This is a genomic window from Sediminibacillus albus, from assembly GCF_900101125.1.
Lineage (GTDB): Bacteria > Bacillota > Bacilli > Bacillales > Amphibacillaceae > Sediminibacillus > Sediminibacillus albus.
Genome location: NZ_FNFL01000007.1, coordinates 34427 through 92097 on the forward strand (window position 1 = coordinate 34427; position 57671 = coordinate 92097).

Consider the following 57671-nt stretch of genomic DNA (forward strand, 5'->3'; position numbering starts at 1 on the left):
ATGACGGTTTTAGTACTCTGTGTTTATAGGTAGTAATGAGACTTGCGGAGGGTCCTGGAGCTTACTGGGTTGGTTTTAGTACTCTGTGTTTATAGGTAGGAATGGGACTATACGGGATTTTATGCAGGCTTGACGGAAGTTTTAGTACTCTGTGTTTATAGGTAGGAATGGGACTAACGACCCAAATCTGGCATTCTGATTCTGTCTATTAATAACCGTGCCGTCAATGTATCGGCTGGTGTGTGAAGGTCATGACCGCCATCTCTTCTCCCAAGGACGGAAGAGTAAATCTCGTGCAATTGACCTAAAAGGCAAGAAAATAAATGGAGAAGTATTGTCAACGATGCCCAGATAGATCGATATTTTAACAAAAATTTCCATCGAAGAAGAAAGGAAAACCCTTTTGCGAATGCCTGAAAATGTGGCTCAAAATGTAGAGTTTGACCAGGCGTCTGGAGGTAAGCTGAATTACTGAAAACAATTATAAAAAGTCGATTTCTGAACAAGGGAAATCGACTTTTTTGCTGTTGGAAAACTGTGCACATGGGTAGACGGCGCCAACTAAAAAAGTCTATCTAATAAAAGTGATTGGTTTTTATCTGATATAAGATTAGAGCCTACCTGCTTTAAAACCCTATCGGCTCTTCTGCCGGTTCTTTCACTTTTCTATACTGTGACGGTGTACAGTTCTTATAGCGCTTAAAGGTACGGATGAAATAGCTTTGATTGTCAAAACCGACATCCAACGCTATGGTCAAGATTTTACGATTGCTTTCTCGCAGTAGCTTGGCTGCATAATTAATGCGTACTGTATTGATATATTCAATGGGCGTCATACGAACGAGGGATTTAAAGAAACGATTGAAATGCCCTTCACTCATTTGCACAAGGGCGGCTAAATCTTTGATTCTGATTTTTTCCTGATAGTGGGCTTCGATATATAGCAGTACTTTTTTTATTTGATCTGTTTTTTCGTTATGAACCACTTTATCGGGAATTTTGTAATTTCCCAGCCATTCTGCCATCACTTCAAATAACGATCCTTTGATTGCTAGCTCATAGGCAGGTGGCTTGTTTTGCTCGTAGCGAATAATACGGGAAAGCATATGTAAAATAGAAGTTTCCCAATCAGTTTCGGGTTTAATTATAAGCGGGTGGGACGTCTCAAGTTGTTTTAAACGGTCTAAATAATTGGTCTCGATATTATCATACGCAAAGCTGCGAAGGAAATTTAAATGAAAGACAATAGCAGTAATCTGAAAACAGTTCTGTTGGTAAGGATATGCTGCATGGAGCTGGCCGCTCGGGATTAAAACAGCCTCCCCTGGTTGAAGAATGACGCTTGATGAACCAATTTGAAAAATAGCCGGTCCCTTCTCCAGCAAAGTGAATTCCATTTCATAATGCCAGTGCAATCCAAAGATAACCCCATTAGCATCAAGCTTGTCCTCTGTGTATGTTCTTAAAGGAAACATTGGATCGCCATGGTCTCTGTCTTCCATCAATCGGTTTTTATCCACGATAGCTCTCCCCCTTATATATATCCCAATATATCAGAATTGTGTTACAAATTGCGAGAATTAATAAAGAAAACGCTTTCTAAAATCATTATTATTTTAATTAGGCTTTCTCTTTTCCCATTTGATGAAGTTCAATCTGGTTTTATTTTTTATTCATTATGTAAATGTCCGTGCAGAGTAGAGAGAATGGGAGAATCTTTGGAGTACCGCAATACTAAACGAAACAAAGGGGTGTTGTTGTTGAAGAAAGGGTTATTATTGTCTTTTTGTTTGTTCGTTGTCTTAGGATTAGCAGCGTGCAGCGGCGGTTCAAGCATTACAGAAGAATCTGGCACGGGAACCACAGATGGTAAGCAGGAAATCCTTTTGTGGCACTATTACACCGGATCGGAAGAATACTTGAATGAACTGTTGGATGAATTTAATCAATCACAGGAAGATGTGCATGTAAAAAGTGAATATGTGCCTTTTAGTGATATTAAGAAGCAATTATCAATCGGGTCAGCTGGAGGGAACCTCCCTGATATTATTATTTCTGATACCGTCGACAACGCGGCTTTAGCATCAATGGGCGTGCTAGCCGATATTACCGAAAAGGTGGAGAGTTGGCAAGAAACCGAGAATTTTTTACAATCTCCGCTTCAATCGACCGTCTATGAGGAGAAACATTACGGCATGCCGTTGACGAGTAATGCTTTAGGTTTGTTTTATAATAAAGGTATTTTCGAGGAAGCAGGAATAGCGCCCCCTGAAACATGGAAGGAGCTGAAGGAAGCAGCAGCCGAGCTGACGACGGATGAGCGCAAAGGGCTGGGCATATCTGCGGTGAAATCAGAAGAAGCTACCTTTCAGTTTTATCCATTTCTTTATTCAGCCGGAGGAGATTATCAGCATTTAGCTTCTAAAGAAGCGAACAAAGCGTTATCGCTTATCAAAGACATGCTGGAAGCTGGGTCGATGAGCGAGGACATTCTCAGCTCCACCCAGGATGACCTTGCTACGAAGTTCTCAGCAGAGCAATTAGCAATGATGGTCAATGGGCCGTGGATGATTGAAAGATTGAAAGAAGCGAATCCGGATATGGACTTTGGCATTGTGCCGATTCCGAAAGATCAAAAGGTTTCCTCCGTGCTTGGCGGGGACAATATTGAAATTACCAAAGAAGCGAATGTAGACGCGTCGTGGGAATTTCTAACGTGGCTGTTAGCCCCAGAACAAATCGAGGGCTTTACGAGGAGCACAGGCTATTTCCCGCCAAGACAAGATGTGCTGAATGAATCGGATTATTGGAAAAACGATGAGTATTTAAAAGCCTTTATCCCGATTATGGAAGCGGCAGAAGCGCGCGGCCCGTCACCGGACTGGCCTAAGATTTCGGAAGCAATCCAAATTGCCATCCAGGAGTCCCTGACAGATTCGAAATCAGTGGAAGCTGCGCTGGAAGATGCTGCAGCAAAGGTTAATGAGTTAGAATAAATCATCACAGAAATCGAAATAGGTTTAGACGTGGAGGCGTGATTGAATGAATGATGTATTCAGAAAGGAAGGCAACCGACTAATAAGAGAATACGATAGCGAAAAACTCTGGATTGAACCATGGGGAGAAAACAGCTTGCGTGTCCGCTCGACATTCAATGCGGAAATGGAGCAGCAAGATTGGGCCCTGCTTGAACCGGAAGAGGGAACAGCCGAGATTACGATCGGCGAAGAAAAAGCAGTCGTGCAAAATGGCAAAATCAGAGCCGAGCTGACAAGTGCAGGAAAACTTACTTTCTATAACCAAAAGAATGAGATACTGCTGGAAGAGTACGTCCGCAACCGCAAGAATATTAAAGCGTTCTGCAGTGCGTTGAAAATTGATGCACGTGAGTTTCAGCCCCACTTGGGCGGGGATTACCAATTGACATTAAGATTTGAATCCAACCCGGAAGAAAAGCTTTACGGGATGGGACAATATCAGCAGCCGATATTGGATTTGAAAAACTGTACGCTGGAACTTGCCCAAAGGAACTCACAGGCAACCGTTCCTTTTGCGCTTTCCAGTCTGGGCTATGGATTTCTTTGGAATAATCCCGCGGTTGGCCGGGTGACGTTCGGTAAAAATGTTACAGAATGGCAGGCCAATGCGACCAAACAACTCGATTATTGGATCACCGCCGGAGATCATCCTGCCGAGATAGAGGAAGCCTATGCAAAAGCAACAGGAACCGTGCCAATGATGCCTGATTATGGAATGGGCTTCTGGCAATGCAAACTGCGCTATCAGACACAGGAGGAGTTGTTGGAGGTAGCTCGCGAATATAAGCGCCGCGGTCTGCCGATTTCCGTGATTGTTATCGATTACTTCCATTGGCCGAAACAAGGGGATTGGCGATTTGATAAGGACTACTGGCCGGATCCGGAAGCGATGGTCAAGGAACTGAAAGACATGGGAATCGAACTGATGGTTTCGATTTGGCCAACGGTTGATAAGCAGAGCGAAAACTATCAGGAAATGCTGCAAAAAGGTTATTTAACCAGGACGGATCGCGGCATCCGTATTAACCATGACTTTCTGGGTAACACGCTCTATTTTGACACCACCCATCCTGGGGCAAGAGATTATGTCTGGAACAAAGCGAAACAAAACTATTATGACTACGGTATCAAAATTTTCTGGCTTGATGAAGCCGAACCAGAATACAACGTGTATGATTTTGACAATTTCCGCTATCACATCGGGCCGAATGTCCAGGTCGGAAATATTTACCCAACGATGTTTTCGAAAGCTTTTTACGACGGCATGACAGCGGAAGGCCAGGAAAACGTGGTCAATCTCGTCCGTTGTGCCTGGGCCGGCAGTCAGCGTTATGGGGCGCTGGTGTGGTCAGGAGACATTGATTCCAGTTTCGCTTCCTTAAGAAACCAGTTTGCCATTGGGTTGAATATGGGATTGGCAGGCATCCCGTGGTGGACTACGGATATCGGCGGATTTCATGGCGGCCACCCGGACGACCCTGCGTTTAAAGAATGTATCATCCGCTGGTTCCAATACGGTGTTTTTTGCCCCGTTTTCCGTTTGCATGGCGACCGCGAACCGCACCAGGAACCGCTTGGAGAAAGCGGGGGCGGGTTATGCCCGAGCGGTGCTGACAATGAAGTTTGGAGTTACGGGGAAGAAGCTTACGAGATTTTTAAAAAATACATGTGGATTCGCGAGCGATTGCGACCGTATATAACTGAATTGATGAAAGCGGCACACGAAAAAGGGACGCCGCCGATGCGTCCATTGTTTTATGACTTCCCGGAAGACCAGGAGGCCTGGAATGTGGAAGATGCCTATATGTTCGGGCCTCACCTGCTAGTGGCTCCTGTATTGCAGGAAGGCATGGAAAGCCGATCGGTTTATCTACCTCAAGGGGAAACATGGAAGGATGCAAATAGCGGCCAAGTATTTGAAGGCGGACAGCGCATTACTTGCCAGACCCCGCTGGATTCTATTCCGCTTTTTGTAAGAGGAGACGTGAACCTGCCATTATAAGGTTACCTCTTAAATGGCTTGGGCAAAATAAATAGTTTTATAGTAACTGATGGTCACTCAATAAAGTGTTTATATTTTCATGAACGAAGCGGAATTATTAAAAAAATGGTTTCAATTTAGGAGGAAAAATAGTGAAAAAGATTAGTAGTTTTCTATTCGTCGTCTTTTCAATATTACTTGTATTGTCAGCTTGCAGTGGCGGGACTTCTATTACAGATGATCAGCAAGCTAGCAATGGAGATTCAGCAGAAGCTTCGAAGGACGTTACAATCTGGTTCCACTACACAGGGAACCAGCAGGATCAATTTTTAAACTTAATCGATGAGTATAATGATTCCCAGGATACGTATCAAGTGGAAGGAGAATATGTCCCGTTTGCAGACGTAAAAAAACAATTATCCGTTGGGGTGGCTGGTGGTACGCTGCCAGATATGGCTCTCATGGATGTTGTCGATAATGCAGCCTTTGCCGAGCAAGGGGTTTTAGCAGACATTACATCAAAAGTAGAAGAGTGGGGACAAATCGATAACTTCTACGAAGGTCCCGTGGAATCGGCCACATATGACGGCAAGTACTACGGATTGCCTGTTGGCAGTAATGCACTTGGACTTTTTTATAATGAAGATTTACTGAAGGAAGCTGGCATCGAAGAGCCGCCAACTACTTGGGACGAATTGAAAGCTGACGCAAAGGTTTTGACAAACGGTGATACGAAAGGATTTGCTATCTCTGCCGTTAAATCGGAAGAAGGGGCTTTTCAATTCTATCCTTTCCTCCGTTCTGCTGGAGCCGATTATGATTCCCTTGATTCGGACGGTGCAGTCGAAGCGATGACGCTTGTTACAGACATGATTGAGGAAGGATCGATGGGCAGCGATGTGGTCAATGCAACCCAGGATGATCTGGCAAGACAATTTGCCGCAGGAAAATTGGCGATGATGGTCAATGGCCCCTGGAATATTGAACGCCTGAAAGAGGAAAGCCCGGACATGAATTTCTCTATCAGCCAGATTCCGAAGGATGAACAATTTGCTTCCGTCTTAGGCGGGGAGAACTTGACCATCATCAAAGACGGAAACGTCGATGGCGCTTTTGATTTCTTAACCTGGTTCCTGGAGCCTGACCGTCACGAGACATTTACGTACGAAACGGGCGTTTTCCCGGCAAGAAAAGATGTGTTGGAAAACTCGGATCATTGGACGGAAGACCCGTATTTGAGTGGCTTCGTGCCGATTATGGATGGAGCCGTTCCAAGAGGACCATCTCCGCAATGGCCGGAAATTTCCGAATCGATTCAAATAGCAGTTCAAGAATCCTTAACGGGGTCGAAATCTCCTGAAGAAGCATTGAACAAGGCGGCAGAGTCCGTTAGCGAAACGATTTCTGAGCAATAAAAAAAGCCCCTGTAAGAAGGGGCTTTCCATTTTAATCGGAATTTAAAATAGGGAAAAAAGGAGACATACGTATGAAAAAGTTCCCTAATCGGTGGGGAGAATATCTATTTATCTACCCAGCAGTGATTTTTATGCTGCTGCTAATTGGATATCCACTCATTTACAACATTATCCTAAGCTTCCAGGATGTTGACCTTAGTAGTTTAGCATCTGGCGATAAGCATTTCGTGGGCTTTGACAATTATAAAGCTTTAGCCCAGGAAGATGGGTTTGGAATTTCCGTTTGGAACACGATTGTCTACACATTAGGAAGCGTAATCTTTCAAGTCGTCATCGGTTTTTTACTTGCGATGTTCTTTAGCATGAAATTCCGCTTGGCATCCTTCCTGCGAGGGGTTGTCATGATTAGCTGGTTAATTCCGCTAACCATTACTGCCCTGCTTTATAAATTTATGATGGGTTCTGGAGAAGGTATTTTTAACCAAATGTTAATGTCTATCGGTTTTATCGATGACCCGATTCAATGGCTATCTAATCCTGATATAGCGCTATGGAGTGTGATTATCGCAAATATTTGGGTTGGTATTCCATTTAACATGCTATTGTTATCAACTGGTTTGAGTAATTTGCCGGAGGATGTCTATGAAAGTGCCAGCCTCGACGGAGCCAATTGGTTCCAAAAGCTAACACGGATTACCATCCCTTTATTACGTCCAGTACTTCTAGTCGTACTGATGCTGGGATTCATTTATACATTCAAAGTGTTTGATTTAGTCTTTGTCATGACAGGCGGCGGACCGATTAACTCGACCGAAGTATTATCCACCATTGCCTACAGACTTTCCTTTAATGAATTTGAATTCAGTATAGGGGCTGCAGCGGCAAATATTCTATTTTTCATTTTACTTATTGTCAGTGTCATTTACCTGATCATGATTAACAAAGATGAGGAGGCGTAAAGATGAGTAGAAGAAAAGAATGGGCGTTAAACATATTAGGGATTGTTTTTGTTTTGATCTTTTTATTCCCGGTGTATTGGATGATCATTACTGCTTTTAAAAGCCAATCCGAAATATTTCAATCCACGCCAACATTTTGGCCGAAAGATTTCCAACTTACGAGTTTTATAGATATTTTTAAAGACAATGTTGGCCAGTATTTTTTGAACAGTTTTATGATCGCCGGTTTAGCAACGATTCTGGTATTAGTGTTAGCAGTTCCTTCTGCTTATGGCTTGGCTAGGTTTAATGTGAGAGGGAAAAACCCGATGATTCTATTGTTCCTTGTCACCCAAATGCTGCCGGCAACAGTAATTTTGACGCCGTTGTTCATCGTATTTAATAATTTTCATTTACTAAATACCTATTGGGGGCCAGTCCTTACGTGTGCAACGTTAGGGGTACCATTTTCCGTGCTGATTTTACGGACCTTTTTTCTTGGTATTCCTAAGGAACTGGAAGAAGCAGCAAGTATTGATGGATGTGGCCGCTTCAAAACATTTATCAGAGTGATCGTTCCCATTTCTTACCCGAGTATCGTTGTGTGTGGCGCTATTTCCTTCTTCTTTTCATGGGGAGATTTGATTTTTAGTATGACATTTAATAGAAACCAGGATTTATGGCCATTAACGGCAGGCATATACAACGCGATTGGCCGATACGGGATTGAGTGGAATGACCTGATGGCGTTTGCGACTGTATCTGTGTTACCAGTTATTGTGATATTTATTATCCTGCAAAAACAACTTGTTAAAGGGTTGGTCAGCGGGTCGATTAAATAGTGGAAAATAGTTGTTAGGAGTGTAGAATACAATGAAGTTTACAAATGGATTTTGGCTTACAAAAGAAGGATATGACATTAACTTTCCAAGAACCATCCGTGATATAAAGATAGCGGATGAAATGGTAACCCTTTTTGCCCCTTGTAAGGAAATCAATCATAGAGGAGATACGCTGAATATTCCCTCTCTTACCATTCAATTAACTTCACCGATCGAAAACGTTATTCGGGTGAAAGCTTGGCATCATAAAGGCGGCATTGATAGAAGTCCTGCCTTTGACGTAACGAGTGCTTCAAAGCCACTGCAAACGGAAACGAAGCAAGAGGAAGTAATTGTTTCCAGTGGTCAATTACAAGTGAAGATACAACGCAGCCCTTTTAAGATTGAGTTTTTAAACGAGGAACAAAAGTTAACCCATATCGATTCGAAAGGCATTGCCTGGATTCAAGGCCCTGATAAAGAGAGTTATATGCGTGCCCAATTAAATCTGAATGTCGGAGAGGATTTATACGGACTTGGGGAGCGGTTCACTCCGTTTGTAAAAAACGGCCAAGTTGTAGACACATGGAATAAAGACGGCGGCACAAGCTCTGAGCAATCCTATAAAAATATTCCCTTTTACTTAAGTAATCGCGGTTATGGGGTTTTTGTCAATCATCCGGAAAAGGTAAGTTTCGAATTAGGATCCGAAGTCGTTTCCAAGAGCCAGTTTAGTGTCGAAGGGGAAGTGCTGGATTATTACATGATTAACGGACCGACACCGAAACAGACGTTAAGCCATTATACGGCGTTAACCGGCAAGCCAGCGCTGCCCCCGGCATGGTCTTTCGGTTTATGGCTGACAACTTCCTTTACAACCGATTATAACGAAGAAACGGTGAACCACTTTGTAGACGGTATGGCCGAACGGGACATTCCGCTAAGAGTTTTTCATTTCGATTGTTTTTGGATGAAAGAATTTGAATGGTGCAATTTTGAGTGGGACAGGGATGCTTTTCCGGAACCGGAAGCAATGCTGAAACGATTGAAAGCGAAAGGTTTAAACATATCGGTATGGATTAACCCTTATATCGCTGAAAAATCGGCATTATTTGATGAAGCGGCTGCCAAAGGTTATTTGATTAAAAAAGCCAATGGCGATGTCTGGCAATGGGATTTATGGCAGGCAGGAATGGGGATTGTTGATTTCACCAATCCGGAAGCTTGTCAGTGGTATGCCGGCAAATTAAAGGCGCTGTTGGATATGGGTGTGGATACCTTCAAAACAGATTTCGGTGAGAGAATACCGACCGATGTTGCTTACTTTGATGGTTCCGATCCGCAGCGGATGCATAATTACTATGCTTACCAATTCAACAAAGTCGTCTTTGATTTGCTGAAACAAGAAAAAGGAGAAGGCGAGGCAGTCGTCTTTGCCCGCTCAGCCACTGCTGGCGGCCAACAGTTCCCTGTCCACTGGGGCGGTGACTGTGATGCCACGTATGAATCGATGGCAGAAAGCCTTCGTGGTGGATTATCGTTGGCGCTATCCGGGTTTGGCTATTGGAGTCATGACATTGGCGGCTTCGAAAATACAGCAACTCCAGACTTATTTAAACGATGGACGGCATTCGGGCTTTTATCCAGCCATAGTCGTTTACACGGAAGTAAGTCCTATCGGGTGCCATGGTTGTTCGATGAGGAAGCGGTGGAAGTGACCAAAACTTTCTCAGAGTTAAAAAATCAACTGATGCCGTATCTTTTTGCTAAAGCTGTAGAAAACCATCAGACAGGTGTCCCGGTCATGCGGCCGATGCTGTTAGAGTTTCCGCATGATCGTAACAGCCATGTATTGGATCAGCAATATATGCTGGGAGACTCCTTGTTGGTTGCTCCAATTTTCAACGAGGATGGGATAGGATCCTGTTACTTGCCTGATGGCAAATGGACACATTTACTGACAGATGAAGTAGTCGAAGGAGGTTCATGGAACCAGGAAAACTATGACTATCTAAGCCTTCCGCTTTTCGTTAAGGAAAATACCATCCTGCCGATGGGCAATAGAAGTGACCGGTCCGATTATAACTATGCGGAGGATGTAACCTTTGCGATTTACCAACTAAAAGACGGGAAAAAGGCAGAAGCTCAAGTGACAGATGCAAATGGTAACTACAAAGGGAATATCGAGGCAGTCCGTAACGGGAAGAAAATTACCATCCAAACAGATATGAAGCAGCTATCCTATTCGATTGTCCTGAAAGGAATAGCCACGATAGATTCTGTTTCAGCAGGAGAACGAAAAAAGCGATCGGAATACGTCCACATCCACCTGGAAGATTCACAGGAAGTAGTAATAAATCTGTAAGCAATGAATCTAAGTTTCTGTTAGTAGGAGACAGACCAAAATAGATAACAGCAAAAATATCAGACCACCGTTTCATGCACATAGAAGCCTTTTTCTAAAAAACGTTTCTGCAAAGAGAGAATGGAAACGGTGGTTTGTTATATATTCATGACTTTCTATTTAGTACAGACAGGAAAAGTATCTGCCAATTACGGAGGTGGTTCATGAAAGGTAATGATGTTAACCAAAAATGAAAGCGTTTTTTAGGTGGCCCATCGGCATTTCGAAAACTTATTACTGGGAGTGGAGGATGTGTATATGAAAATAGTGAAAAGAAGTTTGAAAATAAGCTTTAGTATGTTACTAATTCTTGTCCTGAGTATGCAAGGAGTTCCGGCAACAAGTACGGATATAGTCCATGCGGCAGACCAAAACTATGATTATCCTTTTCAGAATCCAAACCTATCATTGGGAGAAAGAGTAGATGATCTTCTATCAAGGCTTACACTTGATGAAAAAGTATCGCTATTACATCAGTATCAGCCGGCGATCCCTCGATTGGGAATAGAATCTTTCCGGACTGGTACAGAAGCGTTACACGGTGTCTCTTGGTTGGGAAATGCTACGGTATTTCCGCAGGCAACCGGTCTTGCTAATACGTGGAATAAATCGCTGATTGAGGATGTTGGGTCCGCGGTTGGTGATGAAGTCAGGGCATTTCATAAAAAATATCCCGAAGATGTAGGATTATCGGTGTGGGCTCCTGTAGTAGACTTGCAGCGTGATCCACGAGCCGGTAGAAATGAAGAGGGCTTCGGAGAAGATCCGTATCTAACCGGCCAAATATCAACAGCTTATTCTATTGGACTAAAGGGAAAAGACTCTTTTTACGTTAAAACGATTCCCACTTTAAAGCATTTTCTGGGGTATAACAATGAAGAAAATCGCGGGGCTAGTTCTTCAAGTCTTGATCCGAGAAATCTATATGAATATCAGTTAAAGTCGTTTCAATACGCGATTGAATCTGGCGCAGCATTATCTATGATGCCTGCTTATAATGCGATTAATGGTAAGCCGGCAAACCTAAGCCCGCTAATAAACGATGTAGTCAAAGATGAATGGGCGGATGATTTCTTCGTTGTGAGTGATGCTGGCGATATCTCCGGCATGGTTAACGATCATCATTATGTCGACACCTATGCTGAAGCTGCTGCCTTGTCAATTAAAGCTGGAGTGGACAGTTTTACCGACCAGGATGATAATGCAGAGATTGTAACAGGATGGATCCATGATGCTTTAGCACAGGACCTTCTGACAGAGGCAGATATTGACGAAGCCGTCCGAAATATTTTATCGGTACGATTCCGAACAGGTGAGTTTGATGGACCAGAGTTAGATCTATACGCAGATATCGATGAAAGCGTCATTAACAGCGAAGAACATCAGCAGCTGGCATTGGAAACGGCCCAGGAACAACTGGTATTACTTAAAAATCAAGAACAGGCGCTTCCGCTAAACAAGGATGTGGAAGGGAAAGTTGCCGTGATTGGGCCACTGGCTGACCAGGTATTTAATGATTTTTACAGCGGTACGCTTCCATATACGGTTTCTACGCTGGAAGGTGTCAAATCTAAAGTTACCGAGGAACAGGTTGCCTTTTCACGAGGTGTTAATCAAATTGCATTAAAATCAAAAGCAACAAATAAATATGTGACTGCCTCCCCAGAGGGAGATGTTAACTTGACGGCAAATTCAGATAGTATTGGTGTAAATGAAACATTTTCCTTATATGATTTTGGATGGGATCAGTATCTGTTGCGGGCGCATGCGAACGATATGTATGTGGCAAATAAAAATGGTTCCAGTGATGTCGTAAACAATGAAACATCCCCGGGCCGTCAGGAAGATAAACCAGGGACACAAGACTGGTTCACTTATCAAAACTACAATTATGAAAAGCAGGCGGATGGAACATTTGCGCTTTATAACTATCAAACAGGCCATTGGGACACAGGGCTTGAAGGCGGAAGATATGTCACAGTCGGAGAAGAGACACCTCATAAATTAACAGCAACCAAACAATCGATCACTGGTGACACGGAAAAATTTGACCAGATCGTCGTAGTGGATGGAGAAGAGGAGGCCCAAAAGACGGCGCAGGAAGCAGAAGCAGCCATCGTTGTTGTTGGTGACCAAACATTATTGAACTCCCGTGAAACAATTGACCGGGAAGATATTATCTTACCCCCATCGCAAAAAGAATTAATTAATAAGGTAGCAGCGGTGAACGAAAATACAATCGTTGTTTTAGTTTCCAGTTACCCGATGGCGATGCCGGAAATTGAAAGTAACCCTAATGTAAAAGCGATTCTTTATTCAGCCCATGGCGGCCAGGAAGAAGGGAATGCGATCGCTGATGCTTTATTTGGCGATTATGCCCCCGCCGGCAGATTGAATCAAACCTGGTATGAAAGTGTCGATCAGCTGGCAGATATAATGGAGTATGACATTATCAAAGGAGAGAGAACCTATCAATATTTTGATGGGGAACCGCTATATCCATTTGGTCACGGACTTACTTACACCGACTTTGAATATAGTAATTTACGTTTAAGCTCCCATCATATAGAAGATGATGGCGAAGTAACCGTTCGTGCCGATATTACAAATACCGCAACCATGGCCAGTGATGAAGTTGCCCAACTATATGTACATGACAAAAAAGCAAGCGTAAAACGGCCAATAGAAGAGTTGAAAGGTTTCGAGCGGATTCATCTCAAGCCTAATCAAACCAAAACCGTTACGTTTACTTTACCCGCCAGCGAGCTTGCTTTTTGGGATGTATCGCGGGATAAGTATGTAGTGGAATCCGGCACATTCGATATCATGGTTGGCAGATCTTCCGATGACATTGAACTGAAAGGAACGCTTAAGGTCGATGGAGAAAAAGTACCAACTAGAGATCTTACCAAAGAAACAAAAGCAGAAAACTACGATAATTACAGCGGTGTTAAACTCGTTGAAGAATCAACATCCGAATCCTATGCCATAGGGGAGATTGATACAGGGGATTGGCTTGCCTTTGAAAATGTTAAATTCCCTAAGGGCATTTCCGAATTGAAGGTACGTGTTGCGAGTCAGGAAAACGGCGGCACGATTGAATTACGACTTGATGATCCGCAAAGCGGTAAGCTGGCAGGTACTGTTAATGTTCCAGCTACCGGTGGATTGCAGAATTGGGAAACAGTAACAACGGATGTAAGGAAATTAGCTGGAAAACATGATGTTTATCTAACTTTTAAAGGTAATTTCACGTTCGACGCGTTCCAACTGAAATAAGCTGAATGAAAAGCCTGATCTATGAATGATCAGGCTTTTTTTTTCATTTGCTTTCATACTACTCAGTTTACAAACTATTATATTGCTAATTGATTTTCTCGGTTTCCTTGGAAAACTCCGAGAACAACAGCCCGCCCAGGCTTATGATAAGCTTATCCATTGCTTGATTCCGTATCGTGAAAAGGGCCTTATCATTGTATCCGATTTCCAACTTTGTTTTCTCGGTCATTATTTTGTGGATGTTAAGGCTAAAAGAGATGATATTACTGATAAGTATGCCCAAATAGAAAAGTGGGTGATAAATAGACTAGCAGAATATAATGGTGGCTACAATGTGGTATTAGGAGTACTATTAAACGGGTAGATTTTTATTCAAGTTCTGAAAAAATAAGTCAATCTAGTAGTGTAGACGCTCCGTAGAATACTTTGGTATATAATATAGATAAAATAAAATCTGGAAAGTTTGGTGGGTTAAATGAACTGGAAATTAAGGATTCCGCTTATTATTTTTTTGTTGGGTTTAATATCTGCTATATATCAAAGTAATCCCAGCTTCTTTTTAATAGAAAATTATCTGTTTAAAAGTGTACAACTCTTCGTTACTCTATTTATAGTGGTTTATTTATTTGAAAAGATAGGGATAAACAAAATAAAAGTTCACTTTTTAATAGGTTTGCTAATAATATGTTTTGGTATTGCGGTTGATTATTTTTGGTTATTTCTATAAAAATGTTATTTAAAGCAGACATATACCTTGCCTGCTTTTTTAATACTTCTCAGCGAATGAATACTCCTTTTCTTCTCGCTTTACATGTAAGGAACTCACTAATTATATTGCTAATTGATTTTCTCGGTTTCCTTGGAAAACTCCGTGAACACCAGCCCACCCAAGCTTATGATAAGCTTATCCATTGCTTGATTCCGTATCGTGAAAAGGGCCTTATCATTGTATCCGATTTCCATTGCTGATTTTTCGATCGACCAACTGTTGAAATAACGGTATTGGATGAATTCCTTTTCAATAGAGGACAACTCCGCTATTGCCCGCTCTATCGATGCCATTAATATTTCCAGTTCCGTTAATTCATTCTCCAATATTTCATGATTGCCAACGGCAGTTACCCTTCTTGTTCCCTCAGGCATTTTTTGGGGAGGTAAGAGACGCTCTATTTGTTTTTTTATGTTAATAGCTGCTACCTTATAGTTGTTGTAATTCTTCAGGTGTTTTTCGATGATTTTGATCATTTTCTTTCTTTCTTGCTTATCTAAATCAATAAAAAACATTTAAAAACCCCCTTTTTATATAAAGTATTTTTCACTCTATATAAATAAAAGAAGGAAACTGTTTAATTTTGTAAACTGTTTTTTGGTTTTCTTTTATTCAATGACATTGGTATCTTAAAATGGATGGAAGCGGTGCTGTCCCTCCAGACAAAAAACTAGTTTAAACTACTGGTAGGCATAAAAAAGCAGGAGCAACAGCCCCTGCCGATTTCTCTTACTCCATGAGAAAAATTCCCTCTGCGATTGCCCGCTCCGCGCCACCCGACGGGGTATTAACGAGTTCCCCGCCGATGACCATTGTTGTCGAGCCGCCTCCGTCAAGGTTCATGCCTTCTACAGCTCCCAAATTCTGCAACAGTTGTGCACTCTCATAAAAATTCAAACCAATACTCGTACCGGGATTGCGGCCGTCGATTGTCACGAACAGAAGATTGCCGTTTTCTTTGATACCCGCAAGTGTTCTTGGGTGGCGGTATAACGCAAAGTTGTAATAGAATTCATTGCTCCAGTTAAAACCTTCTTCCTTGGCGTTAATAGCAATCAGGCCATCTTGGAGCAAGCGGGGAGCACCGTTGACGATGTTCATCGTTTCTTCAGGAGAAACGGCATTTCCATCGATAAAGAGTTGTTCCTCAACGTCTACTGTTTCCCCGATTTGCGTATTTTTCCTAAGCCAATCGGCAGCATCTCCCGTCGCCAGAAGTACTGTGCCACTCTCAGGTATCGGACTGCCGCTTCCCTCCTTAACGGATACGATATGGTTCTGCTCATCCAGGATTACTTCATAATCACCGGTTGCAGGGGTGGTGTCCCCAAATGCAGTGGTAAATTGAATGATTTCTTCCTTATCTGTGCAGGTAACATCGTGCATCGGCAAATCGGATGGTGCATCATCCGTGCCGCCGCAGCTTCGAATTAGGCCGGGTATGCGGTTGAGACCATCGATGATCCGTGACTCTCCATTAGCTGTTTCAAGCTTAAGAGCCGTCTTCACCTTTCCAATTGCTGCATTGTTCTCCTGTAAAGCCAAACTGGTCCGCTCCCCGACAGATTCACTGATCAACTCACCATTAAGTACGGATGTACCGGCAGGGGATCCTGGGGTTCCATCTCTGCTTCCTACAACAAAGTAGCCGCCATTCACAGCAGCAAACGCATTTTTTCTTTTTACCATGGAAGACAGGGCTTCATTCCCTTGTATTTGTCCGTAGCCTAATCCGGTTTGGATAGTTCCATTAAATTCACCGGGGTCGATTTCCAGCACATCAATGCTCCATGGCCCAGTGCTTTTCCGCGTCCCATCATATTCGGAATAGGCAACCCGTGAGACAGTAAACCCTTTAGCCCTCAACTTATCTGCCTGAATATCAGCCTCTTCCCTGGTAGCAAACTGTCCGACCTGTACGGCATGGCCAATCGTTTTATCGGCTATATCTGTCACAATGTGTTTCGGATCTTTAATCGTATGGATGGTGGCATGGAATCCTTTTTTCCTTAATTTTTTTTGCAGTTCCAGGGCTTCTTTTTTGTTGTTAAAAAAATCAAGCTCCGCTGTATAAAATGCTTGCTGCGCTTCAACCCCCTTGTCAATCTCCGTATGTGTAACTCCAGGAGATAATTCAGTGACTTTTCGTGTTTCCGGCACATTTTCCGTTTCAGTTAACAGAGTGGCAGTGCCTGAATTGCTCATTGCCAGGCTGCCTTCATGAGCAGCTGCCAACAAAAGCATAATCATAAACAACAGAGAGATAGCCAACTTACCGATATTCGTTCGTCCCATTGCTCATTCCTCCTTGATTTAGATTGGCAAAGCGTTTCCTGCATTACACACCCTTATTCAATGGACACAATTGTATTCCTTCCGCTTTAACATCTCTAAAAAAAACTATATAAAAGCAGCTCAAGTTGGTTTCTTGCCCATGATTAATCATGGATATTGACACCATTTAGGAGATGTGATATTTATTTGTTAGGCATTAGCACTCTTAAGCTTTGAGTGCTAAGACGTGTATTTCTATTTCACTAATAACGCCAAATAACTTATCCAAAAGGGGATGTTGCAAATGGGAAAAAGAAAATTTAAAGCGGAGTCCAAACGCTTGCTGGATTTGATGATCAACTCAATCTATTCACAGCGTGAAGTGTTTTTACGGGAATTAATATCAAACGCAAGTGATGCAATCGATAAGATTTATTACAAAGCATTGACTGATGAAAATCTTACCTTTAATCAAAGTGATTACTACATAAAGATCGTGGCAGACAAGGAAGCCCGGACGTTAACAATGATTGATACTGGTATTGGCATGACACAGGAAGAGCTTGAGAAAAACCTCGGGACAATCGCTAAAAGCGGATCTCTTCATTTCAAAAATGAAAATGAAGTAAAAGATGGCCACGATATCATTGGTCAATTTGGAGTAGGCTTTTATGCAGCATTTATGGTAGCGGATGTCGTGACCGTAACAAGTAAAGCGCTTGGCAGTGATGAAGCATATAAGTGGGAATCAAAAGGTACTGACGGTTATAGCATTGAGCCTGCTGAAAAAGAGACAGTGGGCACGGTCATTACGTTAAAGTTAAAAGAGAACACAGAGGATGAGAAATATGATGAGTTCTTGGAAGAATATCGCCTAAAAGAAATTATCAAGAAGTACTCTGACTTTATTCGTTATCCAATTAAAATGGACGTAACGAAAAGCGAAAAAAATGATGACGATGATGAGTATGTTGATTATGTAGAAGAAGAAACGATCAACAGTATGGTTCCGATTTGGAAAAAGAACAAAAACGAGCTAACGGATGAAGATTACGAGAATTTCTACCGTGAAAAGCGGTATGGATTTGATAAGCCGCTAAAGCATATCCACTTAAGTGTAGACGGTACGATTCGTTACAATGCGATTTTGTTTATCCCGGAAAACCGTCCGTTTGATTACTATACACAGGAGTATCAAAAAGGGCTTGAGCTGTATTCCAATGGCGTACTGATCATGGAAAAATGCGCCGATTTGCTTCCGGATCATTTCAGCTTTGTCAAAGGGTTAGTCGATTCTGAAGACCTTTCTTTAAATATATCGCGTGAAATGCTCCAGCATGACAGACAGCTGAAGCTAATCGCAAAAAACATTAACAAAAAGATAAAGTCCCAGCTGCTAAGTCTGCAAAAAGATGATCGGAAAAATTATGAGAAATTTTACAATTCCTTTGGCAGACAATTGAAGTTTGGCGTATATAACGAGTTTGGTGCCAACAAAGATGTGCTGAAGGATTTGCTTCTATTCCATTCTTCTAAAGAGAAGAAGCTGGTAACATTGGCTGAATATGTTTCAAGAATGCCTGAGGATCAAAAGTATATTTATTATGCGACAGGAGAATCGATCGACCGCATCGACAAGCTGCCGCAAACAGAGCTTGTAGCCGATAAAGGATACGAAATCCTTTACTTCACCGAAGAAATTGATGAATTTGCGATTCGGATGCTGGCAACGTATGAAGATAAAGAATTTAAATCAGTCTCCAGTAATGACTTAGGGTTGGAGTCAGAAGACGAAAAAGCTACCGAAATCGATGAAAAAGAACATCAAGAACTGTTCGATTATATGAAAGAGCAGCTGAACGGGAAAATCAAACAAGTGCGGGTGTCCAAACGCTTGAAGACACACCCTGTCTGCTTGACTGCGGATGGTGAAATTTCCATCGAAATGGAAAAAGTCATCAACGCCATGCCAGACAACCAGCAGATTTCTGCGGACAAAGTATTGGAAATTAATCCAAGTCATGAAGTGTTCGGCATTTTGGAGGATGCCTTCGAGAATGATAAAGATAAACTAAATCTTTACACCAATATTTTGTATAACCAGGCCCTGTTAATTGAAGGATTACCTGTCGAGGATCCAGTGGAACTTACCAATAATATGTGCAAGGTAATGGTGACTGCTTAAATAATTTTAGACTTCAATAGGGCCTGGTACGAAGCTGGGGAGTAGCTTATTGCCATTTCCATTAAAGGCCAGAACGGAAATCATCTTTTAACAAAAAGTTAAAAGGTGATTTTCTTTGTATATAGAATGATAAGAGAGAAAGGTGCCGGAATATAGGGACAAGGAGGATTTTTTATGAAGAAACTCTGGATGATCATCATCGTTAGTATCGTGCTACTGCTCGGCATCATGGCAGGATTGTCCTGGTATTTTTCGAAAGACGAAAACGCAGAGGAGGATGCGGCAAAACAGCCTCCTTTAAAACATGCATACAGTGTCACCGGGGAAGGGAAAACAGCATATGTGACTTACGATGCAGAAGGAAACAATGTAATCAATGTATATAATCGCAAATCAAAAGAAAATTCGACAGTTATATCCGTTAACGAACCGGTAGTGTCGCTCGATTTCAGTACAGACGGGGAAACCTTATATTACGCGACCAATGACATTATCTCAAACAGAACGCTGCTGAGCCATATTTACAGTTATCATTTAGAAACGCAAAAACAAACCGAATTACTTCAAAGCAGCTCGATTATCATGGAAATGAAAGTTGGTTCAAAGGATAACAGTTTGCTGTATTATCGGGCCAATTCTTACGAAGATATGGGAGGAATCACCGGAAGAGTCCGCAGTGACTTTCAGGCGTACCGGCTTCACTTAAACGATTTGTATGAAGAACAGCTTACTAGCCTGGATGGCAAGGAGATTAAGGGAATTGCTTATACAAACGGAGAAGATGGTGCGTATGTTTCGGTGGATAATAATATTATCGAAATACCTTTTGAAAACCCTGAAAATAGCGAAACCATTTTGACAGAAACAGAGCAGGTTTACGATCTGGCCTCCAACCGGAAGGACGGCGGGGTCATTTATTCCATGCCCGGAAAGGATGGACCGGGGACCTATAAGTATGAATTGTACTACCGGGATTCCAATGGAGAAAAAACGCAACTCACAGAGAACGACAGCCATACAGGAAATCCGATTTTGTTAAATAGCGGTGATTTGTATTATATGGTCGATACGAACTTTGGAAAAGGTAATCCGAGCTATGTTATGTACAAACAAAGTCCCTGGAAAGCAGGGAAACCGGAGGTAGTGCGTTTGGAGAATTGAACTCCAAACGCTTTTTTAGCCTGTAATTAATTCTTATCAGTAGGATCAGCACAGCTGTCATCTGTACAAACAGCCCCGTTGTCTCCATCAAGGGAAAGATCTTGAAACTTGGGTTTCGGATTTTCTTCTTCCCAAATCTTTTCTAGTGCTCCTTTAAAGGTTTCTAAAGGTTGGGCACCGGAAATGGAGTATTTATTATTCACCACAAAGAAAGGAACCCCAGTTGCTCCAATTTGTTGAGCAGTTTTCTCTTCATTTCGCACTTCATCCGCGAATGCAGTTTCATCGTTCAATACTTCCAGTACTTTGTTTCGGTCTATTTCCGTGGCTTCTGCGATATCGACAAGGGTCTCCGTATCTCCAACGTTTTTCGAATCGGTAAAATAACCGTGCAGCAGGTTTTCGGTAAGTTCTTTTTCCTTGTCCAGCGTCCGTGCAAATTTAGCTAGACGGTGCGCATCGAAGGTATTTGTTGGTTTCATGTCATCGTAATTGTAGGTCAGCCCAATATCGGCTGCCTGTTGAATGAGGCCTTTGTTCATTTCCCTGACTTGTGCTTCGCTGGATTGGAATTTGGCAGCCAATGCTTCGTAAATGCTTTGATCGGTATATTTAGGAGCAGTTGGATCGAGTTCAAAACTCTTGTATTCAACCTCTATCTGCTCTTTATGCGGAAATTGTTCAAGCGCCATCTCTAAACGCCGCTTGCCAATATAAAAACGGACAGACAAAGTCGGACCATACTTCTATTTTCAAAAGAAACACCTCTGTTCGATTAGTTTATCGCAATTGTAGCACAGCAATTGTAAAAATCGGATAATCCTGCTCACAAGCACTCTCTACATAAATTTAATTAAAAATACAGAGTAGATGAAGGGAACTCTGGAAAAGCTAACAGGTAGAAAACACAGAGGGGGTTAACGAATGCCTATTCAAAACGAACATGAGATCCAGCAGTTGGTTGAAGTTTCTCAGGAATTAGAGCGGGCAGCTAACGAGGCAAAAAACAATGCCGACCTGCAGGGAATTAAACAACTTCAAGAACAATTACGTGAAGTGCAGTGGAAAATCCAAGATGCAAGAGGGAAGGCAATCAACGGAAGCGGCACTTCAAGCGAGCCATTAACAGACGCTCAACTGCGGGTGGAAGACACGCAGCATCAGATGGAGAGGGCGTTGACTAATTTGAATGCGTTAGATGATGAAGTGCAGCCGTAATTTATAGAGCCAATTACTTTTTAGGGAGTATTTGGCTTTGTAGTATTTAGAGCACTTTATTTACTTTTTTATAAAGTTCTTACTTAAGAGACTTGCTTTTTTCCCTCAATCTATTGTTTCCTTCATACTTAGGAAGTACTATGGAATTAGCAGAAAATTGTAAATGAGGGATGAAAAGTGAGTGCAACTGACAAGGTGAAGTATATTTCGACAACAGCACTTTCCAAAGAATTGAATATGAATGTAAAAGAAGTGTTTCAAATTTGTCTATCAAATGGATTGATAAACAGAAAAGATGACACTTGGGTATTAACCGAGAAAGGGAAACAAATAGGCGGCACCATAAAAAAGCACCCTAAAGTTGGGGAATACATTGCTTGGAAAGAAGACATAAAACATCATACTATGTTCAATACGGCGAATGACCAGCTTTTAAATGCAACAGCTTTAAGTAATCACTTTGGAATATCAAAATTCAAGATGAATCCAATTTTATCAGAGCTAGGACTTGTGGAGAAGGCTGTGAAAGGATGGACTGTAACAAAGCTTGGTAAGAGCATTGGTGGCAAACAGTTGGAGTATGATAAAACAGGGGTTCCATATGTGAATTGGCCAGCAAACATATTAAAAAATAAGCGGTTAGTAGAAACGATGAATGAGTTACTAGGAAATGAACCTGAGCAAGAGATAGAGTCGGAGCAAAGTAACGCATTAGGCTTTAGAGACAAGTATGAAGCTAAACATAGATCTGCTGATGGTCATTACGTAAGGTCTAGGGCCGAAATGCTAATAGATAATTGGCTATATATGTCTGAAATTGCACATGCCTACGAGAGAAAGTTACCTATTGAAGAAGATGTTTATACTGATTTTTATTTACCTGTAGGCAAAGTTTACATAGAATACTGGGGGTTGGAAGAAGACCCTAAATATGCGGCAAGAAAACAAGAAAAATTAAGAATCTATGAAAAATATGGATTTAATCTTATTCAGCTTCATGATGCTGACATTCAAAATTTGGATGATATTTTACCAAAGAAATTATTGAAGTTTGGCATTCAGGCGTATTAAAGATTCTCATTTAAAAATTTTTTCGGAAGCGTGAATTTGATACGAATGTACGCGAGTCTTAATGTAATGTTATCTAATGTATAATTATGGTAAAATAGGTAGAAATAAATAATAAAAATTAGGGGCATGCATCATGAGTGAAGATACCAAGCTAGTCGTTAATTCAGAAAAAGGGAACTTACTAAAAGAACTAGCAAGTTCAATAGAAACATGTGAGAGTTTTTACTTTAGCGTTGCTTTTGTTAATTTTAGTGGTTTGCAGTTGCTATTAGATCCTTTAAGAGCAGCAGAGAAGAAGGGCATTAAAGGAAAAATACTTACATCTACTTATCTTAATTTTACAGATGCTAAAGCACTGGAAAGAATGAAAACGTTCAATAATATAGATTTAAAGGTTTTTGTGACAGATAAAGAAGTTGGATTTCACACAAAGGCATACATATTTGAGTACCAAGATAGTTATAAAGTTATTATTGGCTCGTCCAATATTACCCAAAGCGCTTTGAAGAGCAACATTGAATGGAATGTAGAAATCATCTCTAAGCGGAAAGCTAGTTTTATACATGGAGTATTAAAAGAGTTTGATAGTTTGTGGGACAAAAGTATTGTAGCAGATGAGATGTTTATTAAAGAATATGAAGAATTTATTAGAAGTTTTGAAAAGGTTCCTAGACTAGGTCATATGATGTACGAAAGACCAGAGTATATCACTCCAAATCGGATGCAAAGACGTGCAATGGAAAACTTAGAACGCCTCCGCTCGTTTGGAGAAAATAAATCTCTAGTTATTGCAGCGACAGGTACCGGAAAAACGTATATGTCAGCGTTTGATGTGAAGAACTTTAAGCCGCAGCGTTTGCTGTTTGTCGTTCACCGCGAAGAAATTTTATTAAAAGCAAAAGAAACATTCGAGAAATTGCTTCCAAATGAAGGACTATCATTTGGGTTATTAACAGGAAATTACAAGCAACAAGATTGTGATTATGTGTTTGCTACTATACAAACGATATCACGATGCTACCGAGAATTTGATCCTTGGGAATTCGATTATATCGTAATTGATGAAGCACATCATGCTACTGCTAATACTTATCAAGGGGTGCTTAATTATTTTCACCCTAAGTTCACCCTAGGAATGACGGCAACCCCTGAACGAAGTGACCATCATAATATTTTTGAGTTGTTTAATAATAATGTGGCATTGGAAGTACGATTACATGAAGCGTTGGAAGACGAATTGGTAATTCCTTTTCATTACTTTGGTATAACGGATATTGAAGAAATCGATCTTAGTGATTTATCACTGGATAATATCGATGAGATTACAAAGCGATTAAAGGTCAATGAGCGCACTGATTTTATCATTGAGAAGGTGGGTTTTTACGGCCATGATGGTGCGAAGAGAAAATGTTTAGGTTTTTGTGCGAGTAAAAACCATGCCGACTATATGGCAGTAGAATTTAATAAAAAAGGCTATAAGAGTGTAAGCCTAAATGGAGATGACCCAGTTTCTAAAAGAGAAGAGTATATTAAGAGGTTAGAGGATCAAGAAGACGAGTTAGAGTTCATATTCACCGTGGATATTTTCAATGAAGGAGTCGATATCCCGTCAGCTAATATGGTGCTAATGCTTCGGCCAACTAATTCCCCAATTATTTTTATTCAACAGTTGGGGAGAGGGTTGCGTAAATATGAAAACAAAGAGTTCTTGACTGTCTTGGATTTTATTGGTAATCATAGTAAAACTTTTTTAATCGCAGTAGCCCTTAATGGCAGTAGATACTATGATAAAGAGAGCTTAAAGGTAGCAATTTCTACTGGGTTTGCTAATATCCCAGGAGCAACCCATATTCAAATGGACCAAATTTCTCAAGATCGGATTTTAGCCCAAATAGACAAAGAAAACTTTAATTCCATGAAATACTTAAAAGAAGAATATTTCGAATTTAAAAAACAAAATCAAGGTCATATTCCATACCATTTATTAGATTATTTAAAGTATGATGGGGCTCCTGATCCTGTAAAGTTTATTGCGAAAGATAAAACGTATTTACGTTTTATAGCAAAGATTGAGAAAGATGACCAACTTAAAATGTTATTAATGAATGAAAACTTTGAAGATACATTAAAGGAACTATCTAGCATGCTTCCATTAAAACGTATCTATGAGTTTGTAATTGCCAAATATCTTCTCAGCCATGAGGAGGTTACATTGGAAACAGCACACCGAGAGGTATTAAAGGTAGTTGAAGATGTAGAATTAGATAGTATTTTACATGCTTTTGAATATTTAAATCAGGATTACTATGACAGTGTCCAAAATAAAAATAAACCAAAATTGGTTGAGCATTTCGACGGAAAACTAAGAAAGACATCTATGTTTAGTGATTTAATAGATAATGAAATTTATAAGGATTATATTCAAGATGCAATTGACTATGGCATTTTTCGCTATGAGCGTGAATTTAAAGATACATACTACGGCATACCTCATTTTAAACTGTATGAGCAATACCAAATGATTGATGCAGCCTTACTATCCAATTATCGAAAGACACATAGTGCTTTTCGGGGTTCAGGATTATTAGTAAACGGAAATGACTTCTTTTTATTTATCGACCTGCATAAAGAGGAGGATATTAAAGATAGTATCAATTATAATGATAAATTTCTGGATCAAAACTATTTCCAATGGGAATCACCAAATAGTACAGCACCTTCTTCTGAAAGAGGACAGAATATTATTCATAATAAACAACGTGGAATTAACCTCCATCTATTCGTAAGAAAATACAAAGAGATTGAAAAGAACAAAACCGAGCCATACATCTATATTGGAAAAGGAAACGTAATAAAGTATGAAGGTGAGAAACCAATAAAAACAACTATTGAATTAGAGAATGAAGTACCAACAGCTTTATATATTGAGTTTACTGAAAAAGTATAGTCACCTTAAAGGGACTATACTTTTTCAGTTATTAATTGTTCAACCGCTGGTATATCAGCAGGCGCCCACTGTAATGAAGCTAAGTTTTCTCTTTTCAACCAAATAAGTTTTGAGTGTTCTTTAGGTACCAAAGTTCCCTCAACAAGGTTAGATTTAATAGCAATTAACTCAATGATAAAATTCTCATATTCATGGATGTTTTGATTAAATACTTCTGTTGCCGTTATGTTTCCGTTCATTTCTTCATCGATCTCTCTTTCAAGAGCAGAGTAGACGTCCTCGCCCTCTTCCACTTTACCTCCGGGAAACTCCCACATGTTTGGAATCGACATAGACGGAGAGCGTAAGGCGCAGAGTATTTCATTCTTTTCATTCTCAATAATTGCCGCAACAACTTTTACAGTTTTTTTCAACTTCATTCCCTCCCAGCATTTTTATTCTATCATATCACTTTATGTTCTTTATCCTTGTGACACATAAAATAAGAGGAGAGAGTTACATTAATATACGAATAACAGGCCAGGATTACAGTGAAAGAAGGCTCCTTATTGTATTCTCTTTTTACATATTGCCGCTACGAAGTGGTAAGAGTAATTGTACTTAAATTAGGGTAATGAATGAAAAAAGCTAAAAAAATTACGACTTTTTTCGTGTGTAAAAGAATTTGATTCGCTTCAATAAGGAGGACAGCAAAATGGCAAATCATGCATCATATAACCAGGAAACGATCAAAAAGATAAAAGACTTAATTAAAGACGAAAAGGTGGCAATGCTGACGACGGTTTCACCGGATGGCAAATTAATGTCTAGGCCGATGCAGACGCAGGAAGTCCAATTTGATGAAGAAGAAATATGGTTCCTTACCGAAAAAGATACGGACAAGTACCGCGACATCAGCCAAAACGCCGAAGTCAACTTGGCCTACGCAGATGGTTCCTACGTGTCCATTAGCGGTACTGCAGAATTTGTCCAGGACGAGGAAAAGAAAAAAGACTTTTGGAATCCAATCGTTGGAAAAGTGTTAAACACCTCTGCCGACGATCCTAATGTTGTACTGGTAAAAGTGACACCCGACATAGCTGAGTATTGGGAGTCTGGCAAAAGTATGAAGACGGTAAAGGAATTTATGAAAAAGATGACCAACAACGATTCCATGGAAGAAGGCAATGATTTAAAAGAAACCGTACACTTTGATAATAATACGCGATAGGTAGATAAAAGCCATGGGATTTTCCCGTGGCTTTTTATAATGGATTCGCAGGAATAAATCGTGGATCTCCTCAACTTCTCCTAAAGGGCCGTTTGCAAAATAGATATATAGAAATCCTATTGGCGCTATGATAGCCATAAAAACGAATAGTAGAACCGATTCTCCAAATCAGTAATACTGGTTAAATCGAGATAATAAATTCATTGCTTATTAAGTTAGTTGTATAACTATTAAACTAATTATGGAGAGTACATAAAGGGATATACTCCCGTTATTTCTTATGCTAAAATCGTTGCTAAATTAATTGTTATTTTTAATGACAGTGTAAAACTTCTTAGGATTGACAGGATTTAAGGAATTTAAGAAAGGGGCTGGTATTTAATATGAAGAAAATGAAGTACTTGGCCTTTGCGATAGGTATCATTTTTCTGTCCGTATATCTTTATCAGAATTTCATTTATTATATGATCCCGTTCAATCCTATAGAGGAGTATGCAACTGAGTCCCCAGTTGACTTTCATATTACGCAAAATCTCCCTGGCGGTGAAGAAGTCAATGCCAAAAGCCACGATCCGAAAACTTGTGATTTAGTTTTGGAGTATCTCAGCAATCTAAACTTAAAACCCTTAAAGGATAAGGATGCGTGGAACGCGCTTTCTAAGAAAGAAAATGAAACCTATTTAACAGGCATGGTAGAGTTTGACCAATCAGGGGAGATATTTATCTCAGACCTATTTATAGGCAATCCTGATGTTCTTCATATTAGTTCTTCAATAGCCGGGTTCAAGAGAGAAGGATATTATAAAATTGTAGATTCTACGTTTGATTATGACTATATCATTGATTTGATTGGTAATAAGGGGGAATAAAAGAGGATATATCGGGGCGATATTTTGATAGGATATCTTTAATGTGCTCCATAACAAGAATCTCTTACACTACCAAAATCTTCCGTTCACCAACGGAACACCTTGGCTCCATGTAAATAATAACTATGAGACTATTAATGCGGAAGCTGCTTTAGCAGATAAAGATTCTATTTTCTATTATTATCAACGTCTAATCCAATTGCGAAAGGAATTAGATGTAATTACCACTGGCGATTTTGAGTTACTTATGCGTAATGACCCTAATGTGTTTGCCTATCAACGCAGGGATGAAGGAGAAGCCCTAGTTGTGTTGTGTAATTTTTCAGATAAGGAAGTTGATTTAAACCAGAAAGTTGTTAAAGCAATAAAAGACGCCAGCGTTTTAATAACGAATGAAAATAAAGACCAAGCAACAAAAACTTTACAACCATATGAAGGAACGGTGTTTAGAATCATGGCGTAACGAAATCAAGTCATGTTGATGGAATCATTGGAGTTGTCCTATCAACTATTCATGCCTCATATGTATTCCTTTCATTGTACAAGAAAATCACTTTTTTAAATTGGCCCCTGTTAATCCCGAGATGGGCGATCGGTGGTGACGCCTGCGGGAACAGCACGAGCCGAAGATCCACTTGGTCTAGTGATCTTCTTGACCAAGTTAGCTGAGGCCGTGCCCGCGGCAAGCATCCACCGACAAGCGAATCGTGGACTCAACAACAAACGTTGCCCCCTTTTAGATTAGAAAGGACTTTTTCAGTGGACTCTGCTTGGCAGTTTGTTTTTCTTGGTGCAAACATCCTGTGGTTGAAGAGACTAGCCGAATGGGGAAAATGTTTGATCAAGTGAATGAAGTGGTGATGGAGAAACGAAGCCACAGGTAAATAGAAAGCCTGGACCGTTGAGGAAGACGAGTCCTGGCTTTTTTTAATCCAATCTATTTCTCGTTTTAATTGACATTGATAATCATTATCAATTAGTATGGAAGTTAGAACACGGATAGGAGGGGGATTTATGCCGAAAGTGATTTTGTTGTTTTGCAGTATGTCCGGAAATACGGAGGAAATTGCTGAAATTATGGAAGAAACCATTAGCAAACACGGACTGGATGTCCTTAAATTTCAAATAGATATAGATGATGTTAGCGCTGCTGATTTACTTGACTATGATGCCATTTTATTTGGTACATATACGTGGGGAGACGGTGACATTCCTTACGAAGCCGAGGACTTTTACGATGACATGGCTGACGTTGATTTAACGGATAAAGTTGTTGCATTATTTGGTTCGTGTGATTCGATGTATCCCAATTATGGCGGGGCAATTGATTCATTCGCCGAGCGATTTAAAGAACGGGGAGCAATGACAGTATTATATAACTTAAAAGTAGAGTTAACCCCAGAGCAGAATGATATCAAACGCTGCCAGTCATTTGCGGAGGAATTTGTTAAGGAACTGACAGTTAACGCCTAACAGATGGAAGTAATGATTATTAATAGCGAAGAAAATCCAAGCAGTTCACGAGAGGCTGCTTGGATTTTGGCGTTTAAGCTATATTTTTATAAGCCGGCAGGAATTGTTGGAATGCAAGCAGCTTTTTTACTTTACCAATTGTTTGACCAATTCTTTGTTGCGCTGTTTAAAGATGTCATTATGGGAGGATACCATGCCGGACTGCCTGGCATCCGGTTCAATGTATTGCTTCGCCCGGTTGACAGCGTTGGCGGCATCCTGGAATGCGCCTGCGATTAGATGTACTTTTCCGTCATACTTGAGAATATCTCCTGCCGCAAATAAGCCATCAACCGATGATTCACTTGCCGGAGTCCCTTCAATAAAATAATCATCGCGCTTTTTGATTTCCATTGTACAGTTGTTCAACAGTTCCGTATCCCGCTCATAGCCGTGATTGATTACTACTTTATCGATAGGCAATCGAACCACCTCACTGGTAAGATGGTTCGTCAATTCCACCCATTCGATTTCTTCATGATTTTCACTTGCGATCAACTTAGTGATGGAGGTATTTAAGAAACATTGGGCAGGACTATTTGTCAGCTGTAATACTTGGGCTTCATGCCCATTTAGGGAGTCCTTTCGATAGGTTACATATACCTGTTTGGCGAACGGAACCAGTTCGTTCGCCCAGTCAATTGCTGAATTGCCGCCGCCTGAAATAATAACCGTTTTATTCTGAAACCGTTTTAAGGATTTAACGGTGTAATGCAGGTTTGCAACTTCGTATTTTTCCGCCCCTTCTATTTCAAGCTTTTGCGGCTTTAAAATCCCTCCCCCGACAGCTACGATAACAGTCCGGGATAAGTGCTGTTCTCCAGAGTCATTTTGCAAAACAAATAGTTTCTCCCGGTTCTGGGTTATCTTGACGATTTTTTCATTCAAGACAACCGTCGGATCAAATGTCTGTCCTTGTGCAACCAACTGTTCCATCAGCTTTTCGCCTGTTACGGGAGTCAGGCCGCCCACATCCCATATCATTTTTTCCGGATAGACATGGATTTTACCGCCCAAATGTGGCTGATATTCAATCAGTTTCGTTTTCATCGCCCGCAAACCGCTGTAAAAGGCGGAATACAACCCAGCTGGACCGCCGCCAATGATGGTGACATCGTACAATTGCTCTTGTTTCATTTTTTCTCCTCCTTGGTTGAAAAGAATGATAGGGTGTATGGTGTGTAGGGATTCTTGGACTGTATGTAAGTGCAGTATATTTTAATTGATAATGATTTTCAATATCAATAACATCCTATCATATGTAGGTGGATATCACAATATCATTCGGCCATTAGGTCAACCAAAACACGCATGTTTTGTTTTTATTGCGGAAGCGTCTATTGACCAATCATCTTTTGTACATACAGGTCCGGCAGCTAACGGAAAAATGATTGCTTATGCGGTGGAAACTCTAACAGAATAAGGTATGAAAAGAAAGGGAAGCCTCCAATTGGAAGCTTCCCTTTCTAGTTGATTGCTGCAATATAATGAAAAAACGGTGAAGGGATTAAAATTCTCCTTCACCGTTTTTGTTTATGCTTTGGCAGTTTCCAAGGCTTCCAGCATAAGTGATTGATAGTCTTTTGCTTCTTCGGCAACCTGCTTATCAATCGTCCATTTGTTTTCTTTCGCCAGCCACTTGGTCAGTGCCTTAACGGTTGTCACCATGTCTTTTACCATCGATTTGGTGGCATCTTTGTTCTGTACCAAGAAATCTTCAAGCAACAGCGACTGCCAGAAAGCCAAATCACACTCTTCCCAGCTTTGTTTAGAACTAGTTTCTAGCATCTGTCTTATATCTATTAGTCTGCTCCGGTATTTCCGTTCCGTGCTTTCGGATTTGCCGTCGGTTTTTTCTTGATAGAAAGCAATTAGATCTTTGGCATAAAACGTGTGCGCCGTCTCAGGAGTAAAGCCCAGCTTTTCATAGATCAGCTTATCCGCTCCGTCGTCGGCGACTTCGCTTTGCCCGGCGTAAACCTGCTGTATGCTGGAATGGCGGCTTTCTCCTCCTGTCACAAATGGTGACAGCTCTAAGCCAAGTTCTTTTCTGACTGTATTAAAATCAGCGGTGATTTCAACTGCTCCGTATTTTTCATAGACGGCCTTATATAAATCATACTCCGCCTGTTTCAGCCACTCCTCGGCAAGCGCTGCTTGGCCGGATAAAACGAGTTGCTGTAACGACTGGTTCTGATACATAGGGATTGGTTTGTCAATGTCGGTGTGCAATGCATTGTGAGCATATAACGCAAAATATTCGGGTACTCCTTCGTCATAGGAGATTGCCAACTGTTTGCTGTCTGCCTGTACGGGAAGCCTGAAGCGCTGTTCAAAGTCTTCCACTAATGTGATTGCGCCATCAGCTTTCTGCACTTTTTGTAAAAACTGATGGGCAGTCGCCAAATCATTGGTCGTAAAGGTCAACGATTGGTTTTCTATTACAAGGGTGGCGTTTACTTCCGACAAGCGCACCTGGCCTTCTGTTTCATTGTCGGTAAATGCCTGGATATTGCTCTGCCATGTCAGTTTTTTATGTGTTTCCTCCCATTGATCGATACCAAAGTCTTCGTCATTATATAACAAGGTTTCTGCTTTTTCTTTGTCGTTTAGAAGGAACATGTAGGTGTAGGTAATCACTTCCTGGTCTTCGCGTTCTTCTGCTTCCGGTCCTTCCAGCAGGGTGGTCAGTATTTCCGGGTAGTAATCGGTTAAAACTTGATCCAAGTCATGACCAGTTTCGTTGATTAACTGCTTGGTATAGGTTGCCGCATGCTGAAAATGTTTTGGTTGGACAAGCGTCCTGACGCCGTTGAAGTAATATGCACCCTCGACAGGCTCCAGCAATGCAAGTGTACCGTTCCATGGGAAAAATTGCGGCAAGTTTTCGTTTGTTTTTGGAACGTTTATGATTTCACCGCTGAAGTAGTCGCGGAATAGGGCATCCCTTTCTGATTCGCCGACTGCCTCGATGAGCTGTGGCTTCATTTGCGCCCATCGTTGCGCCATTTGTTTTTCCTCATCGGAAAGGCGCCGTTCGTTTTCGGCTAAAAACCATTCGATTCCGCGCAAGCCATTTTTATAGCGATTGAAGAAATAGAGCCAGAAATTAAAAAAGCCCCGCTGATTTTTCCCCAGCTTATGACTTGTGCGTTTTTTAAACTGCGCTTCCAATGGGTGATAAACACTGGGAGGAACCTGTTCCAGGATAAAATCGTGCAGCTGGTTAACCAGAGTGTGTTTTTGCTGGTAAAACCGTTCTTCTTTCACGTTCTGTAATCGAATGATATGATTCTTTTTCATGCAGCATTTCTTATGTTTTTTTCCGCTGCCGCATGGGCAAGGATCATTTCTGCCAACCTTCATCTTTCATTCTCCTTTATCTGTGTTGATTTCCTTGTAAAAACCAGAATCCTGCTGGTTCGCTTCATGCAAGGAGGATAATCATGCTGAGGTGAGTCCATATTTATGTAGGGAGAACTCAAAAAGGCTGCCACAGCAGCCTTGCTATTGTATCATTATTTCTCGGGCAATACGTATAGGTTGCTTCTTTTAAGAGCTTTCCTTGTTCATTTTCTGCTGCTTGTGCAGGGTATGCTGCGTTCCCCATTCGTGCATCGCTTCCAGGATTGGCTTTAAACTCATGCCATATTCGGTGATCGAATATTCCACTTTCGGCGGGACTTGCGGGTAGACGACACGCTTAATGATATCTTCTTCTTCCAATTCGCGCAAATGCTTAGTCAGCATCTTTTGCGTGATTCCCGGCACACTACGCTTAAGTTCACTGAATCGTTTGGTACCATCTTTTAATAAATGCAGCAGAATGATTGGCTTCCATTTTCCTACTAATATTCCTAACGCATCTTCGACACGGCACAACTCCGGTTCAATGGTCAATGCTTCACCCTCCAATAGTATCTTTAAGTATACTATAGCACTTTTAAGTATGTACTTACATGATTTGTTGATATCTTTTACAATAACAATAGACAGGTAAAAAAGAAAGGCGGAATTTGCAATGGAGAAATACCGAATCGACCAAAGCAAAGGCATGGAATTCGGCATCTATACTTTGGGTGATCATTTGCCCAACCCGCTGACAGGGGAAAGAATTTCTGCTGAGCAGCGGGTTCATGAAATCATTGAATACGCAAAACTGGCAGATCAGGCAGGGATTGACTTCTTTAGTGTCGGGGAAAGCCACCAGGAGTACTTCGCGACGCAAGCGCACGCGGTGGTGCTTTCAGCGATTGCCCAGGCGACAGAAAAAATCAAGATTGCCAGTTCATCTACGATTATTAGTACTTCGGATCCGGTTCGGGTATATGAGAACTTTGCAACACTTGATTTAATCTCCAAAGGCCGGGCCGAGCTGATTGCCGGGCGGGCCTCACGCGTAGGATTGTTTGATTTATTGGGCTATAATATCCGTGACTATGAAGAGCTGTTTGAAGAGAAATTCGATTTATTGCGGCAAATTAATGAGCAGGAAATAGTCAATTGGAGCGGAGAATTTCGTGCACCTCTCAAAGATGCGCAAGTACTGCCGCGTCCACAGTCTGGTTCATTGCCGATTTGGCGTGCGGTCGGCGGTTCGCCTGCCAGTGCGATTAAGGCAGGATATGCGGGTGTGCCGATGTTCCTGGCGCATTTAGGCGGACCTGCAACGGTATTTAAACGGTCAATCGACGCTTATCGGGATGCAGCCCGCAGCAGAGGCTTTGACACAGCGGAGCTTCCGGTAGCAACGGCTGGATTTTTCTATGTAGCGGACTCGTCCCAGCAGGCATTGAGAGATATGTATCCGTTTATTAACGAAGGGATGAAGAAGACAAACGGCCAAGGCTTTCCGAAGCAGCACTTCGCCCAGGGGGCTGACCCGCATAATATCATGAATATTGGCAGCCCGCAGGAAATTATAGAAAAAATTCTTTACCAGCATGAGCTATTTGGCCATCAGCGGTATATTGCTCAAATTGACTTCGGCGGTATGCCATTTGATAAATTGCAGAAGAATATTGAGCTGATTGGTACAGAGATATTACCAGCCATCAAGAAGTATACAGCAAAAGATTAGGAGGCAGGCAAAGTGAAGATAGTTGGATTATCCGGTTCCAAAGTCGGCAGCAAGACTAGGACGGCGATGGACTACACGGTAAAAGCACTGAAGGAAAAATACCCTGATATAGAAGTGACGTTAATCGACTTGGCTGAATATGATGTCCAGTTTAGTGATGGGCGTAATTTTCGGGAGTACGAAGGAGATACAAAATATGTAGCAGAAACGTTGATGGATGCAGATGCGATTATTATCGGCACACCTGTCTTTCAGGCGTCGATACCTGCTACATTGAAAAATGTTTTTGACTTGCTTCCGGTTAATGCATTCCGGGACAAAGTTGTCAGTATGCTGGTCACAGCAGGATCGCCCAAGCATTATTTGATGGTCGAGCAGCAGTTAAAGCCAGTCCTTGCTTATATGAAAGCGCAGATGGTGCAAACCTTTGTCTTTATCGAGGAAGAGGACTTTTACCGCAAACAGATTGTCAATGATGACGTAATATTCCGGATCGAACGGCTGGCAGAAGACACCGTCGTATTAACAGACACATTTACCAAAATCCGTGAAGCCAAAGAAGCAGAATACGATTTTTAATTATCCGCACAAACCGAACGATTACAGTATATAAAGGTTAAAAAGGCCATCTGCCAGCATTCAATTGATTCCGTAAGGGTTATTAATGTAACAATAGGTGATTTCTTAATCGTATCGGATAAGCGTTAATACACCGTGATCTCAAGTAAACCATAAGCATTTGTGTACGGCTGAAAACAGTACGCAGACTTTCAGCGGAGGAAATCCACGGAGACTCCTGCGGGAGGGAAGGCCTCGGTGAGACCCCGCAGAGCGCAAGCTCGAGGAGGCTCACCAGCCGCCCGCGGAAAGCGTAGTGTATTTCCGTAGCGGTCGTGTTATGCAAGGTGGCAAAAACAGCTCTATCAGCGCAGCACGAGTCTGTAGATTCCAGAGTAAGCCTGTGCAAGTTTAAGCGCCCAACCTTTTTTAGAAAGCAGAAATACAGTTGTCACTGTGTCCGCAGGTTATCTTGAATATAAGAAAAGAAAAATCGAACGAGTTCGAATGTTATTCGAATGTCTTTTTTCTTATCACCTGGAAAAAATCAGGAAGTTTTATACAGGAGATTTTTTTGAAAAAAATCCCTTTTTTGGTAGGATTTTGTAAAATATTGTGTTACCATACAATTGAATTCGAATTCAAATTCTATTAAGGGAGAGGTTAGATGAAAAAAGTATTAATGTTTTTAATGGTAGCAGTAACTGTTTTTGCGTACACTGTATCTCCTTCTCAATCATTAGCACAAACCCAAGTTACAAAACAAAATACAAATTGTGAAGCTTGTGCTGATGGTATCAAAGACTCTACAGGTACAAAAAAGCAACAGACTGAAGCTAAGAAACTAGTAAAGACTTCTGAAGAATACAAACTAACTAAAAAGAATTTAAAAGAAGATAATATTAAACCTGATTGGAATAACTCCAGAATTTATGTTGAAGAAGAGAATTCTAATTTAGCTACTGTTATGCTCCCAGTAAAGAAAGGAAATACCCCTACTGGCTGGCTCCAGTACGTTGTTGATTATGATCAAGAGTTAGTAAAAGAATTACTTTTCTCCATGGAAGAAGTCGACAATGATACCTTAGAATTTTCCATGGTTGAAAATGGAGAAACAATACTTAACGTCGGAGTAAATGAAGATGGTACTATTGTTAATGAAGAAGGAGAAGAAATATCTTTTGAAAACCTTGTAGCAGAATCCAAAGATACTCAGGTAAGTACTATGGGCCTATGTGAATCAGCAGCTAATGGATTCTATACAGCTATAAATGCCTTTTCATGTAATTATGCTTGCTTAGTAGCAGGTGCAATTACAAGTTTTGCTGGTGGCCTAGCCTGTGTTACAATTTGTGGATTAGCAAGAGAATTTAGCCGTGATGGTTTTGTTGAGTTCTTCTGCTAATAAATGAAAAAAAGCTACCTTTAATTAGGTAGCTTTTTTTTATGGGTTTATTTTATTTTTTTTTCGGTCCTTTTGAGCAAAGTAATAAACACTAATTTCAAATGCGAAAAAAGCAATAAATATACTTGCTATAAAAGGATATGAAGAGTCAATCGCAAAGCAAATAAGTAGAGATAAAAGGTAAAAAACAATCCCTACACTCAAATGATATTTAAGGTGTTTTTTCATTTTACTAATCCCTCCCTATATACAGCACTCACAATTACCTCTTTTTGTAAGCTTTATCCCATTATAACTTTATTACAGCTAATCATTCAAACAAATAATTCCTTTTTATTTATTTTTTTCCTTGTATTCTCGCTCTTTCAATAAAGAATAGAATTCACTATTTTTTCTTCATATCTACCTCCATCCCAATACCTCCACTGTCGCTTGAATGATTTCATCGCGCCACCTTTGTGCTTGCCGCTTACTTACATTCATTTCTAATGCAACGCTGTCCCAAGTCAATTGTTTGTTTTTTCTCCAGTATCGATTCTTAACAAGTTCTTTATAGTCATTCGGTAAAGCATTGTAGACTTCCTCAATTGCACGGACAACTTGTTCTAAATACTTTAACTGTCTGCTAGTGGTGAGTCTGGTAGCCATCCGCTCTGTTGGATTCCCTGGTTGCCTAACCGAATTAGCACCTTTAACAATTGTTTTATCATCAGGATCATCATCAAAAGGATACATTATTTCTTCTCTTAAGTTAGCAATCTCTCTCAATGTTTGATGGTAGTTATACCATTCAGATTCAGCATGTTTAAATGTAATCTTTTTCGGCTTATTGGCTGTTGTCATCTTAATAGCCCCCCTTATCTATTCCCGTCCGCAAAGTCTAGGCGGACCTTATACTTGATGGCGTTTATCTCTTCTCTGGTTGTATCTAATGCGTTTTGCCATCGTTTCCAGTTACCGAATGCTTGCGCTTCCGCTTTCCTCAGTTCAACAACAGCTAACTCTGCTTTCGCATCCTTGTACTTATCTGCTGCCAGATAAGCTTCAGCAAATGCTTGCTTTCTGGCAGCATAGATAGTTTTATATTGCTCGGCAAATTCTCCGGCTAGCTTTCCGATGAAGACCAGCTGCTTTGATTTTAAATCGATTAACTGTACCTTTGACTCTTCCGGCACCCGCTTTATAATCTTGTGATACTTGATCACTTCTTTTACATATTCGTCTATCCAGTCCTTTTGAGATTTACTGGAGCGGTCCAGTTCATTCATTCAGCCGCTCCTGGAATTGGATTATTTCTTTATCGGTCATACGGTCAAAGGCTTGTTTATTCCATCCGCTTCTCCATGTCAATTCTTCAATAAGCTGCATCCGCTCTTGATCAGTCATCCAATCCCTCCGTTTTGTTCGTGATTTAGTCGAACTGCTTCCTAAATCTCACCTTCACCTAAGCACTTTTCGCACGGCTCCCAATTACTTCCGTCAACATTAGTAAAGTAGCCTTCTCCTTTACACTCTTCGCAGGTTTTCATCATTATCCAATCCCTCCGTTTTGTTGTGTTATGACTTGCTCGAACTACGACTTAGTTTTTAATACTCTTTTCACGTTTTTTATTGCACCAATAACACAATGCAATATCCTCTCTTTTCTTTTTATATAAAGTAACTACTTGCTTTTCACAATTAGGACATTCTTGCTTGTCGTATTTCAAAAGCTCACACTCCTTACTGCACAATTTCTGCCAACTACCATTAAACACCGAAATTTATTTTCTATATAAATATATTTCTGCGACCCCTATCATAATTTAAGAGCGGATCTATCACTTCGTCTTTCCATGTGAATTCTTCTCTTTCAGTTTCTTCGTTGGACTCGTAGCCGTAATCCCTATACTCAACTTTATACATTCCTTCAGGCAACAAATCTCTCCAATTCGTATCATCTAATTCGTTAAGAAGTTTTACAAAATTATACTGCCACTTTTCAGGCATAGACTGTAGAACAGATCTTGGAATGACTAAATGAGTTGCGTAGGACAATCCAAAATATGAATGAATATCTTCCTGGTATTCGTAAACTAACTGTCCAACATAGTCATTCGCATATCCTTCTCCAAAGGCAAAAGCAAGAATGCAAAATGTTTCATCGTCTCCATACTTTTTGACCGTCTTCTCCGACACACCTACTTGTTCAAGTTTATTTAGCACATCATCATTGATTTCAACTAGCATGTAGGCATCTTCTCCGCCTTGTTGTTCGAATACTTCTAAATTATTTAACACGTCCAGTACCTTTTGCTTCCTCACTTCTTTTCCTCCTTTATTTTCTTTCCGTTAACTTGATCCATAAGCCGCTCCAATGACTTCTCTGCATTTATCTTAAAGTTTCTTCTGTGTGTTTTAGGAGACTTACCTTTACCCATCCTTCTAACCTCCTATATATTGCCATTTATAAGAACGTTTGTTCGTGTTATACTAAAAAATAAAAAGGCGGTGTTACTTCATGAGTCCAGAAATCGAAAGGGTAATCTACAGCTATATCCTTCTACCATATGTGCTTAAAGTATTTAAAATAGACAGACTTAATTTTGAGGAGTTATCCTCTCCGTCCAAATTTGTGTACTTAGAAAAATTGGATACAGTTATTAATTCCGTTCAACAGGATTACAATGCCATCCGCAAGAAAGTCTTTTCTGGGTATCACGTTAATGTTAAGTATGTTGGCAAGGAAAACGACATGGTGCAGTATAAGTGGTACACCAAGAATGACTCGGGCGTTATATGGATAGCTGTTGCGGATTTACGTGATATGACCAAGGAACTGATGAACGATTACCTTTATGGTCCTTTAGCGGTTGAAGTAACACCTAGTAATAAACCATGGTGTTAACAACTTAATTTAAGCAGTTCCATTAGGTGGTAGCATTTCTTTGCTAAAGTATCTAGTTCATCATGCTTTATATGCAATTCATGTTCAGCGGTCTGCAGCTGCTCTTCCAGGAGGCTTACTTTTTCGGCTAGTAAGTAATCTTGATCCGACTCAATCACAACTTTATTGTCCGCTTCATTTTTCATGGACTCATACTGATGGACCAATTTTAGCTGTCTTTCTTTAAACTGTTCGAGTTCCTTTTGAGCCTTTTCGTATTTTTCTTTATAGTCGATTTCCGGAGAAAGGTTTTCTTTCTCCTTTTTGCTTTCTTCATACCTTTGTTTATTGGAATTCGTGGTTTTATGCTTTTTCAAAATCTGTTTCATCTGATCCAAAGTTTTGTTAACGAAGTCCCAATTGTTTTTCATCTTCTGCAGCTTATTGTGATCAATGCCCCATTTTTCGCGAATCTTCTTATCCGAAAGGCCAGCTTCTTTCATTTCGACATAACTAGCAGGGTTCATTTTCATCCGCTTCAACCGCTCCTCTACTGGCATATAATAAGTTTTCACCTCGTTATTAAATGACTCCGTATGAGGTCCAGTTTTTAATACGTTGTCAGCCCCGTACCGATAACTGCTTGTCTTTACCAATTGTAACCACCCCCAACAACTCTGCTTTTTCACATTGATGCTGGATATAAAGATTTTCTAAATCTTGATAAGGAATATCCTGAAGTCGGACATCGGATGCCATGCCCGCTTTTAATAATTCTTCAATGATCTTTTGCCTACGTGCTTCAACCGCTTCTCTTAACACAGCCATTAATATCCACTCTCCTGACGCCGGAAATTTTCGGCGTTTTTCTTTTCGTAGGCTTCGATTACTTCTGCTTCACTAAAGCCTAGCAGCCCACCCAGTTCTAGATAAGCCGTGAACCCGAAAAACCAATTGGTTCTGTATTCACCGATCATATTATCGTGGTAATTCCACCAGGCATTATTTAGGCGCCTATTAATTACCGCGAACTTATTCATAAGATCACCGGTACCTCTTAATGCAAAATCACCATCCCAATTAGTCCCGATTTTGTTCCCGAGGGAAAGATTGAAATGCAATCCGTCCACATACTCTTCTAATGTTGGGTTTCTCCATCCGATGATTCCGCCCGTTACATTATTTATGGGCTCTTTCATGTTCGGCTTTCTTTCTTCGCTCCAATGTTTGAAGAATCGTGCTTCATTTGCTAGCTCTGCTACTTCTACTTGAAGAGCAAAGATAATATTTAGTGTTAAATCCTGTCCGCCCAGTTCTTTCTTTTCGATGATGTAATCATCAAGTTTCTGCTGTAGATCCGCTAATCTTTTAAAATTCATTGTTCATCATCCTCCAATCGAATACATACCGTGCAGTTTTCTGGACTTTTTCTTTTGGCCAATATTTTTTTAGCTGTAGGAGAAGTTAACCAGTAAATATACTTTTGTTTCACATTCAATTCTTTAGCACATTCCTTAGCAGTTCCCACGGCTCTTATTACATCACCTTTGTAAACTGCATATTGTTTCATCCCTCACCCTCCTAACTCATTACAGCTTTATATTCGTATTTCTTCACGCACATTTCCGGCAGGTTCGCCCTGACTAGAGCTTCTGCAAATGGTGGCGGTACAGAATTACCACATCTGGCCACCTGCTGACTTTTCGGATATTTGTTGTCTTTATAATCACGATCAATGATGTATTCATAAGGAAAACCTTGTGCTTTAAACAGCTCATGTGGCTGGAGCATTCTCATGCCGATATCAACTATCTTGTAATCCTTTCCTGCTACCGTGACTAGGCCAAATCGATCTCTTGTGGTGATTGTGTGGAGAGGTCCATTAAGTGTCTGGCCAATATCAGAGCCGTAATACTTTGTTAGAAATGCACTCACTAGGCCGAACCGATTGGCTGTAGGAATTGTCGGTACCGGTTCATCCAAAGAGCTTCCTCTCGTTTCATCTCCCAGATGTGTGTAGTAATGCTGTAGGAAATACGCTTGATTCTTTACGATATAAGGCTTATCTGCTTCTACAACGAACTTCTTAATGCCTCGCTTAATCCTTGTCATAGTATTTTCGCTCAACGGACGATCTCGTCTGTAAATACTCGGCGCCGGCAACGACCAATCAATGATTTCTCCGGCCGTCCGGTATGGCTTTTTCAGTCCCATTTTTACGTTAATTTCAGTAGGCTCTCCATGTGTTGGCTCTGGCCACGCAATCGGTTCTCCGTCACACCTGGCTACCAGGAACAATCTCTTTCTGGTTGTGGGCGCTCCATAGTCACAGGCTTTCAACTCTCTTGTATCAACCTCATAACCTAGCGCCTCCAACGACTTTTTGAAAGAACGAAACGTCATTCCCTTTCGCTCCGGATCCGGCGCCCATTCACCTTTGGAATCCTTCTTCAACGGGCCCCATGTTTTAAATTCTTCAACGTTTTCCAACATGATCACTCGTGGCCTTACTGCAATCGCCCAATCAATAGCTATCCAGGCAAGCCCTCTTATTTTTTGGCTGACAGGTTTTCCACCCTTAGCTTTTGAGAAATGCTTGCAATCAGGAGATAACCAACACAATCCAACTTTACGACCTTTAACAACTTCTCTTGGATTGATATCCCAAACTGACTCACAGTAATGTTCAGTCTCTGGATGGTTAGCTTTGTGCATTGCAATTGCCGCTGGATCATGATTGATAGCCACGTCCACATTCAGGCCGGTTGCCAATTCTATACCGGTGCTTGCTCCACCGCCTCCAGCAAAATTATCCACTATAATTTCTCGAAATAAATCTAACTGGAACTTGATGTCGCTTCCTCCCCTCTCCACTCTTTGATATCTTCTACCGTTGCACGTTTTACCAAGAATGGCTCTCCGTGGATAAAGATAATATCAGTCATACCATCATCAATCTTTTTTAATTGTTCCAGGACATTAGCAGCTGGGTTGGATCCGCTGACCACCCGTATTGCTCTTGGGGAGTTTCCAAGCTTTTCAATAAGTCCGAATTCCTCCATATCATTTAAATGCCTATGCACTGTAGCAGTAGAATTAAGTCCAACTTCCTCCGCTATCTCTCGAACGGTAGGGGCGTATCCCTTCTCTCTAGTCATATCTTGAATGCATTGCAATATTTCGCTTTTTCTATGTCCGTGTTTCATGCTTGCCCTCCTCTAAAAGGGGAGATCATCGTCTGATATATCGACTGGCTCTCCGTTTTCTTCCGGCGATTCAGATGCTTGTTCGGATCCGCTGCGGTTATTGTTGTTTTTACTTTCCAGAAACTGAATTGTTTCCGCAAGCACTTCTGTAATGAAGACCCTTTTTCCGTCCTGTCCTTCAAAATTTCTTGTTTGCAAGCGCCCGTCTACTCCAATCAGGGAACCTTTATTTATCATCGTTCGATTTTCGCTTTGGGCAGTACTGCAAGTTGTGTGATGTAACAAAAATGACAGCTAATTAAGTGGCTAATTTGTTCTATGGAACATTGAAAGCGTTTTTTTCGTTTGATAGAATGACTTAAACAAAAGCACACTCGTTAAACGGAAAAGAGGGGGCTGGTCTATAGCACCTTAATGGGTTATGAGGTGGAAGGGATAGGGGGAAAAGGGATGAAAATATTAATTGCTCCTGATTCGTTTAAAGGATCGATAACGAGTACTCAAGCAGCACAGGCTGTCAGCAGAGCTGTTAAAGAGCTTGATCGACAAGCCGAAGTTATTGAGCTGCCAATGGCCGATGGCGGCGAGGGAACAGTTGATGCTGTGTTGGTAAGCAGAGGCGGCGAAAAGATCACTTGTATGGTGGAAGATCCGTTAGGAAGAAGAATAGAGGCAGACTATGGCTGGATAAAGGATGAAAGCACTGCTGTAATTGAAACGGCAGCTGCTTCAGGGCTGCCTTTGCTAACCAAGGAAGAGCTGAATCCAATGCTAGCTTCCAGCTATGGTACAGGCCAGTTAATAAGTGATGCATTAAAAAAAGGCGCCACGACGATAATTTTAGGGCTTGGTGGAAGTGCTACGGTTGATGGTGGTGTAGGTCTTTTCCAGGCGCTGGGGTTGAAAGTATTTGATCAGCAGGGGAAAGAATTGCAGCGAGTGGGCGGCAATCTCCAGCGTATTTCCAGTATAGATACTTCTGCTCTAAACCAAAAGCTTACACAAGCAAAAGTAATTGTTGCTTCCGACGTCACCAATCCATTGCTTGGCAGTAACGGAGCTGTTTCTGTGTTCGGTCCGCAAAAGGGCGTAACTGCGGGTCAGTATCGAGCTTTTGAAGACGGGATGAGCCGGTTTGCTGCTATTGTCAATCAATCGGTTAACCGCAATAAGATTGAGGAAGCAGGCAGTGGAGCTGCTGGGGGTATCGGTTTTTTGCTTCATTCGTTATTAAATGCGGAGTTTCGCAGCGGAGTGGAGCTGATGCTGGAAATAAGTAAATGGAGAGAGCATGTAGGGGAGGCAGATATTGTCCTTACAGGCGAAGGGAAAATTGATGGGCAGTCGTTGTTTGGCAAGGTGCCTGTCGGAATAGCGAGAGCTGCCAAAAAGGAAAACGTCCCGGTTGTTGCTTTCGCCGGAACGATTGGGGAAGGACTCGACAGACTGTCGGCGGAAGGGATTATAACCGTTATCCCTATCGTTGATAAGCCGATGAAACTGACAGAAGCAATGGCGACGGGGGAAGAGTTACTGTATGAAGCGGCCAAGCGTGTGATGCACTTAATTTTATTAGGTCAGCTGACAAATAAGAAAAACTAGAATAACTATTTCACAAACCAGGCTCTCCCGACTATCGGAAGAGCCTGTTGCTATTATTGTTCAAAGATCCGGAACCCATAAGGCGGCAGCTTAATGTCTGCCAGTTCAACGACTGGCTGCTTATCGACTTTGCTATTGTTTGTAAAAACCCATTCCTTCCATGGTTTTGCTGTGATAGGAGCAAGAATTTCTTTTTGTAAGTGACGGTCCTGTGCGCTGTTATTTACGGCAAATATCAGTCTGCCGCTTGCTTCGAATTTTTCATATACCACACAATTTTGCTGGTTATCTGTATGGATGAAACGAAATTTCCCGTTATTTCCAAACAGGGGCTCGTCTTTACGTAATTGGATCAGCAATTGCACGAAGGCAAACAGCTCATGGTCTTGCTGTTCCTCGTCCCATACCATGCAAGCGCGGCAGCCCGGATCTTGTCCGCCGGCCATCCCGATTTCGTCTCCGTAATAAAGACATGGCGTTCCGACAAACGAAAGCTGAAACAAGTAGAGCAGCTTTACTCGTTCACGGCTGCCGTCTGCCAGTGTTAATATCCGGGGTGTATCATGGCTGTCGAGCAGGTTAAAGGCTGCTTCGTTCACGTTGGCCGGGTACATATGCAGAACTTTAGTGACTGAATGAGCAAAATCTTCCGCTGCCATTAGCTGTTTCGCAAAAAAATCTATCGCTCCATTTGTAAACGGATAATTCATGACAGCATCAAATTGATCACCTTGCAGCCATGGCATCGAATCATGCCATATTTCTCCTAAAATATACGCATCAGGCTTTACAGCTTTTACAACACGCCGAAACTCACGCCAAAAACTGTGGTCTACCTCGTTGGCGACATCCAGCCTCCAGCCGTCGATATCGAATTCTTCTACCCAGTATTTTGCTGCGTTCAGTAAATATTCTTTCACTTCCTTATTTGTTGTATCAAGCTTTGGCATGGAAGCGACGAATCCAAACGTATCATAATTAGGCTCTCCTTCGGCAGTAACAGGGAATTCCCATAAATGGAACCAGTCTTTATATTGGGACTTTTCCTGGTTTTCCAGCACATCCTGAAAAGGCGGGAAAAAGAAGCCGCTATGATTAAAAACAGCGTCAAGCATAACACGAATTCCCCTGTCGTGGCATGCTGTCACCAAACGGCGGAAGGTTTTTTTGTTGCCGAATTGGGGATCGAGCTCCATATAATCAATAGTATCGTATTTATGGTTGGAATGAGCTTTGAAAATAGGTGTGAAATAAATGCCGTTAATTCCTAGTTTTACTAAATAATCGAGATGATCAATAATCCCTTGGAAATCACCGCCGAAAAAATTGGCAGGCGTTGGTTTGGCACTTCCCCAAGGCAAAGCCTCATCGGGATCAAGGGAGGCGTCTCCGTTAGCAAAGCGCTCCGGGAAAATTTGGTACCAGACAGTGTCCTTCACCCACTCTGGCGCCTGAAACACATCGACACCATGGAGGTAAGGAAAGCAAAAGTAGTTAGCTATTTCACTTGGCGGGGAGGAAAAGAATCCCCCTTCTGTATACACCCATGTTTCTGCTCCGTCAGTGCATTGAAAGCCATAGCGCAGCCGCCGAAATGGCGGCTTTACTTCCGCAAGCCAATAATCATGTAAATTGGTGGATCCTGTTTTAGTCATTTCCATTGTCTTTGTCTGCCATTGCTCATGCTTCCAATTGTACGGGTCGCCGTGAATAAGCGTTACACTGCCGATGTCATCCTTTTTCGTCTGGAGGAGGATGTGCAGCGTTTCCTTGTCATAGGCATAAGCAAAATTATCCTTGGGGCGATGATAAATAGCTTCTTTTTGCAAAGGTAAGAACTCCCTTCCGGCTGAGCATCCACTTGATAAAATACTAGATGTCTATCTAACAAAAACAACCCCGTTTTCCACTAAGGAAAACGGGGTTGTGGTCATTTACCAAGCATTGCCCTCAAATTTTTAATTATATATAACTTACTGAAAGCGTTCTATTTTGTCAATAGGAACCATTTAACGGTATCAACCCGTTTTTGAATTTTTAGTAAGGAATACCTGTCAGGCGCATTAGTTTTTAACTAACATTCCAACAAATTTTAAATAAGTTTTTTGAAAACGCTTGCACAAATGCGGAATGAATTGTAGAATGTAACTAATTTAGTGCAAACGTTTGCGCAAATAAAAGTAAAAGGGGAGAAGATATGATGAAAAGACGAGTTTCACTGTTATCTTTCGTAGGGTTATTCGCATTGCTATTGTTGTTGGCGGCTTGTGCACCTGATAGGGAAGAAGAAGCAGGCAGTAGTAATGCCGAAGAAGGGACTGCCGAAAAACCGGAAAAATTGACGATTTGGGCCAATGATGAGGAAGAGCAATTGCAGGCAATTGAAGACATTGCTGCTGATTATGAAGAACAGGAAGGAATTACTGTCGAGGTAGTGCCAAAATCGATGCTGGAGCAGGAGCAGGAGTTATCTCTTGCAGGACCGGAGGGAAAAGGACCGGACTTGTTTTTCCAGCCGCATGACCGGATTGGAAATATTGTCGCCCAAGGGCTTGCCGAACCGCTTAACCTCACAGATGAACAGGTTAGTGGATACAGCGAGGCGGCAATGGAAGCAGTCACCTACAATTATGAAGGACAGACAGATCAGTATGGCGTTCCGATGGTATTCGAAACATACGGGATTTTTTATAATACGGACATCATTGCAGAAGCTCCGCAAACGATCGATGACTTGCAGGCAGCTTTGGAAGAACATACAGATACGGCAAAGGAAACGTACGGTTTCTTGATGAAGCCGAATGATCTTTATTTTACTTATCCTTTCTTTAAAAATTATGGCGGCTATATTTTCGGCGGTGATACAGGCGAATATGATACAGCTGACATTGGTTTAAACAACGAGGGCGCCAAGCAGGGCGGTGAGCTGTTTCAATCGTTCTTTGGACAAGGAAAAATCCCGGCGTCTACTACTTCAGACGTCATTGACGGATTATTTACTGAAGGAAAGGTAGGGGCGGTTATTAATGGCCCATGGAGCATTCCTGGATACAGAGAAGCGTTAGGCGACAGCTTGGCTTTTGCACCGTTTCCGTCCATCAATGGCGGACCCGGGGAAACACTAGTAGGCGTAAAATCATGGATGGTTTCCTATTATTCTAAAAACAAAGACTGGGCCACTGATTTAGCTTTATTTTTAACAAATGAAAAAAACCTTCAGCATTACTATGAAGTTGCCGGCGAACTTCCGCCGAATACGAAAGCATTAGAAGCTCTGGAGGATCCGATTCATGCTGCATTTGCTGAGCAAATCGAACACGGTGTCCCTATGCCAAGCACCCCGCAAATGGCTCAAGTATGGGAACCGATGAACAATGCCTTGCAATTTCTTGCTGAGGGAGAGGACGTACAGCCAGTGTTGGATGAAGCAGTTGAACAAATAAAAGCTAATATTGAAGCTTCCGGTCAATAGAGTGATAGCCGTGATAATGGGAAGAGTCATTCTTCCCGTTATCTTTATTTTCCTAGATAAACTGACCAGCTAATTGAACGATACTTATAACTGTTTCCTAAAGGAGGGGATTTCCATGGCATTGCCAGCTCATCAAGACCCGGAGAATCATCAGTCAGGCATACAACGCAAGAGAAAACACAGTCCGGCAGTTGCGCTCGTTTTATCGATTGTATTTGCCGGGTTGGGTCAGCTTTATAACCGCCGGTATTTAAAAGGGGCAGTCTTTATATTAGTCGAACTGGCCTTTCTATTAACGATGCTGGAATCAATCAATTTTGGGCTGTGGGGCCTCAGGACACTAGGTACAATTCCTGGCACGGACCACTCGATTCGATTATTGGTTTTTGGAGTTCTGTCCTTAATTGGTGTTTTCTTTGCTGTAAGCTTGTACATTTTTAATGTTTTAGATGCCAGAAACCAGGCACGCAAAATACAGAACGGCTGGAAACCGGCAAAAATCAGAGAAACGATCAGTGCCTTTTATGAGTATGCTTTTCCGTATTTAATGACATTTCCGGGTCTGCTGCTGATGGTTTTCGTTGTTATTTTTCCCTTATTATTTTCTGTTTTACTAGCGTTTACAAACTATAATCTATACAATTCTCCGCCCCGTAATTTAGTAGATTGGGTCGGCTTCAGCAATTTCGTCGACCTGGTGACTGTCCCGATATGGCAAAATACGTTCCTTAGTGTATTCTCCTGGACGATTGTCTGGACAGTTGTCGCTACGACGCTGCAAATCGGCATTGGACTGTTTCTTGCCCTGATTGTCAATGATCCGCGGATTAAATTTAAAAAAATAATTCGGACGGTACTAATTCTCCCATGGGCGGTACCGGCTTTCGTGACGATTCTCATCTTTTCAGCCATGTTTAATGATGATTTCGGGGCGATCAACAGGGATATCATCATTCCTTTATTCGGCGGTGGAGGATTGCCATGGCTGGGTGATCCGTTTTATGCCCGAATTGCAATTATCATGGTGCAGACGTGGCTCGGCTTTCCATTCATATTTGCCCTGTTTACCGGTGTACTGCAAAGCATTTCAAAGGACTGGTATGAAGCTGCGGATGTAGATGGAGGCTCGCGCATGCAGAAGTTCCGCCATATTACCCTACCTCATGTTATGTTTGCGACCGCGCCGCTGCTGATTATGCAATATGCGCAAAACTTTAACAATTTTAATGTCATCTACCTTTTTAATGAAGGAGGCCCGCCGGTCAGAGGTCAAAACGCAGGTGGGACAGATATCCTGATTTCCTGGGTTTATAAGCTAACCTTTGATACAAACAATTACAGCATGGCGGCAGTCATTTCCATCATCATGGGAGTGATTGTTTCCGGGTTTGCCTTTTATCAATTCCGAAAAACGCGATCATTCAAAGAAGAGGGTGAGATTTGATGAACCAGAAGAGAAAATCGAGAATAGAAGTAGCTGCAATGTATGGCGTATTAGCGGTAGTCGCTGTCATTATTTTCTATCCGCTCATTTGGACGGTCGGCATCTCTTTTAACCAGGGCCACAGCCTTTACTCATCCTCAATCATACCGGAAAATTTTTCACTGGACCATTATCAATGGTTGTTTAGCGAGGAAAGTGATTATTTGTTGTGGTACAAAAACTCTTTGTTTGTTTCGGGAGTTACAGCGATTGGGAGTGTTATTTTAACATCATTGGTAGCCTATGCTTTTTCCCGCTATCAGTTTGTCGGCAGAAAAAATGGCTTGTACATTTTTCTGCTTTTGCAAATGTTTCCTGTCATGATGGCGATGGTAGCATTATATATTTTCTTAAATATGATCGGGCTGCTTGATACGCTTACCGGGTTAATCCTGATTTACTTGGGAGGGCAAATTCCTTTTAATGCCTGGCTGGTCAAAGGCTATTTTGACACGATTCCCAGGGAGCTGGATCAGGCAGCGCGCATCGATGGGGCCGGACATCTCCGGGTATTTTGGAGTATCATGCTGCCGTTGGCCAAGCCGATTTTAGCAGTAGTAGCCTTGTTTAATTTTATGATGCCGCTGTTTGACTTTCTGCTTCCGACAATTATCTTGTCGAGCGCAGAAAATTATACCCTGGCCGTTGGTCTCTATAATTTTATCAATGACCAGTTTGCTAACAATTTTACCAGGTTTGCGGCAGGGTCCATCCTTGTGGCTGTTCCGATTGCTGCTGTTTATCTCTATTTGCAGCGTTATTTAATTTCAGGTTTGACCGCAGGCGGAACAAAAGGATAATGCCACCTTCCATTGGTACTATTAATCTTTAGTAAAATTCATACAATGAAGGGTATACACTAACTAATACCTAACGCACAGGAGGTACTTTTTATGCATGAAGATACTAGTTTTGCGATTCACCCAGGAATGGGACAACAGAGCGGGGCAGTGGTGTACCGCGATATCGGCAGGGAAATGGAACACCAGAAAGTCAATGACATTTACCTGTTCACCTGTGAAAATGGCCGCGTTGCTATTCAATTTTACACGGATTCAATCGTCCGCATCGTCATGAACCCTGACGGGGAGCCTGAGCTGGACCGCTCCCAAACTGTAGTAGCAGAGCCGGACAACATCATAGTTAAAGAAGATTTTTCCGCTGATACTTATTCTTTGAAAACAAGCAAAATAGAGCTGAAGATCGACAGAGAGCCCTTCCGAGTGAGTGTCAACGACCTGGAGGGAAACGAATTGGTATCTGAAGGGGAAAGAGGTATGGCTTACAGGGAAAACGGCGAAGTTATCGTGTATAAACAGATGTACAAGAAGGATCACTTTTACGGTTTCGGCGAAAAAGCCGGTTTTCTCGATAAGCGTGGAGAGGTCAATGAAATGTGGAATACGGATGTGTATGCACCGCATAACCCAGAAACGGATCCGCTCTATCAATCTATCCCTTATTTTATGACTTTACGGCAGGGGAAGGCCCATGGGGTTTATTTTGATAACACTTTCCGGACCTCTTTCGATATGCGTTCTAACGCGGACCGTTACTCTTTTCATGCGGAGGGTGGACAGCTCGACTATTACGTAATGGCTGGCCCAAAACCAAAGCAGGTACTCGAGCAATACACCCATTTGACTGGAAGAATGCCGCTGCCTCCTAAGTGGGCAATAGGCTATCATCAGTCGCGCTACAGCTATCAAACAGAGGAAGAAGTCCGGGAGATTGCCCAAAACTTTATTGACCGTGATATTCCCATCGATGTGCTTCACCTCGATATTCACTACATGAATGGCTACCGTGTGTTCACTTTTGATAACGAACGCTTTCCGGATCCGGAGCAGCTGATCAAGGATTTGCGCGGAATGGGGATCAGGGCTGTTCCGATTGTCGATCCTGGCGTGAAAAAAGACCCAGAATATCCAGTTTACCAGGAGGGAGTCCGGCAAAACTTATTTTGTAAGTATCTTGAAGGGAATATTTACTTTGGCGATGTATGGCCGGGCACAAGTGCTTTCCCGGATTTTACGGATGAAAAAGTACGTAACTGGTGGGGAAGGAAGCATGCCTTTTATACGGATATGGGTATTGAAGGTATTTGGAATGACATGAATGAACCGGCCGTTTTCAACGAAACGAAAACAATGGACGTAGAAGTCATGCACAGCAACGATGGAAATCCAGCCACCCACCGTGAACTTCATAATGTTTACGGCATGTTGATGGGCAAGGCGACATATGAAGGACTCAAAGAACAGCTTGATGGAAAGCGTCCTTTTCTGCTGACACGAGCGGGTTTTGCCGGGGTGCAGCGATATGCTGCCGTCTGGACAGGGGATAATCGGAGCTTTTGGGAGCATTTGCAAATGTCGCTTCCGATGGTAATGAATCTGGGTTTATCAGGGGTTCCGTTCACCGGACCTGACGTCGGCGGTTTTGCCCACCATACCAATGCTGAACTGCTGGTACGCTGGACACAAGTCGGCGCCTTTACGCCATTTTTCCGCAACCATTCGGTAATAGGGTCGCTGTATCAAGAACCATGGCAGTTCGGTGAATTGTATGAAGCGATAATGAAAAAGTATATTCAAATGCGCTATCGCTGGCTGCCTCACATTTATTCGTTGTTCGCCCAAGCAAGCAAAGAGGGGTTGCCGGTGATGCGACCATTGTTCATGGAATTTCCTGAAGACGAAAAAACGTACAATCTTAATGATCAATTCATGATAGGGGATAATGTAATCATTGCTCCGATTCTCGCTCCTTCTGTGGAGGATCGGGCTGTTTACCTGCCAGACGGTGAATGGGTAGATTATCGAACCGGGGACGTCTATCAAGGCAGGAACACCTACCTGATCCACGCGGAACTGGAGGATATGCCGATTTTTATTAAAAGAGGAACGGCCGTTATGCAGGCGGATTGGGTATCTAACCAGGACAAAACATGGAAAAGCATCACCATGGATATTTATGCCGGTGAACAAGGGGAGAGTTACCGTTTCAGCTATTATGATGATGATGGCGAAACGTTTGCCTATCAACAAGGCCGTTTCCTGGCAATGGAGATAGAAGTCGCTTCGAAAGCAGATGCAGTCTATTTGGATATTGGAAGCCAAAGTGGCGATTATACTCCTGCTTATCGGCAAATAGATGTCAATCTGATTGGTCTAAAACAAGGGCAAGATGTTATAATCAAGGGAGTGAAAAGCAACGGTGATCATAAACTATCATTCTCAGAATGGTAAATAGGGAAAGTAGAGGGTGAATTTGGCTCATGGTAACAATTAAAGATGTAGCAAAGGTGACTGGTGTCTCACCCTCTACGGTTTCCAGAGTAATTGCGGATAACCCGAGAATCAGTCCGGCTACGAAAAAAAAAGTGCGCGAGGCGATGGAACATTTGGGCTATCACACTAATATCCATGCCCGTAACCTAGTGGCGAAGTCGACAAAAGCAATTGGCGTGATTATGCCTTCGTCTGCGGACAAAGCGCTGCAAAACCCGTTTTTTCCGGAAGTGTTGAGGGGAATCGGGTCGGTTATCCATGAACGGCAGTACTCGTTAACGCTGTCAAGCGGCGAGACGGAACAGGAAATTCTGGCAGAAGTGCAGCGGATGGTCTATGGCAGTTATGTAGATGGAGTCATTCTATTGTACTCGCGTGTCGACGACCCGGTAATGTCCTTTCTGCAGGAGCGGGATTTTCCTTTTGTTATGGTAGGGAAACCTTTTGAAAAACTGCAGGAAATTACCCATGTGGATAATGATAACTTTACAGCGGGAAAGCAAATAACCAATTATTTGATTGCAAGCGGGCATGAAAAAATAGCATTTATCGGTGGTTCTAAGGACTTGTTTGTGACAAGGGACCGGGAATCAGGGTATCAGTCGGCTTTGACAGATGCTGGATTGCCCAATAACGATGCCTATAAAATCCATACCGAGTTTCTGAAATCGGGTGGAAGGGAAGCTGTCGAACGTCTGCTTTCCCTGCCTGTCCGGCCTACTGCCATTGTCGTTACGGATGACCTGATGAGTCTAGGAGTGTTGAGTACACTGGAAGAATCAGGCGTCCAGGTGCCGCGGGATATTTCGCTGGTAAGTTTTAATAATGCTTATCTGTCGGAGATAACCAGGCCGGCTTTGACGACAGTCGATATCCATATCCATGAATTAGGCGCCCAATCGGCAAGGGCGCTGATTGAACGAACCGTCGATAAAACGGTACCTTCCAGACGGATTATCGTTCCATACAACATTATTTACCGGAATTCGGTAAGTGAACAATAAAAAGGAGCTAAAGTGCTCCTTTTTTTATTTTCAATTCAATCGTGTATGGATTCTTCCCCTTGGAAAACAATACATGGCGCATTATTTGTTAATTCTTTATCAAGAAATACAAAAACCAAACAGCATGGTTTTGCTCATCCGCTGCTGCCCGCTTGAATTGTACCTCCTATTTTTTCTCTTCACTATGTATGTGGCATTGCTTGGAATTGTACCTAATTCACTCAAGCATAAAACTAATTCTGCGCACTTCGTTTAGTTTCTGGAAATAAAGGATATAGAGTATATACCAAATGTTTTAAAAGGCAGGGATTTTAAAAACGGAGGGGATTTTTATGAAAAAATCTACAATTGGCATAATTGCTGGTTCAACCGCACTCGTTTCAGCAGGTACGGTGGTAGCTTTCAAGACGTATCAGAAGAAAGCTAATAACGACAGCCAGGGCGCAGATTTAATGCAGACGGTAAAGACAGGCGCAGATAAAACGATTCAAAAGGTTAAAACAGTTATTGATGATCAAATTGGTATGATGAATAAGGAAAAAGACATGCTTGATGATATCGGTTCCAAAATGAAAAGCAGCAAAGGAAGCCAGGCAGACAGCACCATCGCAAAAAAAGACGACATCGAAAGTCCAGATGCCCCTGTGGATGATGCGGAAAAAGGGCTGACCGAATTAGATCACGAATACCGGTCCGAGTGGATTGCCAACGGATTTCCGCAAACCCATCGGGAAATGGAAAGACTGGAAGAAGAGGATGACAGGACATAAGCATGACAATATGATAAGCATGGGAAAGCCGGGTCAAGAGATGGCTCGGCTTTTTTTGATAATTGTCGCCTGGCCGGTAATATAAAGATTCTGTAAAGTTTTTCCGTTTATGTAGCATTCTTCGACGGTATCTTTTAAAATTTGCTTCAGATAGCAAAAGAGAATAAAGGTGGTCGGGGGATATGGGGAGCAAATTTTTTACTCGTGCAGTCGGTCGCGATTCGGCCGCAAGCCATTCGGATCAGAGCGGCAGTATTACCAGGCATCTTAACTGGAGAAACATAACTATTAGCCGCAAGCTATTGGTTCAATCATTTATTACTATTTTCCTTTATCTGGCAGCATCTGTTGTAATTGGTTTTTTACTAGTTGATTTGATTAAAGATATACATAAGATTAAGCTCCAGGAAGAACAGGCAGTACAAATTACCGAAGTTGGCTCGCTGATCAGGTCTAAGGACATCCGTATTGCCGATTACATCACCTTTTTGCGCAGTGAGGATCAACAGGAATACCGCCAGCTTCGAAATCAACTGAATGAACAAATTCAGACGATTTCAACTGGAACAGATAAAGAAGCAGCAGCAATCATTAAGCAAATCGATAAAAACAATCAGCAAATCGATACGCTGTTCATCGATACTGTCGTGCCATCGGTAGTCCGAGGGGACATGGCTATTTATACAGAGGCCAGACTGCAAATTTCCTCGCTTCGGAATAAAAATGTCGAGCTGTTAGAACGACTGAAAGCGGAAGTGCAGGAAACCAGTAATCAAATGATTCTCCTTGCTGAACAGCATATCCGGACGGTCATTATCACGATGGCAGCAGTTGTATTTATTGTCAGCATGATCAGTGCCGGCATGGCTGTAATGATTGCCCGTTCGCTAAAACAGGGGCTTAATCAAGTGGTGCAGGTAAGTAATCGGATTGCAGAAGGCGACTTAACAAATCAGGAGATTCATTACCAAGGGAAGGATGAAATTGGCCAGCTGACAAACGCAGTAAACAAGATGAATCAGAAAATGAAGGAAATGGTTAGCCATATCCAACATACCTCTCTTCAAGTTTCGGCTCAAAGCAGCTTTTTACATCAGCATTCGCATGATGTGCAGCAGTCCAGTGAACAAATTGCAGCCACAATGGAGCAACTATCGGCAAGTTCCCAGGAGCAGACCGGGTTTTCGCAAAATATTAATGCTATAGTAGGTGACTTCCACCAGGATATTGACCGAGCCGATGGCAAAGGGCGAGAGTTAGCGGCTTCCTCCAGGCAAGTTCTGCTGGCAACAAAGGCAGGAAGCCAATCAATGAAGGAAACAACCAGCCAAATGGCCGGTGTATATTCCATTTTTGAAGGGGCCGTACATAAAATGACCAATCTGGATAAGAGTTCCCGGGATATCTCTCATTTAGTCGAGGTCATTAAAGGCATCGCCTCTCAAACCAATTTACTTGCTCTCAATGCATCAATTGAAGCAGCAAGAGCTGGTACTGCAGGGAAGGGTTTCGCAGTTGTCGCAGAAGAGGTGCGAAAGCTCGCTAACCAGGTTGACTCCTCGATAGCCGAGATAACAAGGATGATTTCGACTATACAAACAGATGCGTCCGACGTTTCCGTTTCTTTGACAGAAGGATTTCAGCAGGTATTAGCCGGTAAGCAAAAGTCACAACAGACGGAAGCAAGCTTTAACCATATTCAGGAGGAGATGGAAGCAATGGCTTCTGCGATTCAATCCATCTCCAAGACAATCAGACAATTAAGCATAAATAGTAAGGATATCAATGATTCGATGGAAAAGATAGCAGGTGTCACCAACCAGTTTTCCATTGGTTTTGAACAAGCATCTGCTGCTATTCATGACCAAAAGCAGGAAATCAATGGTGTTTCAGATAGTGCCGCGACACTGGCTGATTACTCACAGCAGCTGGATCAGGCGGTCGCCCGGTTTACTGTATAAGTTTTGGAAGTAATTTTCTGAAGCAGCGTCCCTTTTCATAAAGGGACAGTATGTTATGTAAGGTTTGTGAATTGGGCGTTCAATTTTTGCAGTAGTTTTTTCGTGTGCTTTGGTGTTTGTAAGTGGTAGATGGTGATATCGTTGGTGTTCCTCAGCTTTTCTTTTATGGCTGGGGTTTTTCTTTTTTTAAATCTGGCCACCCAGAGAAAAAATTCCAGGTCGAGCTTCTCCCGGCAATCAGCTCCCATATCTGGCCGTGTTTTGCCCTGGTATTGAATTCTGCGTTTAACGATGCCGTACAAGCATCTTAACGTGGAGTAATCAAGGAATATTACGGTGTCTGCAGCCTGGAGCCGTAAATCCATTGTTGATCCATAATTTCCATCAATGATCCAGCAGTCCTGTTGGATAATCTCTTTTTGCTGTTTGGATAGTTCCTGTTTGCTGATTGGCTGCCAGCCGGGCTTCCAAAAGTAAGCGTCTAAATGGTAGACAGGCAGCTGGAGAATTTCACCTAATTGCTTGGCCAGCGTCGATTTTCCAGCTCCGCCGCTGCCAATAATGGCGATTTTTTTCATAGATCTTCTCCCTTCGCGTAACGATTTTTTATGGACGGATTTTTTATCATACCACTATTTTTGGAAAAATCAATAAGCTTTTTATAAAAACGCAGTTTAATCTGGCCACTTGAGGTGAATTGCATCAAAAAGTGGCGTGGACACGACATACATCTATTTGCAAAAAGCGAATGATTACAGCATATGGAGTTTTAAAAAAATGACTCCTTTATTTTCAAGGAGGCTGAGGCCGTGCCCACGGAAACCGGAGTATTCTGTTGGTGCAAATTTAAGCACCCAACCTTGTTAGAAGAATGAGAGCTGTCACAGGGGCCGCTGGTGTTAAAAAAAGAAAAAAATCGAACGAGTTCGAATCCTAAGGATTTCGAAATCATCGTTCGATTTTTGCCCAGCTACTATCCTTTTGTCCCAACCTCTCAATGTTAATCAGGTTTTAAAGCACTGGACATCTTTGTCAATAATTGGGCATCTTCTTCATACGATTTTTGCAAGGCAACGGTGATTTTCCCAGGTTTTCCATTATTGACTTTTTCCCCATCTATTTGAATGATCGGCATTATTTCGGCAGTACTGCTGGACAAGAATACTTCATCTGCTGTCTGTAAGTCATCAAGCGAAAAAGCCTCTTCCACTAACGGAACATCCAATTTCTCTGCCAATACCTTGACACGCGACCGGACACAGCCGTGCAGAATGTTATTGGTTTCCGGATGGGTGAATATACGGCCGTTTTGAACAATATAAGCGTTGGATGAACTGCATTCCGTCACCGTTCCCTCGCGGTGAAGAATCGCTTCAAAGGCGCCATGCTCACTTGCCTCTTGCTTGGCAAGTACATTCGGCAATAAATTCAAGCTTTTGATATAACAGTTTTGCCAGCGTACATCCGGCTGAGTGATAGCGGTAACTCCGTTGGTCAATTTATCAACCGGACGCGGAAGATCCTGGACATAGGCATAGAAGTTCGCTTCCACATCAGGAAAAACATGGTCGCGTATCGCTGACCCGCGAGTTGCCTGTAAGTAGACTTTTGCGTCTCCTTGTACTTTATTTATCCTAAGTAACTCATCAAGCTTATCGAATAGCTCGCCCTTCTCAAAAGGCAGCTTTATTTTTACAGCTGCGGCGGAGCGGAACAGTCTGTTTACATGCTCTGTCATTAAGTAGTATCTTCCCTGATAAACACGGATTACTTCATAAACGCCATCACCGAATTGCAAGCCGCGTTCCTGAAAGGGATAAGTTAAGTCATCGCCATTTACAAATTCTGTTTGGGATAACACATGTGGGTGTATCATTTC

49 protein-coding genes and 2 pseudogenes are annotated in these 57671 nt (G+C 41.9%); 28 read left to right on the forward strand and 23 right to left on the reverse strand.

Going from position 1 to position 57671, the window contains the following annotated elements; genetic code table 11:
- Positions 1–626 precede the first annotated feature (626 nt).
- Positions 627–1520: an AraC family transcriptional regulator gene (locus BLR93_RS15295; RefSeq protein WP_093216413.1), complete on the reverse strand. Its 894-nt coding sequence runs from the start codon at positions 1518–1520 to the stop codon at positions 627–629.
- Positions 1521–1760: 240 nt separating this feature from the next.
- On the opposite strand from BLR93_RS15295, the gene BLR93_RS15300 reads away from it, so the two are divergent.
- The 7 genes from BLR93_RS15300 (at position 1761) to BLR93_RS15330 (ending at position 13876) form a co-directional block, all read left to right on the forward strand.
- Positions 1761–2996 (forward strand): ABC transporter substrate-binding protein, encoded by a 1236-nt coding sequence (locus tag BLR93_RS15300; RefSeq protein WP_093216415.1) that lies wholly within the window; start codon positions 1761–1763, stop codon positions 2994–2996.
- Between the two features lie 46 nt (positions 2997–3042).
- Positions 3043–5040, forward strand: a complete 1998-nt coding sequence (locus tag BLR93_RS15305; RefSeq protein WP_093216418.1) for a glycoside hydrolase family 31 protein — start codon at positions 3043–3045, stop codon at positions 5038–5040.
- 131 nt (positions 5041–5171) lie between these two features.
- A complete protein-coding gene (locus BLR93_RS15310; protein WP_093216420.1) occupies positions 5172–6434 on the forward strand; it encodes an ABC transporter substrate-binding protein in 1263 nt (420 codons plus the stop codon).
- A gap of 71 nt (positions 6435–6505) precedes the next feature.
- Positions 6506–7393, forward strand: a complete 888-nt coding sequence (locus BLR93_RS15315; protein WP_093216423.1) for a carbohydrate ABC transporter permease — start codon at positions 6506–6508, stop codon at positions 7391–7393.
- A 2-nt stretch (positions 7394–7395) separates the two neighbouring features.
- A complete protein-coding gene (locus BLR93_RS15320) occupies positions 7396–8214 on the forward strand; it encodes a carbohydrate ABC transporter permease (protein WP_093216426.1) in 819 nt (272 codons plus the stop codon).
- A gap of 31 nt (positions 8215–8245) precedes the next feature.
- Entirely contained in the window at positions 8246–10558 is a 2313-nt protein-coding gene (yicI, locus tag BLR93_RS15325) for an alpha-xylosidase (RefSeq protein WP_093216428.1), read from the forward strand.
- Between the two features lie 297 nt (positions 10559–10855).
- On the forward strand, positions 10856–13876 hold the full coding sequence (locus BLR93_RS15330) for a glycoside hydrolase family 3 protein (RefSeq protein WP_093216431.1): 3021 nt from the start codon (positions 10856–10858) through the stop codon (positions 13874–13876).
- An 837-nt stretch (positions 13877–14713) separates the two neighbouring features.
- Here BLR93_RS15330 and BLR93_RS15340 read toward each other — a convergent pair.
- Together BLR93_RS15340 and BLR93_RS15345 are read right to left on the reverse strand one after the other, a co-directional pair.
- A complete protein-coding gene (locus tag BLR93_RS15340; protein ID WP_093216436.1) occupies positions 14714–15160 on the reverse strand; it encodes a hypothetical protein in 447 nt (148 codons plus the stop codon).
- 214 nt (positions 15161–15374) lie between these two features.
- Complete coding sequence (locus BLR93_RS15345; RefSeq protein ID WP_093216439.1) at positions 15375–16940, reverse strand: phosphodiester glycosidase family protein; 1566 nt, start codon at positions 16938–16940, stop codon at positions 15375–15377.
- 283 nt (positions 16941–17223) lie between these two features.
- Between BLR93_RS15345 and htpG the strand changes: the two genes are divergently transcribed.
- Entirely contained in the window at positions 17224–19104 is a 1881-nt protein-coding gene (gene htpG, locus BLR93_RS15350; protein WP_093216441.1) for a molecular chaperone HtpG, read from the forward strand.
- A gap of 174 nt (positions 19105–19278) precedes the next feature.
- On the forward strand, positions 19279–20265 hold the full coding sequence (locus BLR93_RS15355) for a flagellar basal body-associated FliL family protein (protein WP_093216444.1): 987 nt from the start codon (positions 19279–19281) through the stop codon (positions 20263–20265).
- Positions 20266–20291: 26 nt separating this feature from the next.
- Here BLR93_RS15355 and BLR93_RS15360 read toward each other — a convergent pair.
- Positions 20292–21021, reverse strand: a pseudogene (locus BLR93_RS15360) (DsbA family oxidoreductase).
- A gap of 168 nt (positions 21022–21189) precedes the next feature.
- Here BLR93_RS15360 and BLR93_RS15365 point away from each other — a divergent pair.
- From BLR93_RS15365 to BLR93_RS15375, 3 genes are all read left to right on the forward strand, one after another.
- Positions 21190–21483 carry a hypothetical protein gene (locus BLR93_RS15365; RefSeq protein ID WP_093216446.1) on the forward strand — a complete coding sequence of 98 codons (294 nt, stop codon included), beginning with the start codon at positions 21190–21192 and terminating at the stop codon, positions 21481–21483.
- A 177-nt stretch (positions 21484–21660) separates the two neighbouring features.
- The gene (locus tag BLR93_RS15370; RefSeq protein ID WP_245690172.1) at positions 21661–22554 is read left to right on the forward strand and encodes a glycerol kinase; all 894 of its coding nucleotides are present in this window, start codon (positions 21661–21663) and stop codon (positions 22552–22554) included.
- A 133-nt stretch (positions 22555–22687) separates the two neighbouring features.
- A complete protein-coding gene (locus tag BLR93_RS15375; protein ID WP_093216449.1) occupies positions 22688–25501 on the forward strand; it encodes a DEAD/DEAH box helicase in 2814 nt (937 codons plus the stop codon).
- Between the two features lie 14 nt (positions 25502–25515).
- Here BLR93_RS15375 and BLR93_RS15380 read toward each other — a convergent pair whose 3' ends face one another.
- Positions 25516–25914: a (deoxy)nucleoside triphosphate pyrophosphohydrolase gene (locus tag BLR93_RS15380; protein ID WP_093216452.1), complete on the reverse strand. Its 399-nt coding sequence runs from the start codon at positions 25912–25914 to the stop codon at positions 25516–25518.
- A 281-nt stretch (positions 25915–26195) separates the two neighbouring features.
- Between BLR93_RS15380 and BLR93_RS15385 the strand changes: the two genes are divergently transcribed.
- The 4 genes from BLR93_RS15385 to BLR93_RS15400 all read left to right on the forward strand — a co-directional run bounded on the left by BLR93_RS15385 (position 26196) and on the right by BLR93_RS15400 (position 29053).
- Complete coding sequence (locus BLR93_RS15385) at positions 26196–26711, forward strand: pyridoxamine 5'-phosphate oxidase family protein (protein ID WP_093216454.1); 516 nt, start codon at positions 26196–26198, stop codon at positions 26709–26711.
- A gap of 383 nt (positions 26712–27094) precedes the next feature.
- Positions 27095–27580, forward strand: coding sequence for a hypothetical protein (locus BLR93_RS15390; RefSeq protein WP_093216457.1), 486 nt, complete (start codon positions 27095–27097; stop codon positions 27578–27580).
- 43 nt (positions 27581–27623) lie between these two features.
- On the forward strand, positions 27624–28043 hold the full coding sequence (locus BLR93_RS15395; RefSeq protein ID WP_175559389.1) for an alpha-amylase family glycosyl hydrolase: 420 nt from the start codon (positions 27624–27626) through the stop codon (positions 28041–28043).
- Between the two features lie 551 nt (positions 28044–28594).
- Positions 28595–29053, forward strand: coding sequence for a flavodoxin (locus tag BLR93_RS15400; protein WP_093216462.1), 459 nt, complete (start codon positions 28595–28597; stop codon positions 29051–29053).
- A 126-nt stretch (positions 29054–29179) separates the two neighbouring features.
- Here the strand turns inward: BLR93_RS15400 and BLR93_RS15405 are convergent, their stop codons facing one another.
- The 3 genes from BLR93_RS15405 to BLR93_RS15415 form a co-directional block, all read right to left on the reverse strand.
- Complete coding sequence (locus BLR93_RS15405; protein ID WP_093216464.1) at positions 29180–30229, reverse strand: NAD(P)/FAD-dependent oxidoreductase; 1050 nt, start codon at positions 30227–30229, stop codon at positions 29180–29182.
- 396 nt (positions 30230–30625) lie between these two features.
- The gene (locus BLR93_RS15410; protein WP_093216467.1) at positions 30626–32458 is read right to left on the reverse strand and encodes a YecA family protein; all 1833 of its coding nucleotides are present in this window, start codon (positions 32456–32458) and stop codon (positions 30626–30628) included.
- Between the two features lie 186 nt (positions 32459–32644).
- Entirely contained in the window at positions 32645–32992 is a 348-nt protein-coding gene (locus BLR93_RS15415; protein ID WP_093216469.1) for a winged helix-turn-helix transcriptional regulator, read from the reverse strand.
- Between the two features lie 121 nt (positions 32993–33113).
- On the opposite strand from BLR93_RS15415, the gene BLR93_RS15420 reads away from it, so the two are divergent.
- From BLR93_RS15420 to BLR93_RS15430, 3 genes are all read left to right on the forward strand, one after another.
- On the forward strand, positions 33114–34172 hold the full coding sequence (locus BLR93_RS15420; protein WP_093216472.1) for an LLM class flavin-dependent oxidoreductase: 1059 nt from the start codon (positions 33114–33116) through the stop codon (positions 34170–34172).
- A 12-nt stretch (positions 34173–34184) separates the two neighbouring features.
- Positions 34185–34751, forward strand: a complete 567-nt coding sequence (locus tag BLR93_RS15425; RefSeq protein WP_093216474.1) for an NADPH-dependent FMN reductase — start codon at positions 34185–34187, stop codon at positions 34749–34751.
- A gap of 646 nt (positions 34752–35397) precedes the next feature.
- A complete protein-coding gene (locus tag BLR93_RS15430) occupies positions 35398–36135 on the forward strand; it encodes a putative immunity/bacteriocin fusion bifunctional protein (protein WP_093216478.1) in 738 nt (245 codons plus the stop codon).
- 39 nt (positions 36136–36174) lie between these two features.
- On the opposite strand, the gene BLR93_RS15435 is transcribed toward BLR93_RS15430, so the two are convergent.
- From BLR93_RS15435 to BLR93_RS15450, 5 genes are all read right to left on the reverse strand, one after another.
- On the reverse strand, positions 36175–36363 hold the full coding sequence (locus BLR93_RS15435; RefSeq protein WP_093216482.1) for a hypothetical protein: 189 nt from the start codon (positions 36361–36363) through the stop codon (positions 36175–36177).
- A 174-nt stretch (positions 36364–36537) separates the two neighbouring features.
- Positions 36538–36978, reverse strand: coding sequence for a transcriptional regulator (locus BLR93_RS15440; RefSeq protein ID WP_093216484.1), 441 nt, complete (start codon positions 36976–36978; stop codon positions 36538–36540).
- A gap of 14 nt (positions 36979–36992) precedes the next feature.
- Positions 36993–37403, reverse strand: a complete 411-nt coding sequence (locus tag BLR93_RS15445; RefSeq protein ID WP_093216487.1) for a hypothetical protein — start codon at positions 37401–37403, stop codon at positions 36993–36995.
- Positions 37396–37521, reverse strand: coding sequence for a hypothetical protein (locus BLR93_RS18415; RefSeq protein WP_281241720.1), 126 nt, complete (start codon positions 37519–37521; stop codon positions 37396–37398). Before BLR93_RS18415 ends, BLR93_RS15445 begins: the two co-directional genes overlap by 8 nt.
- Positions 37522–37905: 384 nt before the next feature.
- The gene (locus tag BLR93_RS15450) at positions 37906–38439 is read right to left on the reverse strand and encodes a hypothetical protein (protein WP_093216489.1); all 534 of its coding nucleotides are present in this window, start codon (positions 38437–38439) and stop codon (positions 37906–37908) included.
- 196 nt (positions 38440–38635) lie between these two features.
- Between BLR93_RS15450 and BLR93_RS15455 the strand changes: the two genes are divergently transcribed.
- Positions 38636–39022: a YhjD family protein gene (locus BLR93_RS15455; RefSeq protein ID WP_093216492.1), complete on the forward strand. Its 387-nt coding sequence runs from the start codon at positions 38636–38638 to the stop codon at positions 39020–39022.
- Here the strand turns inward: BLR93_RS15455 and BLR93_RS15460 are convergent.
- From BLR93_RS15460 to BLR93_RS15490, 7 genes and pseudogenes are all read right to left on the reverse strand, one after another.
- Positions 39019–39657 carry a hypothetical protein gene (locus BLR93_RS15460; protein ID WP_139184433.1) on the reverse strand — a complete coding sequence of 213 codons (639 nt, stop codon included), beginning with the start codon at positions 39655–39657 and terminating at the stop codon, positions 39019–39021. The two genes, BLR93_RS15455 and BLR93_RS15460, sit on opposite strands and share 4 nt — an antisense overlap.
- Entirely contained in the window at positions 39623–39829 is a 207-nt protein-coding gene (locus BLR93_RS15465; protein ID WP_093216497.1) for a hypothetical protein, read from the reverse strand. The genes BLR93_RS15460 and BLR93_RS15465 overlap by 35 nt, the downstream gene beginning before the upstream one ends.
- Positions 39829–40380 (reverse strand): dUTP diphosphatase, encoded by a 552-nt coding sequence (locus BLR93_RS15470; protein ID WP_093216500.1) that lies wholly within the window; start codon positions 40378–40380, stop codon positions 39829–39831. The genes BLR93_RS15465 and BLR93_RS15470 overlap by 1 nt, the downstream gene beginning before the upstream one ends.
- Positions 40377–40571, reverse strand: coding sequence for a hypothetical protein (locus BLR93_RS15475; RefSeq protein WP_093216502.1), 195 nt, complete (start codon positions 40569–40571; stop codon positions 40377–40379). The genes BLR93_RS15470 and BLR93_RS15475 overlap by 4 nt, the downstream gene beginning before the upstream one ends.
- Before the next feature lie 11 nt (positions 40572–40582).
- Positions 40583–41818: a DNA cytosine methyltransferase gene (locus BLR93_RS15480; RefSeq protein ID WP_245690173.1), complete on the reverse strand. Its 1236-nt coding sequence runs from the start codon at positions 41816–41818 to the stop codon at positions 40583–40585.
- Between the two features lie 20 nt (positions 41819–41838).
- On the reverse strand, positions 41839–42207 hold the full coding sequence (locus tag BLR93_RS15485) for a LexA family protein (protein WP_093216505.1): 369 nt from the start codon (positions 42205–42207) through the stop codon (positions 41839–41841).
- 12 nt (positions 42208–42219) lie between these two features.
- Positions 42220–42438, reverse strand: a pseudogene (locus BLR93_RS15490) (single-stranded DNA-binding protein); the annotation flags it as partial.
- A gap of 219 nt (positions 42439–42657) precedes the next feature.
- Between BLR93_RS15490 and BLR93_RS15495 the strand changes: the two are divergent.
- A complete protein-coding gene (locus tag BLR93_RS15495; RefSeq protein WP_093216712.1) occupies positions 42658–43809 on the forward strand; it encodes a glycerate kinase in 1152 nt (383 codons plus the stop codon).
- Positions 43810–43862: 53 nt separating this feature from the next.
- Here BLR93_RS15495 and BLR93_RS15500 read toward each other — a convergent pair whose 3' ends face one another.
- A complete protein-coding gene (locus BLR93_RS15500; protein WP_093216510.1) occupies positions 43863–45638 on the reverse strand; it encodes an alpha-glycosidase in 1776 nt (591 codons plus the stop codon).
- Between the two features lie 371 nt (positions 45639–46009).
- Between BLR93_RS15500 and BLR93_RS15505 the strand changes: the two genes are divergently transcribed.
- The 7 genes from BLR93_RS15505 to BLR93_RS15535 all read left to right on the forward strand — a co-directional run bounded on the left by BLR93_RS15505 (position 46010) and on the right by BLR93_RS15535 (position 55792).
- Positions 46010–47281: a sugar ABC transporter substrate-binding protein gene (locus tag BLR93_RS15505; protein ID WP_093216715.1), complete on the forward strand. Its 1272-nt coding sequence runs from the start codon at positions 46010–46012 to the stop codon at positions 47279–47281.
- 115 nt (positions 47282–47396) lie between these two features.
- Positions 47397–48725: a carbohydrate ABC transporter permease gene (locus BLR93_RS15510; protein ID WP_093216513.1), complete on the forward strand. Its 1329-nt coding sequence runs from the start codon at positions 47397–47399 to the stop codon at positions 48723–48725.
- Positions 48725–49564, forward strand: coding sequence for a sugar ABC transporter permease (locus tag BLR93_RS15515; RefSeq protein WP_093216518.1), 840 nt, complete (start codon positions 48725–48727; stop codon positions 49562–49564). Before BLR93_RS15510 ends, BLR93_RS15515 begins: the two co-directional genes overlap by 1 nt.
- Positions 49565–49657: 93 nt before the next feature.
- A complete protein-coding gene (locus BLR93_RS15520) occupies positions 49658–52015 on the forward strand; it encodes a glycoside hydrolase family 31 protein (RefSeq protein WP_093216520.1) in 2358 nt (785 codons plus the stop codon).
- A gap of 29 nt (positions 52016–52044) precedes the next feature.
- A complete protein-coding gene (locus tag BLR93_RS15525; protein WP_093216522.1) occupies positions 52045–53061 on the forward strand; it encodes a LacI family DNA-binding transcriptional regulator in 1017 nt (338 codons plus the stop codon).
- A gap of 332 nt (positions 53062–53393) precedes the next feature.
- A complete protein-coding gene (locus BLR93_RS15530) occupies positions 53394–53831 on the forward strand; it encodes a hypothetical protein (RefSeq protein ID WP_093216525.1) in 438 nt (145 codons plus the stop codon).
- Positions 53832–54013: 182 nt separating this feature from the next.
- The gene (locus BLR93_RS15535; RefSeq protein ID WP_093216527.1) at positions 54014–55792 is read left to right on the forward strand and encodes a methyl-accepting chemotaxis protein; all 1779 of its coding nucleotides are present in this window, start codon (positions 54014–54016) and stop codon (positions 55790–55792) included.
- Between the two features lie 53 nt (positions 55793–55845).
- Here the strand turns inward: BLR93_RS15535 and BLR93_RS15540 are convergent, their stop codons facing one another.
- Both BLR93_RS15540 and dat read right to left on the reverse strand, forming a co-directional pair.
- Entirely contained in the window at positions 55846–56370 is a 525-nt protein-coding gene (locus BLR93_RS15540; RefSeq protein WP_093216530.1) for a DNA topology modulation protein, read from the reverse strand.
- Between the two features lie 422 nt (positions 56371–56792).
- Entirely contained in the window at positions 56793–57668 is an 876-nt protein-coding gene (gene dat, locus BLR93_RS15545) for a D-amino-acid transaminase (RefSeq protein ID WP_093216532.1), read from the reverse strand.
- Positions 57669–57671 lie beyond the last annotated feature (3 nt).

Excerpts from the sequence above, each read along its gene's own strand:
- BLR93_RS15540 (WP_093216530.1), bottom strand. The coding sequence starts at position 56,370 with ATGAAAAAAATCGCCATTATTGGCAGCGGCGGAGCTGGAAAATCGACG.
- BLR93_RS15510 (WP_093216513.1), top strand. The coding sequence starts at position 47,397 with ATGGCATTGCCAGCTCATCAAGACCCGGAGAATCATCAGTCAGGCATA.
- BLR93_RS15420 (WP_093216472.1), top strand. The coding sequence starts at position 33,114 with ATGGAGAAATACCGAATCGACCAAAGCAAAGGCATGGAATTCGGCATC.
- dat (WP_093216532.1), bottom strand. The coding sequence starts at position 57,668 with ATGATACACCCACATGTGTTATCCCAAACAGAATTTGTAAATGGCGAT.
- BLR93_RS15365 (WP_093216446.1), top strand. The coding sequence starts at position 21,190 with ATGCCTATTCAAAACGAACATGAGATCCAGCAGTTGGTTGAAGTTTCT.
- BLR93_RS15475 (WP_093216502.1), bottom strand. The coding sequence starts at position 40,571 with ATGAAACAATATGCAGTTTACAAAGGTGATGTAATAAGAGCCGTGGGA.
- BLR93_RS15305 (WP_093216418.1), top strand. The coding sequence starts at position 3,043 with ATGAATGATGTATTCAGAAAGGAAGGCAACCGACTAATAAGAGAATAC.
- BLR93_RS15445 (WP_093216487.1), bottom strand. The coding sequence starts at position 37,403 with ATGAATGAACTGGACCGCTCCAGTAAATCTCAAAAGGACTGGATAGAC.
- BLR93_RS15530 (WP_093216525.1), top strand. The coding sequence starts at position 53,394 with ATGAAAAAATCTACAATTGGCATAATTGCTGGTTCAACCGCACTCGTT.
- BLR93_RS15385 (WP_093216454.1), top strand. The coding sequence starts at position 26,196 with ATGGCAAATCATGCATCATATAACCAGGAAACGATCAAAAAGATAAAA.
- htpG (WP_093216441.1), top strand. The coding sequence starts at position 17,224 with ATGGGAAAAAGAAAATTTAAAGCGGAGTCCAAACGCTTGCTGGATTTG.
- yicI (WP_093216428.1), top strand. The coding sequence starts at position 8,246 with ATGAAGTTTACAAATGGATTTTGGCTTACAAAAGAAGGATATGACATT.
- BLR93_RS15405 (WP_093216464.1), bottom strand. The coding sequence starts at position 30,229 with ATGAAACAAGAGCAATTGTACGATGTCACCATCATTGGCGGCGGTCCA.
- BLR93_RS15485 (WP_093216505.1), bottom strand. The coding sequence starts at position 42,207 with ATGAAACACGGACATAGAAAAAGCGAAATATTGCAATGCATTCAAGAT.
- BLR93_RS18415 (WP_281241720.1), bottom strand. The coding sequence starts at position 37,521 with ATGACTGATCAAGAGCGGATGCAGCTTATTGAAGAATTGACATGGAGA.
- BLR93_RS15455 (WP_093216492.1), top strand. The coding sequence starts at position 38,636 with ATGAGTCCAGAAATCGAAAGGGTAATCTACAGCTATATCCTTCTACCA.
- BLR93_RS15470 (WP_093216500.1), bottom strand. The coding sequence starts at position 40,380 with ATGAATTTTAAAAGATTAGCGGATCTACAGCAGAAACTTGATGATTAC.
- BLR93_RS15430 (WP_093216478.1), top strand. The coding sequence starts at position 35,398 with ATGAAAAAAGTATTAATGTTTTTAATGGTAGCAGTAACTGTTTTTGCG.
- BLR93_RS15315 (WP_093216423.1), top strand. The coding sequence starts at position 6,506 with ATGAAAAAGTTCCCTAATCGGTGGGGAGAATATCTATTTATCTACCCA.
- BLR93_RS15495 (WP_093216712.1), top strand. The coding sequence starts at position 42,658 with ATGAAAATATTAATTGCTCCTGATTCGTTTAAAGGATCGATAACGAGT.
- BLR93_RS15330 (WP_093216431.1), top strand. The coding sequence starts at position 10,856 with ATGAAAATAGTGAAAAGAAGTTTGAAAATAAGCTTTAGTATGTTACTA.
- BLR93_RS15345 (WP_093216439.1), bottom strand. The coding sequence starts at position 16,940 with ATGGGACGAACGAATATCGGTAAGTTGGCTATCTCTCTGTTGTTTATG.
- BLR93_RS15535 (WP_093216527.1), top strand. The coding sequence starts at position 54,014 with ATGGGGAGCAAATTTTTTACTCGTGCAGTCGGTCGCGATTCGGCCGCA.
- BLR93_RS15520 (WP_093216520.1), top strand. The coding sequence starts at position 49,658 with ATGCATGAAGATACTAGTTTTGCGATTCACCCAGGAATGGGACAACAG.
- BLR93_RS15355 (WP_093216444.1), top strand. The coding sequence starts at position 19,279 with ATGAAGAAACTCTGGATGATCATCATCGTTAGTATCGTGCTACTGCTC.
- BLR93_RS15390 (WP_093216457.1), top strand. The coding sequence starts at position 27,095 with ATGAAGAAAATGAAGTACTTGGCCTTTGCGATAGGTATCATTTTTCTG.
- BLR93_RS15410 (WP_093216467.1), bottom strand. The coding sequence starts at position 32,458 with ATGAAGGTTGGCAGAAATGATCCTTGCCCATGCGGCAGCGGAAAAAAA.
- BLR93_RS15375 (WP_093216449.1), top strand. The coding sequence starts at position 22,688 with ATGAGTGAAGATACCAAGCTAGTCGTTAATTCAGAAAAAGGGAACTTA.
- BLR93_RS15400 (WP_093216462.1), top strand. The coding sequence starts at position 28,595 with ATGCCGAAAGTGATTTTGTTGTTTTGCAGTATGTCCGGAAATACGGAG.
- BLR93_RS15515 (WP_093216518.1), top strand. The coding sequence starts at position 48,725 with ATGAACCAGAAGAGAAAATCGAGAATAGAAGTAGCTGCAATGTATGGC.
- BLR93_RS15320 (WP_093216426.1), top strand. The coding sequence starts at position 7,396 with ATGAGTAGAAGAAAAGAATGGGCGTTAAACATATTAGGGATTGTTTTT.
- BLR93_RS15340 (WP_093216436.1), bottom strand. The coding sequence starts at position 15,160 with ATGTTTTTTATTGATTTAGATAAGCAAGAAAGAAAGAAAATGATCAAA.
- BLR93_RS15505 (WP_093216715.1), top strand. The coding sequence starts at position 46,010 with ATGAAAAGACGAGTTTCACTGTTATCTTTCGTAGGGTTATTCGCATTG.
- BLR93_RS15465 (WP_093216497.1), bottom strand. The coding sequence starts at position 39,829 with ATGGCTGTGTTAAGAGAAGCGGTTGAAGCACGTAGGCAAAAGATCATT.
- BLR93_RS15435 (WP_093216482.1), bottom strand. The coding sequence starts at position 36,363 with ATGAAAAAACACCTTAAATATCATTTGAGTGTAGGGATTGTTTTTTAC.
- BLR93_RS15440 (WP_093216484.1), bottom strand. The coding sequence starts at position 36,978 with ATGACAACAGCCAATAAGCCGAAAAAGATTACATTTAAACATGCTGAA.
- BLR93_RS15525 (WP_093216522.1), top strand. The coding sequence starts at position 52,045 with ATGGTAACAATTAAAGATGTAGCAAAGGTGACTGGTGTCTCACCCTCT.